44 protein-coding genes are annotated in these 45,660 nt (G+C 67.0%); 19 read left to right on the top strand and 25 right to left on the bottom strand.

What is annotated here, in order from left to right; translation table 11 throughout:
* The 3 genes from E3C22_RS23825 to E3C22_RS23815 form a co-directional block, all read right to left on the bottom strand.
* A partial coding sequence (locus tag E3C22_RS23825; RefSeq protein WP_134764388.1) for a cache domain-containing protein occupies window positions 1–961 on the bottom strand: 961 nt, incomplete at its 3' end.
* Window positions 962–1,182: 221 nt separating this feature from the next.
* Entirely contained in the window at window positions 1,183–2,922 is a 1,740-nt protein-coding gene (locus E3C22_RS23820) for a methyl-accepting chemotaxis protein (protein WP_134764387.1), read from the bottom strand.
* Between the two features lie 15 nt (window positions 2,923–2,937).
* The gene (locus E3C22_RS23815; RefSeq protein WP_134764386.1) at window positions 2,938–3,249 is read right to left on the bottom strand and encodes a hypothetical protein; all 312 of its coding nucleotides are present in this window, start codon (window positions 3,247–3,249) and stop codon (window positions 2,938–2,940) included.
* A 403-nt stretch (window positions 3,250–3,652) separates the two neighbouring features.
* Between E3C22_RS23815 and E3C22_RS23810 the strand changes: the two genes are divergently transcribed.
* Window positions 3,653–4,135: a MarR family winged helix-turn-helix transcriptional regulator gene (locus E3C22_RS23810; protein ID WP_134764392.1), complete on the top strand. Its 483-nt coding sequence runs from the start codon at window positions 3,653–3,655 to the stop codon at window positions 4,133–4,135.
* Between the two features lie 11 nt (window positions 4,136–4,146).
* Window positions 4,147–5,862, top strand: coding sequence for a thiamine pyrophosphate-requiring protein (locus tag E3C22_RS23805; RefSeq protein WP_134764385.1), 1,716 nt, complete (start codon window positions 4,147–4,149; stop codon window positions 5,860–5,862).
* Window positions 5,863–5,968: 106 nt separating this feature from the next.
* Here the strand turns inward: E3C22_RS23805 and E3C22_RS23800 are convergent, their stop codons facing one another.
* Genes E3C22_RS23800 through E3C22_RS23780 form a run of 5 tightly spaced genes read right to left on the bottom strand, consistent with a single transcriptional unit; the run spans window position 5,969 to window position 10,589 of the window.
* Window positions 5,969–6,673: an ABC transporter ATP-binding protein gene (locus E3C22_RS23800; protein WP_134764384.1), complete on the bottom strand. Its 705-nt coding sequence runs from the start codon at window positions 6,671–6,673 to the stop codon at window positions 5,969–5,971.
* Complete coding sequence (locus E3C22_RS23795; RefSeq protein WP_134764383.1) at window positions 6,670–7,386, bottom strand: ABC transporter ATP-binding protein; 717 nt, start codon at window positions 7,384–7,386, stop codon at window positions 6,670–6,672. Before E3C22_RS23795 ends, E3C22_RS23800 begins: the two co-directional genes overlap by 4 nt.
* Window positions 7,383–8,411 (bottom strand): branched-chain amino acid ABC transporter permease, encoded by a 1,029-nt coding sequence (locus E3C22_RS23790; RefSeq protein WP_134764382.1) that lies wholly within the window; start codon window positions 8,409–8,411, stop codon window positions 7,383–7,385. The genes E3C22_RS23795 and E3C22_RS23790 overlap by 4 nt, the downstream gene beginning before the upstream one ends.
* 3 nt (window positions 8,412–8,414) lie before the next feature.
* Window positions 8,415–9,287 carry a branched-chain amino acid ABC transporter permease gene (locus E3C22_RS23785; protein ID WP_134764381.1) on the bottom strand — a complete coding sequence of 291 codons (873 nt, stop codon included), beginning with the start codon at window positions 9,285–9,287 and terminating at the stop codon, window positions 8,415–8,417.
* An 18-nt stretch (window positions 9,288–9,305) separates the two neighbouring features.
* Window positions 9,306–10,589, bottom strand: coding sequence for an ABC transporter substrate-binding protein (locus tag E3C22_RS23780; protein WP_167591888.1), 1,284 nt, complete (start codon window positions 10,587–10,589; stop codon window positions 9,306–9,308).
* Window positions 10,590–10,915: 326 nt separating this feature from the next.
* Between E3C22_RS23780 and E3C22_RS23775 the strand changes: the two genes are divergently transcribed.
* The 4 genes from E3C22_RS23775 to E3C22_RS23760 all read left to right on the top strand — a co-directional run bounded on the left by E3C22_RS23775 (window position 10,916) and on the right by E3C22_RS23760 (window position 14,879).
* Window positions 10,916–11,674 carry an SDR family NAD(P)-dependent oxidoreductase gene (locus E3C22_RS23775; protein WP_134764379.1) on the top strand — a complete coding sequence of 253 codons (759 nt, stop codon included), beginning with the start codon at window positions 10,916–10,918 and terminating at the stop codon, window positions 11,672–11,674.
* A 250-nt stretch (window positions 11,675–11,924) separates the two neighbouring features.
* Window positions 11,925–12,968, top strand: coding sequence for a TRAP transporter substrate-binding protein (locus E3C22_RS23770; RefSeq protein ID WP_134764378.1), 1,044 nt, complete (start codon window positions 11,925–11,927; stop codon window positions 12,966–12,968).
* Window positions 12,965–13,549, top strand: a complete 585-nt coding sequence (locus E3C22_RS23765) for a TRAP transporter small permease (RefSeq protein ID WP_245515170.1) — start codon at window positions 12,965–12,967, stop codon at window positions 13,547–13,549. The genes E3C22_RS23770 and E3C22_RS23765 overlap by 4 nt, the downstream gene beginning before the upstream one ends.
* 7 nt (window positions 13,550–13,556) lie before the next feature.
* Window positions 13,557–14,879 carry a TRAP transporter large permease gene (locus tag E3C22_RS23760; protein ID WP_134764377.1) on the top strand — a complete coding sequence of 441 codons (1,323 nt, stop codon included), beginning with the start codon at window positions 13,557–13,559 and terminating at the stop codon, window positions 14,877–14,879.
* Window positions 14,880–15,009: 130 nt separating this feature from the next.
* Here E3C22_RS23760 and E3C22_RS23755 read toward each other — a convergent pair whose 3' ends face one another.
* On the bottom strand, window positions 15,010–15,444 hold the full coding sequence (locus E3C22_RS23755) for an OsmC family protein (RefSeq protein ID WP_134764376.1): 435 nt from the start codon (window positions 15,442–15,444) through the stop codon (window positions 15,010–15,012).
* Between the two features lie 263 nt (window positions 15,445–15,707).
* Between E3C22_RS23755 and E3C22_RS23750 the strand changes: the two genes are divergently transcribed.
* From E3C22_RS23750 to E3C22_RS23740, 3 genes are all read left to right on the top strand, one after another.
* The gene (locus E3C22_RS23750; protein WP_134764375.1) at window positions 15,708–16,661 is read left to right on the top strand and encodes a tyrosine recombinase XerC; all 954 of its coding nucleotides are present in this window, start codon (window positions 15,708–15,710) and stop codon (window positions 16,659–16,661) included.
* A 169-nt stretch (window positions 16,662–16,830) separates the two neighbouring features.
* Window positions 16,831–17,946 (top strand): TraB/GumN family protein, encoded by a 1,116-nt coding sequence (locus tag E3C22_RS23745; RefSeq protein WP_167591887.1) that lies wholly within the window; start codon window positions 16,831–16,833, stop codon window positions 17,944–17,946.
* Window positions 17,947–17,994: 48 nt separating this feature from the next.
* Window positions 17,995–18,321, top strand: a complete 327-nt coding sequence (locus E3C22_RS23740; RefSeq protein ID WP_134764373.1) for a hypothetical protein — start codon at window positions 17,995–17,997, stop codon at window positions 18,319–18,321.
* 372 nt (window positions 18,322–18,693) lie between these two features.
* On the opposite strand, the gene E3C22_RS23735 is transcribed toward E3C22_RS23740, so the two are convergent.
* The 5 genes from E3C22_RS23735 to E3C22_RS23715 form a co-directional block, all read right to left on the bottom strand.
* On the bottom strand, window positions 18,694–19,620 hold the full coding sequence (locus E3C22_RS23735) for a class II glutamine amidotransferase (RefSeq protein WP_134764372.1): 927 nt from the start codon (window positions 19,618–19,620) through the stop codon (window positions 18,694–18,696).
* 120 nt (window positions 19,621–19,740) lie between these two features.
* Complete coding sequence (gene coaE, locus E3C22_RS23730; protein WP_134764371.1) at window positions 19,741–20,364, bottom strand: dephospho-CoA kinase; 624 nt, start codon at window positions 20,362–20,364, stop codon at window positions 19,741–19,743.
* The gene (locus tag E3C22_RS23725; RefSeq protein ID WP_134764370.1) at window positions 20,361–20,789 is read right to left on the bottom strand and encodes a Cif family virulence factor; all 429 of its coding nucleotides are present in this window, start codon (window positions 20,787–20,789) and stop codon (window positions 20,361–20,363) included. The genes coaE and E3C22_RS23725 overlap by 4 nt, the downstream gene beginning before the upstream one ends.
* A gap of 2 nt (window positions 20,790–20,791) precedes the next feature.
* Complete coding sequence (locus E3C22_RS23720) at window positions 20,792–21,769, bottom strand: shikimate dehydrogenase (RefSeq protein WP_134764369.1); 978 nt, start codon at window positions 21,767–21,769, stop codon at window positions 20,792–20,794.
* Entirely contained in the window at window positions 21,762–22,361 is a 600-nt protein-coding gene (locus tag E3C22_RS23715) for a Maf-like protein (protein ID WP_134764368.1), read from the bottom strand. Before E3C22_RS23715 ends, E3C22_RS23720 begins: the two co-directional genes overlap by 8 nt.
* Before the next feature lie 535 nt (window positions 22,362–22,896).
* Here E3C22_RS23715 and hemE point away from each other — a divergent pair.
* From hemE to E3C22_RS23700, 3 genes are all read left to right on the top strand, one after another.
* A complete protein-coding gene (gene hemE, locus E3C22_RS23710) occupies window positions 22,897–23,919 on the top strand; it encodes a uroporphyrinogen decarboxylase (RefSeq protein WP_134764367.1) in 1,023 nt (340 codons plus the stop codon).
* Window positions 23,920–24,849: 930 nt separating this feature from the next.
* The gene (gene hemJ, locus E3C22_RS23705) at window positions 24,850–25,353 is read left to right on the top strand and encodes a protoporphyrinogen oxidase HemJ (RefSeq protein ID WP_134764366.1); all 504 of its coding nucleotides are present in this window, start codon (window positions 24,850–24,852) and stop codon (window positions 25,351–25,353) included.
* 203 nt (window positions 25,354–25,556) lie between these two features.
* The gene (locus E3C22_RS23700; RefSeq protein WP_245515169.1) at window positions 25,557–26,033 is read left to right on the top strand and encodes a hypothetical protein; all 477 of its coding nucleotides are present in this window, start codon (window positions 25,557–25,559) and stop codon (window positions 26,031–26,033) included.
* 37 nt (window positions 26,034–26,070) lie between these two features.
* On the opposite strand, the gene E3C22_RS23695 is transcribed toward E3C22_RS23700, so the two are convergent.
* The 9 genes from E3C22_RS23695 to E3C22_RS23655 all read right to left on the bottom strand — a co-directional run bounded on the left by E3C22_RS23695 (window position 26,071) and on the right by E3C22_RS23655 (window position 34,024).
* Window positions 26,071–27,069 carry a dihydrodipicolinate synthase family protein gene (locus tag E3C22_RS23695; protein ID WP_134764365.1) on the bottom strand — a complete coding sequence of 333 codons (999 nt, stop codon included), beginning with the start codon at window positions 27,067–27,069 and terminating at the stop codon, window positions 26,071–26,073.
* Between the two features lie 201 nt (window positions 27,070–27,270).
* Window positions 27,271–27,750, bottom strand: a complete 480-nt coding sequence (locus E3C22_RS23690) for a F0F1 ATP synthase subunit B (protein WP_134764364.1) — start codon at window positions 27,748–27,750, stop codon at window positions 27,271–27,273.
* Window positions 27,751–27,864: 114 nt separating this feature from the next.
* Window positions 27,865–28,464, bottom strand: coding sequence for a F0F1 ATP synthase subunit B (locus E3C22_RS23685; RefSeq protein ID WP_134764363.1), 600 nt, complete (start codon window positions 28,462–28,464; stop codon window positions 27,865–27,867).
* A 75-nt stretch (window positions 28,465–28,539) separates the two neighbouring features.
* The gene (locus tag E3C22_RS23680; protein ID WP_134764362.1) at window positions 28,540–28,767 is read right to left on the bottom strand and encodes a F0F1 ATP synthase subunit C; all 228 of its coding nucleotides are present in this window, start codon (window positions 28,765–28,767) and stop codon (window positions 28,540–28,542) included.
* A gap of 101 nt (window positions 28,768–28,868) precedes the next feature.
* Window positions 28,869–29,627, bottom strand: coding sequence for a F0F1 ATP synthase subunit A (locus tag E3C22_RS23675; protein WP_134764361.1), 759 nt, complete (start codon window positions 29,625–29,627; stop codon window positions 28,869–28,871).
* 108 nt (window positions 29,628–29,735) lie between these two features.
* Window positions 29,736–30,140, bottom strand: a complete 405-nt coding sequence (locus E3C22_RS23670; protein ID WP_134764360.1) for an AtpZ/AtpI family protein — start codon at window positions 30,138–30,140, stop codon at window positions 29,736–29,738.
* 155 nt (window positions 30,141–30,295) lie between these two features.
* On the bottom strand, window positions 30,296–31,333 hold the full coding sequence (locus E3C22_RS23665) for a TerC/Alx family metal homeostasis membrane protein (RefSeq protein ID WP_134764359.1): 1,038 nt from the start codon (window positions 31,331–31,333) through the stop codon (window positions 30,296–30,298).
* 254 nt (window positions 31,334–31,587) lie between these two features.
* Entirely contained in the window at window positions 31,588–32,400 is an 813-nt protein-coding gene (eutC, locus tag E3C22_RS23660; protein WP_134764358.1) for an ethanolamine ammonia-lyase subunit EutC, read from the bottom strand.
* A 256-nt stretch (window positions 32,401–32,656) separates the two neighbouring features.
* Window positions 32,657–34,024: an ethanolamine ammonia-lyase subunit EutB gene (locus E3C22_RS23655; RefSeq protein ID WP_134764357.1), complete on the bottom strand. Its 1,368-nt coding sequence runs from the start codon at window positions 34,022–34,024 to the stop codon at window positions 32,657–32,659.
* 401 nt (window positions 34,025–34,425) lie between these two features.
* On the opposite strand from E3C22_RS23655, the gene E3C22_RS23650 reads away from it, so the two are divergent.
* Entirely contained in the window at window positions 34,426–36,972 is a 2,547-nt protein-coding gene (locus E3C22_RS23650; protein WP_245515168.1) for a heavy metal translocating P-type ATPase, read from the top strand.
* A gap of 29 nt (window positions 36,973–37,001) precedes the next feature.
* Entirely contained in the window at window positions 37,002–37,457 is a 456-nt protein-coding gene (locus E3C22_RS23645) for a DUF411 domain-containing protein (RefSeq protein ID WP_134764356.1), read from the top strand.
* Between the two features lie 22 nt (window positions 37,458–37,479).
* Here the strand turns inward: E3C22_RS23645 and mmsB are convergent, their stop codons facing one another.
* Entirely contained in the window at window positions 37,480–38,340 is an 861-nt protein-coding gene (gene mmsB / locus E3C22_RS23640; RefSeq protein ID WP_134764355.1) for a 3-hydroxyisobutyrate dehydrogenase, read from the bottom strand.
* A gap of 65 nt (window positions 38,341–38,405) precedes the next feature.
* A complete protein-coding gene (locus E3C22_RS23635; protein ID WP_167591886.1) occupies window positions 38,406–39,473 on the bottom strand; it encodes an enoyl-CoA hydratase/isomerase family protein in 1,068 nt (355 codons plus the stop codon).
* Between the two features lie 288 nt (window positions 39,474–39,761).
* Between E3C22_RS23635 and E3C22_RS23630 the strand changes: the two genes are divergently transcribed.
* The 5 genes from E3C22_RS23630 (at window position 39,762) to denD (ending at window position 45,291) form a co-directional block, all read left to right on the top strand.
* A complete protein-coding gene (locus tag E3C22_RS23630) occupies window positions 39,762–40,406 on the top strand; it encodes a class I SAM-dependent methyltransferase (protein WP_245515171.1) in 645 nt (214 codons plus the stop codon).
* Between the two features lie 175 nt (window positions 40,407–40,581).
* The gene (locus E3C22_RS23625; RefSeq protein WP_134764352.1) at window positions 40,582–40,977 is read left to right on the top strand and encodes a DUF1761 domain-containing protein; all 396 of its coding nucleotides are present in this window, start codon (window positions 40,582–40,584) and stop codon (window positions 40,975–40,977) included.
* A 279-nt stretch (window positions 40,978–41,256) separates the two neighbouring features.
* Entirely contained in the window at window positions 41,257–43,077 is a 1,821-nt protein-coding gene (locus tag E3C22_RS23620; protein WP_134764351.1) for an IlvD/Edd family dehydratase, read from the top strand.
* Window positions 43,078–43,213: 136 nt separating this feature from the next.
* Complete coding sequence (locus E3C22_RS23615) at window positions 43,214–43,966, top strand: SDR family oxidoreductase (RefSeq protein WP_134764350.1); 753 nt, start codon at window positions 43,214–43,216, stop codon at window positions 43,964–43,966.
* A gap of 350 nt (window positions 43,967–44,316) precedes the next feature.
* On the top strand, window positions 44,317–45,291 hold the full coding sequence (denD, locus tag E3C22_RS23605) for a D-erythronate dehydrogenase (RefSeq protein WP_134764348.1): 975 nt from the start codon (window positions 44,317–44,319) through the stop codon (window positions 45,289–45,291).
* Window positions 45,292–45,660 lie beyond the last annotated feature (369 nt).

Raw genomic sequence — 45,660 nt, 5'->3', positions numbered from 1 at the left:
ATTCCGGCGCGACCTTGCCCGCCATGCGGACCGTCAGGTCGCCCGAGGACAGACGATCGAAGCTTGCGTCGACGACGCCCATGAAGGCTCTGAGATCCTCGGCCTTGGCGTGTTCGAGATCGGCCTGGCGCTGCTTCGCCTCCGCCTCGGAAACCCGGGCGGTCTCGGCATCGGTCTCCAGCCGGTCGCGCTCGATCGCCTGTTCCTTGAACACCTGCACCGCACCGGCCATCTGGCCGATCTCGTCCTTGCGGCCGACGGCCGGGATCGCGGCACTCTTGTCGCCGGCGGCGAGCCTGCGCATCGCCTCGGTCATCTGGTTGATCGGCCGCGAGATCGAGCGGGCGAGCGGCACGGCGCAGGCGACCAGAACGGCGAGCAGCAGGGCAGACCAGATCAGCGTCTTGTAGACCTGGCCCATGAACTGCTCTTCGAGGTCGTCGACATAGAGACCTGCAGCGACGGTCCAGTCCCAGGGCCCGAAGAGCTGAGCATAGGAAAGCTTCTGGGAGAGGCCGTCGCCCTTGAGGCGTGCGCGGTAATAGGGCGTGAAGCCGCCGCCCTTGTGGGCGTTCTCGACCATTTCCCGGTTGTAGAAGCGGCCGGTCGGATCCTTCGAGGTGAAGGCATCGGTGCCCATCAGCTTGGGATCGGGATGCATCACGCGCTTGCCGTCGGCGCTCATCATGAAGAGGTAGTCGTTGTCGCCGAAGCGGATCGGCAGCGCCGCTTCGCGGGCGCGGTCCTGGGCCTGCTGCAGCGTCATCTCGCCGCTGTCGACCTTGGCCTGGAAACCGGCCAGCATCGAAATCGCGCTGTCGACCTGAGATACGATGAGTGCCTTACGATCCTTCCAGATCGTCTCGTGGAGCGAGTAGAGCTGCAGCGACATCGCCACGATGCTGACGACGGCAGCGACGGCAATGAGCGCGGATAGTTTGCGCGAAATCGAGAAATTCATTGGTCCTGGATCCTGTAGGGAGGGCTGCCGAAGCGCCAGCCATTGCAAATCATTGAATTACAAGTTCGAAAGAAAACTTAATTTTCGCGAGACTTGGCTCGTGAATGGAGGCCTTTCCGTCATCGGCAACCACGTAATGGCGAAAAAAAGGGCGGCCGTCCCGCGACGCGCCGCCCTCCTCTTCATGCTTTTCCAGTCACTTGGCCGCTCGGCCGGACGGCTCAGAACTCCTCCCAGCTGTCCTCCGCGGCAGCCGGCTTCCTCGCCGCGCCGCCGGTGCCGGTGGCCTTCATCTGCGCCACCGGCTTCGGGGCGGGTGCCTTGGGCTGCGCGGCTTTCGCGGAAGCCGGACGCTGTGCCGGCGGGGCCGCTCGGCTGGCTCCGGCGCTGGCGCCATCCTTGACCTTGAACCGCGCGATCGTGTGGGCAAGGTTGTCGGTCTCTGCGGAAAGCGTCTGTGCGGCAGCGGTCGATTCTTCCACCATCGCGGCGTTCTGCTGCGTCACTTTGTCCATCTGGTCGGCAGCGCCGGAAACTTCCCGCAGGCCCGTCGCCTGTTCGCGGGCCGCTTCGGCGATGTTCGCAACGATCCCCGCCATGCCGGCGACCTCGGCGACGATCTCGTCGAGCGACTTGCCCGAAGCGGTGACCAGCTCGACGCCGCGCTCCACCTGCTCGGACGATGCATTGATCAGCGACTTGATCTCCTTCGCCGCTTCCGCCGAGCGCTGGGCCAGCGCACGCACTTCCTGGGCGACGACGGCAAAGCCCTTGCCGGCCTCGCCAGCCCGCGCCGCCTCGACGCCTGCGTTGAGGGCGAGGAGGTTGGTCTGGAAAGCGATCTCGTCGATGACGCCGATGATCTGGGTGATCTGCTGCGAGGAGGCCTCGATCTGGCTCATCGCGGTGACCGCCTCGGCGACGATCTCGCCGCCCTTCTTCGCCTTCACCGTCGCCGAATCGGCAGTCTTGCGGGCCTGGCCGGCATTGTCGGCCGTCCGGTTGACGCCGCCGGTCACCTCGCCGAGGGCCGCGACGGTTTCCTCAAGGCTCGCCGCCTGCTGCTCGGTGCGGTGGGCGAGGTCGTTGGACGCCACGGTGATCTCGTTGAGGCCCATGCGGATGGTGCCGACAGTGCCGAAGACCTTGCCGATGGCTTCCTCGAGGACCTCCACCGAGGTGTTGAACTTCTCCTGGATCGGCTGAAATTCCGGCGCGACCTTGCCCGCCATGCGGACCGTCAGGTCGCCCGAGGAGAGCTGGTCGAAGCTCGCATCGACGAGGCCGATGAAGGCGCGCAGATCCTCGGCCTTGGCGTTGTCGAGAGCGATCTGGCGCTTCTGCTCGGCATCCTGGCGTTCGCGCAGCTCGCTGGCGGTGCGGCCTGCCTTTTCGGCCTCCTCCATGCCGCGCTGGGCGGCAGAGTTCGATTCCGACACCGCGGTGAACATCGCGGTCACCTTCACCGCCAGCCAGATCAGCGCGCCGGCCTCGACGACGAGGATGACCGCATGGATGGCGAGACGCTCGATGTCCGTGCCGCCCGGATAGATCGCCGAGGGCATGATGAAGTTGAGGACGATGTGCTGGACGGCGGTCGCCAGCGCCGCCCCGGCGATCGCCCGCCAGTCGAACAGCGCGCCGATGAGGGCAAGGCCAGCGAAATAGGCCATATGCGCGTCGACCTGGTACTTGCTGCCGTCGAGCGCGGCGACGACCAGCGAGATTTCGGCGACGAAGCCGACCGCGACGACCATCCGCGCATTGGCGCCGGCGCCGTCCTGGCGGCTGAGGAAATAGGCAAGCCCGCCGAGGCCGAGCGAGACGACGAGGGCCGGCCATCCGGCTCCGGCCCTTGCCCAGTCGAGGGCTGCGATGATCGGCGCAGCGACGATCAGGACGATAGCGAGGGAGGCGGTCAGCCTGGCGCGGTGCCGTTCGAGATCCGGGAGGGCGTCCATCAACTCAGTTTCCTGTTAGCGCAAAGTAAAACAACCGAATGGGCGGGCATTCATCACCATCAGCGCCCCGGACTCCCGCAGGCGCCGGGGCAGGTCTTCGTCCTTGAAGACGAGGATCGCCACGGACGACCAGCCGCCGGTATCGATCAGGTCGCCGGCGCTCCCGGCCGAGCGCAGGACCTCTTCCTGCGACCACCAGGGCGGATAGAGCGCCGCGACACCGGCATCCTTGCCGAAGGTCGGGCCGGGCATCGAGGCGACCAGTCCGACGAGGCTCGCCGCAAGGGTGCCGAACCAGACGGCGAGGGGTGAGCGTGCTGCCTTCACTTGCGCCTTCAGCCAGCGGATCGTCCGGGTGGTGGAATGTCGAGGACAAGCAATAGGCGGCAGAGATTTCCATCGTGTTAATGCAAGTGTTTGTTGCATACGAAAATACTTCGCAGCTGCAGCATCGGCGGACTGATCTTATCCGGGGGATACTATTCGCCTGCAAGAGTGCTGCCCGGGCCGGCGGCTTACGCGAATATGCCGTCACGGCATGGCGCCTCCCCGCCCCTCGCGGGCAGACACCGACAAATTCTGGGATGACCCGCGCATCCGTCTGCCATCGGATCGCCGTGATGATCGTTTGATCTAAAACTAGTTGCGGGCAAAATGGCAGTGAACTATCATTTGCGCCGGAAAGGCGGGTGACGCCTTTCCGCTTCGGGAGCGATACCAACCGGTGACCATGTCAGCCACGACGAAGAGCCGCGGATCGGAGGTCGCACGCCCGAAGACCCAGCCCGTCACGCTCGGCCAGCTCGACAACTACATCGCCTTTCACCTCCGCCTGGCGCAGAACGCCTCGTTCAACGCCTTCAAGCGCAAGGCCGGCGAGGCGGATCTGAGGCCCGGGCGTTTCGCGGTCATGGCGATCATCGAGGGCAATCCCGGCATCACGCCGCTGGCGCTCAGCCGGGCCAGCGGGCGCGACAAGTCGACGATCACGCCGGTGCTTCGCGGCCTCGAGCGGGACGGGCTGATCGCCCGCAGCAGGATCGAGGCGGACAGGCGCAGCCATGCGCTGTTCCTCACCCCGGCGGGCGAGGCGATGCTGCAGACGCTGACCGAGGCGGCCGCCGAGCACGACCGGGAGCTCGACGCGATCGTCGGCGACAAGAAACACGAGCTGATCGCGCTGCTGCGCCGCATCGTCGCGACGCTCGACTGAAGAGAGATGGCATGTACACCACCAGCACCGCCTTTCTCGAGGCGCTGATCGAAGCCGGCGTCAGCCACATCTTCGCAAATTTCGGCAGCGACCATCCCGGGCTGATCGAGGCGATCGCCAAGGCGCGGGCTGAGGGCCGGCCGATTCCGCGGGTGATCACCTGCCCGAACGAGATGGCCGGAATGAGCGCGGCTCAGGGCTTCGCCCAGGTGTCCGGAAAGGCGCAGGCCGTCGTCGTGCATGTCGAATGCGGCACTCAGGCGCTCGCCGGCGCCGTCCACAACGCTGCGAAGGGCCGGGCGCCGGTGCTGATCTTCGCCGGTGCCTCGCCCTTCACCCAGGAAGGCGAGATGACCGGCAGCCGCAACGAGTTCATCCAGTGGATCCAGGACGTCCACGACCAGCGCGGCATCGTCCGCGGCTACATGAAATACGACAACGAGATCCGCACCGGCCGCAACGTCAAGCAACTGGTGCACCGGGCAATGCAGTTCGCCGCCTCCGAGCCGCGCGGGCCGGTCTATCTGATGGGCGCGCGCGAGGTGATGGAGGAGGAACTCCAAGCCCCGGTGACGATCGACCCCGAGGCCTGGCGGCCGCTCGGATCCCAGGCGCTTCCCGAGGCGGCGATCGGCAGCATTCTCGACGCCATTGCCGCCGCCCGCCGGCCGCTGCTCGTCACCTCCTATGTCGGCCGCAACCCGGCCGCGGTGCCGGAGCTCGTCAAGTTCTGCGAAAGCCTCGGCATCGGCGTCGTCGAGTCGGTGCCGAACGCCATGAACTTTCCCCACGACCACCCGCTCTATCTCGGCAACCAGTGGAACGAGCCGCGCCAGAACGAGGCGCTGGCGGAAGCCGACGTGATCCTCGTCGTCGACAGCGACGTGCCCTGGATCCCGACGGTCAGCCGGCCGGCCGAGGGCGCGACGATCATCCATCTCGACGTCGACCCGCTGAAGCAGGCGATGCCGCTCTGGTATATCGGCGCCAAACACGCCTTCCGCACCGATGCCGCCACGGCCTTCGCCCAGCTCAACGCGGCGCTGGCGAAAAACCCCGCCGAGCCGGGTGCCGTCGCGCAGCGCAAGGCCCATTACGGCGACGCCAGCAAGGCCCGTCGTGAAAGGCTTCAGGCGCTCGAGGTCGGCGATCCGGGGCTGATCACGCCGGAATTCGTCACCGCCATCGTCCGCCGCCACATCGACGACGAGACCATCGTACTCAACGAGGGGATCACCAACTACCCGACGATCTTCAATCACATGGCGATGACCAGGCCGGGCTCGATCTTCACCTCCGGCGGCGGCTCGCTCGGCTGGAACGGCGGCGCGGCGATCGGCGCCAAGCTGGCGGCGCCGGAAAAGACCGTCGTCGCGCTGACCGGCGACGGCTCCTACATGTTCTCGGTCCCCTCCAGCGTCCACTGGATGGCGGCGAAGTATCAGACGCCGTTCCTGCAGGTGGTCTACAACAATCGCGGCTGGAAGGCGCCGCGCTTCTCGGCCCTCGGCGTCCACCCGGACGGCTACGCGGCCCGCGCCAACGACATCGACGTCAGCTTCGATCCGCCGCCGCTCTATGCCGACATCGCGGCGGCCGCCGGCGGCGCCCATGCAAGGCGCGTGGAACGGCCGGAGGAGGTCGAGGCGGCGGTGGCGGAAGCCTTCGACATCGTCCGCAATAAGGGCCGCTCGGCGGTGCTCGACGTCTGGCTGTCGCATCTTTGAGAAGGAGTGCCGGGCGTCAGAGCGCCGGGCGTCCAGTTGGACGCTCATAGGACGCTTTCAACGCGCGTGCGACTTCGCGCCGGCCTGTCGCGCCAGGTTGCGCCGATCAGGCCGACAGGCTGAGATAGGCCTCTTCGAGGAGCCGCGGATTGGCCTTCAGCTCGGCGGGCTCGCCGGAAAAGCGGATGCGGCCGCGATTGATGACATAGGCGTGGTCGGCGATCTCCAGAGCGAGATGGGTGAACTGCTCGATCAGAAGCACGCCCACGCCGCCCCGCGCCGCGGTTTCGACGACGCCCATCAGCCGCCTGACGATCACCGGCGCAAGACCCAGCGACATTTCGTCGGCCAGCAGGAATTTCGGCCGGCAGACCAGCGCCTGGGCCAGCGCCAGCATCTGCTGCTGGCCGCCCGAAAGCGTGTCGGCGGGCCGCTCGGCAAGCGCCGAAAGCTCCGGAAAGATCGCCGTGGCGCGCTCGAAGCCGCCGTCGGCCTTCGGGGCAGCGACGCGGATGTTATCGCGCACACTGAGGCGGGTCAGCACCCGGTGCCCCTCCGGCACGGCGGCGATGCCGGCGCGGCGGATGCGGTCCGGCGGCAGCCCGCCGATGGCGCCGCCGTCGAGGTGGATGGTGCCGCTTGCGATCGGCAGGAGCCCGGCCAAAGCGAGGACGAGGCTGCTCTTGCCGGCACCGTTCGGCCCGAGCAGGGCAACGATCCGGCCGCTTTCGAGCCGCATCGACAGGTCGAAGAGGACGGTCCTGCCGCCGCGGGCGACCGACAGGCCGTCGATCGAAAGGGCACTCGTCATGCTGCCTCCTTGAGACCGAGATAGGCCGCCTTCACCTTCGGATCGCGCAGCACCTCGCCGGTCGGCCCGAAGGCCAGCCTGCGGCCGAAATCGAGCACCAGCGTCGAGCGGCAGATCGCCGCGATGAGATCGACGTCGTGGTCGATCAGCACGACCCGCGCGCCGCAGGTTTCGGGAATCGCGACGAGGATGTCGCGCAGCGCCGCCGCCTCGTTCGGCTGCAGGCCGGCAGCCGGCTCGTCGAGAAGAACGACCTTCGGCGATCCGGCGACGATCTTGGCGATCTCCACCTGCCGCCGGCGGTAGAGGTCCATGCCGGCGCAGAGCAGCCGGCCCTGGTCGGCAAGACCGACGAAGGCGAGCGCCCGCTCCACCGCCGCAGTCTTTTCCCGCGGCTTCATGGTCAGCGCGTCGAGCATCACCCGGACGTTGTCGGCGACGGTGAGATCGTCGACCATCTCCTCGGTCTGGAAGGATCGCCTCAGGCCCCAACGCGCCCGCCGGTGTGGCGCCATGGCGAGAAGGTCGGTGCCGAAGGCGGTGAGGCTGCCGGACGCCACCGGCACGAAGCCGGAAAAGGCGTTGAGCAGCGTCGTCTTGCCAGCGCCGTTCGGGCCGATGACGCCGACGATGGGGTCGTCCAGCCTCGCGCTGAGGCCGTCGAGAGCCCGCACGCCGCCGAACGAGACCGAGAGATCGCGGATCTCGATCATCGCCGTCCCCCCAGGCGGATCAGCCTGCCGAAGAGGCCGAAGAGCTGCCCGGCGATGCCGGTCGGCGCGGTGATCAACGCATGCAGGAGCGCCGCGCCGAAGATCAGGAAGGCGATGTCGCCGTCGACGCCGACATCGTTGAGCAGCGCCGGCACAGCCCGAAACAGGAGACCGGTGATCGCCTGGCCGAGAAAGGCATAGGCGCCGCCGACGAGGGTCAGCGCGAACAGCATGACGGAATCGGCAGCAGGAAAGCTGCGAGCGTCGAGGACGCCGATGGTTGCCGCCAGCAAGCCGCCGGCAACGCCTGCGACGAAGCCGGCCAGAGCGAAGGCGGCGAGCTTGTAGAAGGCGACGCTCACCCCGGCGGCCATCGCCGAGGCCTCGCTCTTGCGGATCAGCGCCCAGGCGCGGCCCGCCCGCGACCTGCGGCAGGCCTCGATGGCCAGGAAGCAGAGCACCGCGACCGCCACGACATAGCGGAACATCGCGGCGTCGGTGGTCGCAAGCAGCGGCCGCGGCATGAAGGCGGGAGCGCTGCGGCTGACGCCGAGCCAGCCCTCGCCGCCATTCGGGAACTGCGTCGCGGTAATGAAGATCTGGAAGGCGGCGGCGGCCATCAGCGTCACCAGCGCGAAATAGAGCCCGCGCATGCGCAGCGCCGGCAGTCCGAGCAGCGCCCCGACGATCGCGGCGGCAAGGCCGCCCGCCAGCATGTCGATCTCGAAGGGCAGCCCGGTCGCATGCCACATCTTCAGCGTCACCCAGCCGCCGACGCCGACGAGCGCCACCTGCATCAGCGAGACGAGGCCGAGCCGGGCGTAGAGCAGCGCGACGCCGGAGGCCGCGAGGCCGTAGATCGCCGCGGAGATCAGCACCTTCAGCCAGAGCGAGCCGAGCACCTCAGGCACGATGCCGAAGACGAGGGCCGCGGTGGCGACGAGGCCGGCAAGGCGGATAAGGCGCAGTGTCCCGGTCCCGTCGGTCCCGGCGGCGGATTGCTGGCGGGCTTCGAGCGCCGACATCGGCTAGTCCCGGCCGGCGAAGGTCAGCCGGCGATGGCGCTGATACCAGAGCATCAGCAGTGCGGCGACGACGAAGGGCGCCGCCGCGCGGAACGGCGCCACCGGCCGGATCAGCGTCGCCATCGATTCCACCACGCCGATCGTCAGGCCGCCGGCAAGCGTCAGCATCAGCGATTCCAGCCGGCCGACAATGGCTGCGGCAACGGCCGGGATCACCAGGAAGGTCAGCACCGTCGGGTTCAGCCGCACGAGATCGGCGAACATCATGCCGGAGAAGCCGGCGATGACGCCACTGATCCCCCAGGCGACGGTCTCGACCGAAACCACGGGAACGCCGAGCACCGCGGCAAGATCGCGGTCGTTGGCGAGGGCCCGCATCCTCAGGCCAGTTTGCGTCGCGGCGAGGAACAGGGCGACCGCCAGTGTCACCAGGACGGCGGCGAGGAGGGCGATCAGCCGGGTACCGGTGACCCGCATGCCGAGGATCGAAAGGCCGATTGCGTCCGTCGCGAGGGTCAGCCGGCGCGGCGCCTCGACCCAGGAGAAATTCATCAGCGACAGGATCATAATCGCAAAGCCGAGGGTCGCCACCGCCCGCACGACCGGCTCGCGGAACGACAGATGCGGGGCGATCAGCCGGCCGTAGGCGAGTGACAGGAGCGTCGCCGTGCCGATCGCCGCCAGCCAGCCGATCGCTTCCGGGCAGCCATACTGCATCAGCTGCCAGGCGATCATCGCCCCGGCCGCACCGATCGCGCCATAGGCGAGGTTGAGGACGCCGGTCGCGCGGCAGAGGATCACCAGACCGACGCCGGACAGAGCGTAGATCGCCCCGACCGCGAGACCGTTGACGAGGAACAGGCCGTAAGCGCCCATCGGCGGATCTCCCCGCGCTCAGTTCGCGCCGGTCATGCCCTGGCTCTTCTCCATCGCCAGAATGTCCTCGAACATGCCGCCCTTCGCCTCGAAGCAGTCGGCCACCACCTCGAAGCCGGTGGACTTGATGACCAGCTCGACGCCGGCATGGTTCGGCTGGTGGGAGGCGGCCTCGCCGAAATACCACGGCGAGCAGAGAAGGTCGGTGCGATAGTTCTTCACCGCCTTGAGGGCCTTGGTGACGTTGTCGCGGTCGATCTCTTCCGGCTTCATCTCCATCAGCGTGTCGACGAGGATGTTGGCCGAGACGAAGCCAGCCTGGCTGAAGGTGTCGCGGGGATCCTCGGGCCGGGCGAAGGCGTCCATCACCTCCCGCCAGCGCTTGGCGTCGGGGCCGTCGCGATCCCACGGCGTCAGCTCGGCATTGATGTAGATCTTGCCGTCCCAGTAGTCGCCGAGCGCCTCGGGCACGCCCTCCTTGTAGAGCGGCGTCGGCGCGATCCAGTTGTACTGGTCGCGCAGGCCCTGCTCCTCCGCTGCCTTGAAGAAGGCGACGCCGAGATTGGCCGGGAGGCTCACCAGCATGGTGTCGGCCCCGGTCGCGACCGCTTCCAGCAGCACGGCGGTCAGGTCCGCCGAGCCGGGATCGAACAGCACGGGCACGCCCTCGAGCCCCTGGTCGGCGAGCCAGCGATCGGTCTGGTCGCAGGACCAGACGCCGTTGGAGGGAATGTTCAGCGCGATACAGGCGACCTTCTTGGTGCCGAGATTGTCGATCGCCCACTGGGCGGTGAGGATGTTGCTCGGCACCGGGCCCTGGTTGGTGGAGGCGATATTGCGCGCCTCGAAACATTCGCGCACCGCGCAGGCGGACGCGACGACCGCGACGTTCTCGTCTTCGTAGAGCTTGGCGTTGACCGTCATCTCGACGAAGCTGCCATTGCCGACGAGGGCGACCACCTTGTCGTCCTTGACCAGCTTCGAGGCGACCTGCGAGGCGGTTTCCGGGCTCCACTGGTCGTCCTCGACGCGAAAGTCGATCGGTCGGCCGTTGATGCCGCCATTGGCGTTGACGCATTTGAAATAGGCTCTCGCGGCGTCGGCCCCGGCGCTGAAATCGTCCGGGCCGGTCTCGCCGACCACCGAGCCGATGAGGATCGGCCTGCCGTCCGCCGCCTGGCCTGTGCCGAGGCCGCATTTCGGTGCGTCGGCCGCATGGGCGGCCCCGCTGGCGAGCGCCGCCAGAAGCGCCCCCGCCGACAAGGAAATCACCGATGAAATCGTGAAAACGCCATTCGCCATCTCGTCCTCCCCGACGCATGGTCCGATTGCGAAATCCCGTCCCCGAACGGAACGGATGCGGCGGGTCCTCAAGAACCGGCCACCAGTCAGCGATGCTTGCGGCGAGACCCGCGCCGGAGCCGGACCCTGCAAAGGGCCGGGACACGGGCGTCGATCCACCACCATAAGGGCCGCCCGACCTTGCGCCGTCCGCGCCTCCCACAACGCCGGACGGCCGAGGATCCCGGCCACGGCCGGACTATACAGAAAGAAGGTTTGGGTGCAAACTAATTCCAGCACAGGTTGACGCCGGGCGGGGGCCGGCGCCGCATGGGGAGGCTCATCCGATGGGATGGCTCGAGGGAAAGGTCTGCCTCGTCACCGGCGGGGCCGGCAGCATCGGCCGCGCCGCCGTCCGGCTGTTTCTGCAGGAAGGCGCCCGGGTTGCCGTCGTCGACCGCATGCCGCTCGAAGCGGAAGCTTTCACGGATGTCGCCGCGCCGGGCCGCATCCTGTCGCTGGTCGCCGACGTCGCCTCTGCGGAAGCGACCGCACGCTACGTCGCGGCGGCGACGGACCGCTTCGGACGGCTCGACGTCCTGTTGTCCAACGCCGGCAATTTCGGCACCGTCGGGCCGATCGCCAGCTATCCGGACGAGGTCTTCGACGCGGTGCAGGCGGTCCACGTCAAGGGTGCCTATCTCGCCTGCAAGCACGCCGTGCCGGTGATGAACGACGGCGGCAGCATCGTCATCACCTCCAGCGTCGCCGGGTTGCGGGGCGATGCCGGCGTCTACGCCTACATCACCGCCAAGCATGCCCAGGTCGGGCTGATGCGATGCCTCGCCAAGGAGCTCGCGCCGCGCCGCATCCGGGTCAACACCATCCATCCCGGACCGATCGACAATTCGTTCCAGAAGGCCGTCGAGGAGGGCTTCACCGCGGCGACCGGCGAGGACGGCACCGCCTTCTTCAACGCCATGATCCCGCTCGCCCGCCACGGCACCGCAGAGGAAATCGCCCGGTCGGTGCTCTATCTCGCTTCCGATCAGAGCAGCTTCACCACCGGCACGACGCTGATGGTCGACGGCGGCATGAGCGCCTGAACCCCGTGGCGACAGCCACTCGGAATGCAGCCCACAGGTCGCGCAGGCAGACCGCGGAGCGGGCGAGAATCTGCATCCGGTCCTCAGCCGGGGATGGAAATCGATCGAGCGGCATGCCAAACTAGTTGGTGACAAAACGATCTTCGCGGAGGTGGCGGGCAATTGCGGCTGGGAGGCCGCCCGCTTCTTCCCGAAAGGCCGGCGTCGCCATAAGGGCTGGTGCCGGGATCGGACCTGAGGAGGACTTTTGATGACATTGAAACGCAGAGAGTTTCTCGTGGCGGGTGCCGGCGTCCTCGCGATGCCGGCGCTGATGCGCAGGAGCTGGGCCGCCGAGCCCGAGGTGACGCTGAAGCTGCACCACTTTCTCGGTCCGAAATCACCGGCCCAGACGAAGATGTTCGAACCCTGGGCGCAATCCATCGCCGACGATTCCGATGGCCGGATCAAGATCGAGATCTATCCCTCGATGACCCTCGGCGGCGCGCCGCCGCAGCTGTTTCGTCAGGTGGCCGACGGCGTCGTCGACATCATCTGGATGGTGAACGGCTATACGCCGGGTCTCTTTCCGCGCTCGGAGGTCTTCGAGCTGCCGACGATCTTCACCAACGACATCGCGGCGACGAACCTCGCCATGCGGGAGATGTTCGACGAATATCTCGCGCCGGAATACGAGGCCGTGCACGTCCTCTTCAACCACGTGCATGCCGGGCAGGCCATCCACATGGCCAAGGATCCCGTCCATACGGTGGCCGATACCAAGGGCAAGAAGCTGCGCGTTCCCGGCCCAACCGGCAACGACGTCGTCACCGCCATGGGCGCGACGCCGGTGACCATGCCGGTGCCCGACCTGCCGCAGGCGCTGTCGACCAACGCCGTCGACGGCGCGCTGATTCCCTGGGAGATCATCCCGGCGCTGAAGCTGCAGGACGTCACCAAATATCAGATCGAGGGGCCGGATCGCACGCGCTTCGGCACCACCACCTTCCAGGTCTCGATGAACCGGGGCCGCTGGGAGGCCCTCCCCGACGACCTGAAGGCGGTCTTCGACAAGAACTGTGACGAAGCCTGGCTGAAGAAGGTCGCCGAGATCTGGCGCGCCGCCGACGATCACGGAATCGAGGTGGCGACGAAAGCCGGCAACGAGCACATCGTCCTCTCCGAAGAGGAGATGAAGACCTTCAACGACGCGCTGGCGCCGGTGGTCGACAAGTGGATCGCCGATCACAGCGACTTCGATTCCGCAGCGCTCGTGAAGGCTGCGAAAGCTGCGATCGAAAAGCAAAAGTCGTGATCGAACCGACAAACGACGGCGGGGCGCCGGAGCCCCGCCGCACTTCCGGCATGGCGAGCGCCGCTCGCGCGCTCGCCGCGCTCATCCGCTGGTGGGCGCTCGGCGGCGGCTTCCTGATGTCGGCCATCGCGGTGATGACGGCGCTCAGCGCCCTGTCCAACATCGCCTTCGGCGCCCCCTTCCCGGCCGACTACGAGCTGGTGAAGCATCTCGTTGCGATCGTCATCTTCATGTTCCTGCCCTATTGCCAGCTGGTCGGCGCCAATGTCTCGGTCGATATCTTCACCGAGCAGATGAGCGAGGCGAAGAAGGCGGCGATGGCGCTGTTCTCGGCGATCTTCGCGATCGCCTTCGCGCTGCTGCTGCTGCGCCAGATGTTCCTCGGCATGGTGAGCTACATGCAGTATGTCGAGGTCACTCCGGTCCTCAAGCTGCCCTTGTGGACGGCCTTCCCACCCATTCTCGTCTCGCTGTTTCTCCTGTTCGTCGCCGCTGTCATCAACGTCTTCGACGGCCTGGCGCGGATGCGCGGCCGCCCGGCGCTGATCGACACGAGGGCGACCTCGACGATGATCGAATAGTCCCACCATGCTCGACCCCCTCGTTCTCGGATTCTGTGGCCTGGCGGTGCTGTTCTTCCTGATCGCCGTCAGGGTGCCGATCGCCTATACTATGATCCTCGTCGGCATTGCCGGTACGATCGCCCAGTCGGGTCCGACGGTCCTTCTCTACCAGCTGAAGGACCTCGCCTATTCGCAGTTCTCGAACTACGACCTGTCGGTCCTGCCGATGTTCATCCTGATGGGCGGGCTCGCCTCGCGCTGCGGGCTGTCGCGGGATCTGTTCCGCTGCGCCAATGCCTGGCTGGGGCGCTTCCGCGGCGGCGTCGCGATGGCTGCGATCGCCGCCTGCGCCGGCTTCGGCGCGCTCTGCGGCTCCTCCACGGCAACCGCCTCGACCATGGGCCAGGTCGCCCTGCCGGAACTCAGGCGCTACAGATACTCGCCGGCGCTCGCCACCGGCACGATCGCCGCCGGCGGCACCCTCGGCATCCTGATCCCGCCCTCGGTGGTGCTGATCGTCTATGCGATCATCGTCGAGACCAACATCGTCACGATGTTCGCCGCCGCGCTCATTCCGGGCATCCTGGCGATGCTCCTGTTCATGATCACCATCGCCGTCTATGTCCGGCTGGTGCCGGGCGCCGGGCCCGAGGGCGAGGCGGTCCAACGCCAGGAGCTCCTCGATGCGAGCCTTGCGGTCATTCCCGTCGCGGTGATCTTCGGCGTCGTCATCGGCGGCATCTATGCCGGCATCTACAATCCCACCGCGGCCGGCGCGATCGGCGTCTTTCTCGTCGGGCTCTACGGATTCGCGATGCGGCGGATGAACTGGCAGGCCTTTCTCGATGCGCTGCTCGAGACGGCGCGCACCAGCGGCATGATCTTCCTGATCCTTCTCGGCGCCGAGCTCCTGAAGATCTTCATGGCGAGGGCGGGGGTGCCCCAGGCAGCGGCCGACTTTCTCCAGAACAGCGGCATGACGCCCTACGAGATCCTCGTCCTGATCATCGTGATCTTCCTGATCTTCGGCTGCCTGATGGACTCCCTGTCGATGGTGATCCTCGCCATCCCGTTCTTCTGGCCGGTGATCGCCGGCATCGATTTCGGCCTCGGGCCTGACGAGACCAAGATCTGGTTCGGCATCATCATCCTGGTGGTCGTCGAGCTCGGCCTGATCACCCCGCCGGTCGGGCTCAACGTCTTCATCATCAATTCGCTGTCGCCGGACGTGCCGATGCGCCGGACATTTGCGGGCGTCATGCCGTTCTTCGCCTCGGAGATCGTCCGTGTGGCGCTGCTGGTCGCCTTCCCGGCGATCTCGCTCCTGCTGCCGCGCCTCCTCGGCTGAGGCCCGGCGCGTCCGCCTCGGACAGGCACGTCGGCTCGACGGCTCCCGAAACGAAAACGCCCGCACGGCTGTCTCGCCATGCGGGCTGCATCATCTGCCTTGCCGAAAGGTCGGCCGGATCTGCCGGCGCTCAGACCAGCCTGGCGTCGAGTGTGACCTCGATGGCGGCGAGCGCCTTCGAGACCGGGCAGCCCTCCTTGGCCTTGGCGGTCAGCTCGCCGAACTTGCCCTCGTCGATGCCCGGCACCTTGGCCTCGAGGGTGATGGCGCTCGACTTGATGGCGAAGCCGCCGCCTTCCTGCTCGACGCTGACCACCGCCTTCGCCTTCAGTTCCTCGGCCGGCGTGCCGTTCTCGGCGAGAAAGTGCGACAGCTGCATGGCGAAGCACCCGGCATGGGCGGCGGCGAGCAGCTCCTCCGGATTGGTGCCCGACTTGCCGCTCTCGTCCTCGAAGCGCGCCTTGAAGGAATAGCCGTGATTGTCGAGGGCGCCGGACTGGGTGGTGATCGCGCCGGTGCCGTCGGCAAGGGCACCCTTCCAGACTGCGGTTGCATGGCGTTTCATGAGACTGTCTCCTGAACGGGTTGAAAACGGATTTCAGCCGCCGGCCTCGCCCGCCTCAGCGGTGCGAAGGTCACGGGCGGCCTCGGATGCGGAAGATAGGGCAGGCGAAAGAACCTTCGAAGACGCTTCCAATCGGCCAATGATACGAGCCGGCCACACGAAAGACTCTCTTGACGATTGGATGGTCTGGTGAGTTCGGGCCGCGCCGGACGATGCGCCAAGGGCGGTTCCGGCGGAGTGAGAGGAAGCGAGGTCATTGGAGGATGAGCGATACGATCCTGGTCTTCGCCACCCGCGAACTCCTCGCCGAGAAGGAGGCCTGGCTTTCGACGCTCGCCAATGAGCGCAACGCCAGCTCCCACACCATCGCCGCCTATGAGCGCGATCTCAGGCAGTTCCTGGTGTTCCTCACCGCATACAACGCCCGGCCGGCCGGACTTTCCGACCTCTCCGACCTGAAGGCCGCCGAGCTCAGGGCCTTTCTCGCCGACAGGCGCCGCGAGGGCGCCGGCTCGCGCTCCCTCGGCCGCAATCTCTCGGGGCTGCGCGCCTTCCTCAAACATCTCGAGCGCAAGGGTCTCGCCTCCGCCGCCGGCGCAAGGGCGATGCGCGCGCCCAAGGCTCAGAAGTCGCTGCCGCGCCCGCTGGCCGTCGACGACGCGCTGGAGGTCGCCGAGGAGGCCGGCAGCTTCGCGGTCGAGCCCTGGATCGCCGCCCGCGACGTCGCCGTGCTGACGCTGCTCTATGGCTGCGGCCTGCGCATCTCCGAGGCGCTGACCCTTCCCGGCGACGCGCTCCTCGAGCCGGACGCACGGTCGATGGCGATCACCGGCAAGGGCGGCAAGACCCGCATCGTGCCGCTGCTGCCGGCCATTCATACGGCCATCGGGGATTATCGCAGGCTCTGCCCCTTCGCGCTTTCCGCCGAGGAGCCGCTGTTTCGCGGCGCGCGGGGTGGCCCGCTCCGGCCGCAGATCGTCCAGCGCAACATGGCCCGGCTGCGCGGCGCCCTCGGACTGCCGCCTTCGGCGACGCCCCATGCGCTGCGCCACTCCTTCGCGACGCATCTTCTGGCGGCCGGCGGCGATCTGCGGACGATCCAGGATCTCCTCGGCCATGCCAGCCTTTCGACCACCCAGAACTATACGGCGGTCGACTCCGGCCGGCTGATGTCCATCTATCGCGATGCCCATCCGCGGGCCCGGCGCCGCGGCTGACGGCGCCGGATCCGGCAAGCAGCGGCCGGGTGCGTTAAAGGTGTGTCGGCGGTTTTGGCCATGCGGTCGCTGCAGACGATGCGTAAGGACGAGACCCTTGATCCTGAGTTTTCCGGCACCGGCACGGCGCCTCCTCCGCTCCGCTCCGGCCTTACTGGCCTTAGTGGCCATGACTGCCGCAACGCTGCTGGCGCCTTCGCCGAGCCTTGCGGCAGCCGCCGGATGCAGGGGCGAGAGCTTCCTTCCCGAGCTCCGCGCCGCCGGCAAGATGGAAGCCGTCACGGCGGCGGCAGCGAAGGTCGTCAACGGCGAGGGCCGGTTCTATCGCATCGACAAGGAGGGCCTCGAACCCTCCTATCTTCTCGGCACCATGCATCTCGGCGACCCGCGGATCCTTCGCTTGCCGGCGCCGGTCGAAACGGCTTTCGAAGAAAGCGACCGGCTGGTCATCGAGACGACCGATATCCTCGACCAGATGAAGCTCGCCGGCGCGATCTTCGCCGACCCGTCGCTGACGACGCTGCCCGACGGCCAGACACTCGACGACTATCTCGACCCGGCCGAGAAGGCCGCGCTCGAACGCATGCTCTCGGCCAAGGGCGTACCGCTCCAGGCGGTCGAGCGGCTGCAGCCCTGGTTCCTGTCGAGCGGCTTCATGCTGCCGGCCTGCCTGACGCAGGCCGAAGGCGGCGTGCCCGTCGTTCTCGACACCCGCCTCGCGGTCTTGGCCAGGGAGGATGAGAAGCCCGTCGAGGGGCTGGAAACCGCCATCGAACAGCTGAAGACCATGGCGGCGATCCCGATCAAGGAACAGATGGACGGTTTCGTCGCGATGCTCTCGGCCGAGGACAAGCTCGAGGACGTCTTCGAAACGATGATCGAGCTCTATCTCGGCGAGCACGTCTCCAGCATCATTCCGGCGATCGAGGCCGCCGTCCCGGAGGGCGGCATGATGGTCGGCGCTGGCGAAGGCTACAACAGCTTCGAGGAGAAGGTCATCACCGACCGCAATCTGCGCATGGCCGAGCGGCTTGGGCCTTATCTCAGCCAAGGCAGCACCTTCGTCGCCGTCGGCGCGCTGCATCTGCCGGGCGAGAAAGGCCTCGTCGCGCTGCTGCGCGAGCGCGGCTACAGGCTGACCCGGGTCCCCGCCCCGCCGGTCGCCGTCAAATCCGCAGCCCCGGCGACACCGGCAGATAAGGGCTCACAGCCGGCGGATGGCGAGAGCGACGCAACAGCCGCCGGCGACCACCCGGAAACGCAGGCTGGTGACACCAAGAAGTGATTCCCGCGCCGGCCTGCAGCGCTTGCGCGCAGGCCCGCCTTGGCTAGCATGGCCCACGGCATCGGCCCGAAGATCGGAATCGATTTCCTCAAAGGCACGATGTGGCGATTCAACAGGTTAGAGCGTCCTTCGGGCGTCCAATCGGGCGCCCAGCGCAGCAACGTCGAAACCACAGCCGGAGAATGCGACATGAAAGTCTTTCTCGCCGTGACGACCGCCGCCGGCCTCGCGCTTGCCAGCGCTTCCGGTGCTGCCGCCTGCAACTTTAAGAAGGACACGACGGCCGAGGCGCCGATGACGCCGATCGTCACTGCCGACCAGACCGACGACGCTCCGGCGCCCAAGCTGCCGGCCGGCGACCAGAAGAAGGGCTGACGCCTGCCGCCGGGTCGGGCGCTGGATCGCTCCGACATGATAGGGCTGGTGCCAGTCACGGTTTCGTGAAGGGTTTCACCCCCCTCTGCCTGCCGGCATCTCCCCCTCAAGGGGGGAGATCAGTCGTGCGATTTGCGTCTGCGCAAAAGTCTCATGTCGCAGGTCTGACGATCGAACGCCGAAGGAAGAGGCGAGGCGCTCCCGGAAGGCCGATCTCCCCCCTTGAGGGGGAGACGCCCGGGAGGGCAGAGGGGGGTCGTAACAAAGACCGGCATTCCACATGGGCGTCGCGCATCGCGCCAAATCTCGGCGAACGCCGGCCGCCCCCTCATGAAGCCTTGCCGCGGGCAGGATGCGCTCCCGCGCATTCCCTCAGGCGACCTGGCGCGTGTTTCCTTCAGCGATTTTTCCCCGGCCGGCACTGCCGATCAGCGGTTCGAAGGGCGCGAGGGTCATTCGCCCGTCCGGCCAGGCCGTCAGCATTGAGGACGGCGGCATCGAGTTCCAGCCCTCCTCCCCGTCTTCGCAGGGCTCCGAGGCGATGACCGTACCGGTCGCCGCCGGATCCCCGATCCGCCGCCAGTAGAGCGATGGCGGCCGGCCGTCGTCGGCCCAGCGATAGGCGGTCAGCCGCTCCCCGTCCGCATGGACGGCGGCGAAGCGGATGGCGCCGGCAGCACTCCCAGCGCTCGGCGCCCCGACGCTTGGCGCCCCAATACTCGGTGCCCCGGCGCTTGCCGCCATGTCCCGGCCGGCTCCCAGGCCGGGAGTCGCATCGCGGATCGCCGCGATCGCGGTGAGCGTCTTCGCCAGAGCGTCGCCCGGATCGCCGGCAAGGCCGGCGCCGCAGGCCGCCAGATAGATCGCCTCGGAATCCGTCGATCCCTGGCGCAGATGATAGGCCTCGTCGGGGATCAACGCCTCGATTCTGCGCCGCAACCGGGCATATTCGCCGATCTGGCCGTTATGGGTGAACAGCGACCGTCCGTCGGTAAAGGGGTGGCAGTTCGCCATCGAGACCTCGCCGCCGGTCGCCGCCCTGACATGCGCCATGAACAGCGGCGAGCGGATCTGCCGGCAGAGCGAGACGAGATTGGCGTCGGACCAGGCCGGCACGATCGAGCGGTAGAGTCCCGGCTCGTCGCGCTCGCCATACCAGCCGATGCCGCTGCCGTCGCCATTGACCGGCGTCTTCGCCTGGCGGGCCGCCATCGACTGGGCGATCAGCGAGGAGCGCGGCTCGGTGAGGAGGCTGCCGAGGAAGATCGGCGGGCCGGCATAGGCGAGAAGTCGGCACATGGCAGAAGGACCGGACGGTCGGAGCGAGGACAAAGGAAACGCGGCAGGATCCGGCGATTGTCTGACGCCTTGATGGCGCGGGCCTGACGCGGCGAAGCCGGCGCTCCTTGCTGCTTTCCCTCAGCGCTTCTCGCCGTCGCCCACGGGTGCGGTGCCGCCCCGGGTGCCGATCAGCCGTTCCAGAATCGCCGAAACCTGGCGCCGGGCATCCTCGATGCCGCGGGACGTGTCGACGACGAAATCCGCCCGGCGCCGCTTTTCGGCGTCCGGCAGCTGCTTTTCAAGGATCGCCTGAAACCGCTCCTCGCTCATGCCCGGCCGGGCGAGCACCCGGGCGCACTGTGTCTCGAAGGGCGCCGAGACGACGACGACGTGGTCGCAGCGGGTCTCGCCGCCGGTCTCGTAGAGCAGCGGTATGTCGAGGACGGCGGCCGGCGCGCCGTCGGCGCGGGCCCTGGTCAGGAAATCCGCCTCCGCCTCGCGCACCAGCGGATGGACGATCGCCTCGAGCCGCCGCAGCGCCTCGCCATCGCCGAGAACCCGGTCGGAGAGTTCGGCGCGGTCGACGACACCGTCCTTGACGCTGCCCGGAAACGCTGCCTCGATCGCCGGAGCGGCCTTGCCGGCATAGAGCGCATGAACCGCCGCGTCTGCGGAATGGACCGGCAGCCCGGCCTCGGCGAAGAGTTCCGCCGTGGTCGACTTGCCCATGCCGATCGAGCCGGTCAGGCCGAGGACGATCACCAGAGCGGCGCCTCTTCCTCGTTGATCGCCAGCGCGATCAGCCATTCGCCGGAAAGGTCGTTGCGCCTGAGCGCATAGCGGCAGTCGAACTCCATCGCGACCTCGCCATCCTTGCGCTCCTGCTTCCAGGATAGCGCGACGAAGGCAGCATTGCCGCAGGAGCTCGCCTCGATGACGCGGAATTCCGAATGGGCGATTTCCTCGTTCTCGAAGACGTCGAACAGCGCCTCGACATTTTCGGCGAGCTCGCCGGCATCGGCAAAGACCGTGCCCTTGCCGAGCTGCCAGATCGTTACCGGATAGGCGAAGCAGTCGAGCACCCGGTCGACGTCGAAATCGTCGAAGCCTTCGACATAGCTCTGGAACAGCCGCTCGATCGCCAGCCGGAAGCCGCTCGGCCGGCCCTGTTGGAAAGCCTCGTTCATCGTCACAATCCGCTTTCGATGTCGGCGACGAGCCGCGCCCTCAGCGTCTCGTCGACCGTCGGCCGGCGCTTGAACCAGCGCTCGAAGCCGGGCACGGCCTGATGCAGCAGCATGCCGAGGCCGTCGGCATAAGCAAGGCCGCGCTCTTTCGCGGCAAGAAGCGTCGGTGTCATCAGCGGCGTATAGACGATATCGGTGACGAGAGCGTGGTCGGGCAGCGCCGAAAGGTCGGGCAGCGGCTCGGGAAACCAGTCGGGCGTCTCGTCGTCGGGGTCTTTCTCGGGGACCGGCGTCGTGTTGACCAGAAGGTCCGCCCGTTCGAGAAGCTTTGCCCGCTCCTCCTCGCCATGGGCGGCGATGCGGCCGGGAAACAGCCTGTCGAAACGCGCCGCCAGCGCCTCGGCCCGTCCCATCGTCCGGTTGACGATCTCGACCCGCTCAACCCCGCGCGACAAAAGCGCGTGGACCACCGCCCGCGCCGCGCCGCCGGCGCCGAGCACCACCGTCGTTCCGGCATCGGCCCAGCCGGCCAGCCGCTCGTCGAGATTGGCGGCAAATCCATAGGCATCCGTGTTGCCGCCGACGAGCGCGCCGTCCTCGAACCACAGCGTGTTCACCGCGCCGATCGCCTCGGCGTCGCCGTCACGCCGCTCGACCGCCTCGAAGGCGGCGACCTTGTGGGGGACGGTGACGTTGCCGCCGACGAAGCCCGATTCGCCGAGCGTCTCGAAGAATTCGCCGATTTCCTCCGGCGGGACACCCATGCGGACATAGGAGCCGGGGATCGCGAATTGCTTCAGCCACGCGCCGTGGATTGCCGGCGAGCGGGAATGCCAGACCGGCCAGCCGGTGATGAAGGCCTTCGGGCCCTCCTCATCCTTTGTCCGGTGGTTCGGATCGAAGATCGAGCCCTCACCGCGGGGCCGCTCGGCACCGCTGACATAGGGCTTCGGCGTCCATTCCCCGTTTTCGTCAGCCATCGATCTCTCCCCTCTGCCTCAATTCCTTCAACAGCGGCAGGATCGGCAGGCCGATGATGGTGAAATAGTCGCCGTCGATCGCCTCCATCAGCTGCACGCCCTCCCGCTCGATCTGATAGGCGCCGACGCTGGTCAGCGCCCGCGAGCCGACCGATGCTAAATAGCGGCCGATGAACGCCGGATCGAGCTCGCGCATGGTGATCCGCGCCACGGCCACATGGCGCCAGGTGACGACGCCCTTCTCCACCAGGACGACGGCGCTGTTCAAGGTGTGCGTCTCGCCGGACAGAGAGAGCAGCGTGCGCCGCGCCTCCTCCATATTGGCCGGCTTGTGGAATACCCTGTCGCCGAGCGCCAGGGTCTGGTCGGCGCCGATGACGATCTCGTCCGGATGGCTCTTGGACACGTCGACCGCCTTGGCCTCCGCCAGGACCGAGGCGACGTCCTCCGCCGTGGCGCCGCTGCCAAGGAGCGGCGCCTCGATCGCCCGTTCGTCGAGGTCGCAGGGGCGTACGGTGAAGTCCACGCCGGCATTCTTCAGGAGTTCCCGGCGATGGACGCTGCCGGAAGCGAGCACGATGCCTTTGGGCATGGTTGAGGGCCTTTTTAATCAAATCTTCACGGGTTGGGTGCTTGATGGAGCCGTCCCCTCAGCAAGGCAAGAGGTGACGGATTCGATTCGCTGCCGCGAAGCAAGTGGCTCGGGCGGATACGCCCGGGATTCTCGCCGGCCTGTGGGCCGCTTGGGTGAACGCGCCGACAGCCGGGCCACGCTGCACGCGCCCTGTTCATCGAACCGTCACATATCCACAATCGGCTGCCTCCATCCGCTTGTGGCCGGGCGACAGCGAATCTGTGGCAAAGCCCCGTCAAGCGCCTTTGCAAAACCAACGCCTCGTCCGCAGCCGCCGAAATCGCGACGCGCCCGCCAAGCCTTTCGGATGTCTCGCGGATTTGAGAGCCTCCCCAGACTTCACATCGACGGTCGCGACACCGGATTCGACCGCCGCCTCCAAGTCCCGCGCAGATTGCCCAAATTGGCGCCGGATGTGAATCCCGGCTATTCACCGACTCTAAGAATCAGCAATTTCTCTTAAAAGAGATTCTTGGAAGATTGGGAGAACGCCATGACGGAACAGCGCAAGCTTCTGCGGGTGCTGAATGGCGAGACGGTCTCGCCGCCGCCCGTCTGGCTGATGCGCCAGGCAGGCCGCTACCTGCCGGAATATCGCGAATTGCGGGCCAAGGCCGGAGGCTTTCTCGACCTCTGCTACGATCCGGACTTTGCCACCGAGGTGACCCTCCAGCCGATCCGCCGCTTCGGCTTCGACGCGGCGATCCTGTTTTCCGACATTCTGGTGATCCCCGACGCCCTCGATCGGGACCTCCATTTCGTCGCAGGCGAGGGGCCGAAGCTGACGCCGATCCGAGAGGACGAGATCGCTTCGCTCGATCCGAGCCGGGCCGAGACCCATCTCGCTCCCGTCATCGCGACGGTCGCAAGGCTGCGCGAGGAACTCCCCGCGGAAACGACGCTGATCGGCTTCTGCGGCGCCCCCTGGACGGTCGCGACCTACATGATCGCCGGTCACGGCACGCCGGACCAGGCGCCGGCGCGGCTGTTCGGCTATCGCCATCCGGAGGAGATGGAAACGCTGCTCTACCTGCTCGCCGAGATGAGCGCCGACTATCTGATCCGCCAGCTGACCGCCGGGGCGGACTGCGTGCAGATCTTCGATTCCTGGTCCGGCGTCCTCGACGAGGCGAGCTTCGAGGCCTATGCGATCGGCCCCGTGCGGCGGATGGTCGAGAAGGTCCGCGCTGCGAAACCCGATGCCAGGATCATCGGCTTTGCCAAGGGAGCGGGAGCGTTCCTTTCGACCTACCGCCAGAAGACCGGCGTCGATGCCGTCGGACTCGATTGGCAGCTGCCGATGGATTTTGCCCGTGGACTCCAGGCCGAAGGGCCGGTGCAGGGTAATCTCGATCCGCTGCGGCTGATCGCCGGCGGGCGGGCGCTGGAGGAAGGGATCGACCGAATCCTCGAAAATCTCGGCTCCGGGCCGCTGATCTTCAATCTCGGCCACGGCATCACCCCCGACGCACCGATCGCCCATGTCGAGGCGCTGCTGAAGCGGATCAGGGGGTAAGGCGCCTCTGGCGGATGAGCCCGTCCATGCGGCGAATCCCGTCCAGGCGACGATCCGGCCGGATGATGATGGACGGCCGTCGCAGAATTGCCGGAAGCACCACCGCTTCGTCATCCTCGGGCTTGTCCCGAGGATCTCCTGCGGTGCGATCATCGGACAATTCGTGGGCGGAAGGGCGTTCTTTCGACGGTTCTGGAGCTGCGGAAGCAGTGAATCCTCGGGACAAGCCCGAGGATGACGCGCTCCGATGGTTCCGGCGAGCTTGGGACCACATGCGCAACGTTACCGGGACTATGTGCCGAGATGGTCCCCGACAAGGCGCGGTCATGCAAGACCGATCGCAAGATCGGACCGCAGCATCCGACGACCGGCCTGGCAGTGGCGCCGACCGGTCCCGAGGTGGCGTGGGGTTCCTGCAAAAAGCGTTCCCCCATCGGCGGCGTCATCCTCGGGCTTGTCCCGAGGATCTCCTGCGGTGCGATCATCGGACAATTCGTGGGCGGAAGGGCATTCTCTCGACGGTTCTGAGGGTGCGGCAGCCCCATCGCTTCGTCATCCCGGGCTTGACCCGGGATCCATTCCAAATCGGTGGCGGGGCCATCGTTCGTCAGCTTGTTGTTATTCCTGACTCGAACGGCCACTTCGACTGAGACGACTGGATTCCGGCTCGGGGGCCGGGATGACGAGGCTTTAGGCTCTGCGACCGATTTTCCCTGCCGCTGCTGCATGGGCGGCGAAGCATGGGGCGCCCTAGCCAACAGCTTTCCCACAGGCCGATCTGTATAAGCGGGGTTTCGGCCTCACCGCGCTGGCGGCGAATTGACTCGGCGGCAGGCGGCGAGTCAGGAACGGCCGTCGGCATTGGCCTGAAGCGACTCGGCCTTCCGGCCCCGACACGAAGCCTGCGACCCGAGGACGATCCGAACGACGATGAGAAACGCGCTGATCGCCCTTGCCATCACCGTGCTCGTTGCCGCGCTGATGTTCCTGCTTTTGCCGGATTCGGCCTATCTCTGGGTGAAGGCGGTGCATGTCTTCGCAGTGATCGCCTGGATGGCCGGCATGCTCTATCTGCCGCGGCTCTTCGTCTATCACGCTGACGCCGAGCCCGGCTCGGTGCAGTCGGAGACCTTCAAGGTGATGGAACGCCGGCTTTTGAAGGGGATCATCAACCCCTCGATGATCGCCACCTGGGTCGCCGGCGTCTGGCTCGCCGTTTCGGGCGGATGGCTGACCGGCGGCGACCACTGGCTGCATGTGAAGATCTTCCTGGTGCTGATCCTTTCCGGCATCCACGGGATGCTGACAGCCGCCACGAGGCGCTTTGCCGAGGATCGCAACGAGCGTCCGGCCCGCAGCTGGCGGATCATCAACGAGGTCCCGGCGGTGCTCCTCATCGGCATCGTCATCCTGGTGGTCGTAAAGCCGTTCTGATGCGTTGCCGGCTCTGCCACCCGCTGCAATCGATCCTGATCCGTAAACCCTATTTAAAGTCGTAGCGGGAAATCATCCCTCATACGCAGTAGGAGGGAGCGGATGGCAGGTGCCCTTGCGCAGACCGGGAATGGTAGCGCTGTTCATGGCCGGATCGCGACCGACCGGCGGGCCGATCATGTCTCGGGCGCGTGGACCTCGCGATGAGCAAGCTCGGCATCGCCCTGGTGCAGGAGAGCGCGGAACGGGTATATCCCGGCGAGACGGCCTCGGCCGCCGAGATCTTCGCTCTCGCCGAAAGCTATCGCGATGCCGCCGTTGCGCTGCGGCAGTGTGGACGGCCGGGCGAGCCGCTGACGCTGGAGCCGTTCAGGCTGGCGGCGATCCATGCGGTCGAGCTCTATCTCAACGCCCTGCTGGTGCTGGAGGGACAGCCGGCCACGGTGGTGCGCGGATTGCAGCACGATCTTGCCGAGCGGGCAGCTCGGGTCGCCACCCTTGGCCTTTGCCTGCGCAAGCGAACCGCGCGCCATCTGCGGGCGATGTCGGCGGGCCGGGAATATCTGCGCACCCGATACGATCCCGCCGCCACCCGCGACCTGTCGCAGGTCAACCGACTCGAGGCGACGCTGGAAGAGGTGCGCAGAAAGGTCGCCCAGAAATTCGTGGCAGGATCGTGAGGGCTGCCGGTGGCCGGAGCAGTGCCGCTGATGCCGCTCAGCCGAGATAGCCCGCGCTGCCCGGCAGAAACGCCTCCGCGGCCTTGGCGGCGACCTCCACCAGCTGCTTCGACAGGCGGTTGCCGTCGATCTTCAGCGGCAGCTCCGCCTCCCGCCACCGGGAGCCGTGGGCGGCGACATGATCCATCGCCCGGTTGGCATTGGAAAAGGCGTTGGCGCCGCCTTCGGCCGCGGCCGCACCGAAGATCTCCGAGACGATGCCCGAAAGCTGCTCCGACAGCTTCGCCGCCTCGGCGCGCCGGCCCTCCGCCTTCAGCGCCAGCAAGCGCCGCAGTGGCTCGGCGAGGACGTTGCCGGTGGAAAGCAGCCAGCCGTCATAGGGCCCTGCCGGCTTCAGCGCTTCCAGATAGCCGCCCTCGGCGCCGCGAACGAGCGCCACGGAGCCGAAGTCGAGGCGGCTCTCGGCCACCTGATCCTCGCCGGAGGAATCCTTGAAGAGGGTGACCCGCGGCGATTGCGCGAGACGCACCAGCGTCTCTGGCGCGATCCGGCATGAGGTGACCTGGGGCAGCTGATAGACGGCAATGGGCAGGCGGCTCGCTGCCAGGACGGCGTCGTAATGGCGGAGGATCGCCTCCTGGCTGGCATCGGCATCGACCGGCGGGCAGACGACGGCAGCGCTCACCCTCGCTTCCAGCGCCGGGTCCTTCGAGAGCCGCTCTTCGAGATGGCCGAGCCTTGCGATCACCGCCTCGGTCGTCGGCCGCAGCGCGCCGAAGATCAGCGAGACATCGAGCCCCGCGACGTCCTGCGAGGCGGCGAGATCGATCAGCGCATCGAAGCCGGCATCGGAGATCTCCCAGCCGTCGCCGGTCGATCCGGCGAGCATCACCTGGCGGACATGCGGGCGGATGTGCCGGATATGGGCAAGGGTGCGGCCGGGATCGACCGTTCCGGGAGCACCTTGCTTATAGTGGGTGAGGACCGGCACGAAGAGTGCGTCGGCAAGACGGCTTCTGGGGGGCTCGGGGTTCATCGTCGTTCCTCTCCTTGCGACGTTGGTTCTCGCTTATCCTATGCCCTGGGCTGCTTGGAGCGCCACCGCCTATGGACAGCCGCGGCCGGTGATCGGCGTTTCTGCGCGGCGAGCCCGGCCGTTCCGGTCTTGTCTCATGACACAAAAAAAGCCGGACCAAGGGGCCCGGCTTTTGAAAGTGATCCGCGACTGACCTTGCGATCAGTTGAGGCGCTTGCGCACCTCGGCGATCGAGGTGTCGATGAACTGGCCGCTGGAGCCGCCGGAATTGCGGTCGGCGATGATCTTCGCCGAGGCCTCGACGGCGATGTTGATGGCCGAGGCGCGGACCTCGGCGATCGCGTCGCTCTCGGCCTGGGCGATCTTCGCCTCGGCCATGGCGGTGCGCCGCTCGACATAGTCCTCGTTGCGCTGGCGCGCTTCCTTCAGCATCGCCTCGGCCTCGCGCTTGGCGGCGGCGATGATGTCCTTGGCTTCCTGCTCGGCCTCGCGGCGGCGGCGCTGATATTCGGCCAGCTGCTGCTTGGCCTCTTCCTTCAGCTCGCGCGCTTCCTCGATCTCCTTGCGGATGCGATCCGCCCGGTCGTCGAGATTCTTGCCGACCTTGGTCGGCGCCTTCACGTAGAAGACCACGACGAAGAACAGGACGAGGCCGACGAGCGCCCAGAATGTATTGTCCATGATCGTCCTCCTTACCGCATCGGCCCGGATATCGGAATCGATTTTCCGAAAGCACGATGCGTCGAATCAAAGAGATAGCGCGTCCCTTGTGCGTCCTCTCGGACGCACGGCGCGCTAGCGGCTGGCCTGCTCGACCGCGCCGGCGATCTCGTCCTGGTTCGCCTCGATGCCGGCGACCTGGCGCAGGATCGAATCGGTGACGTCGCGGGCGATCTGGTCGACCTCGCCGAGCGCTGCGCGCTTGACCTCGGCGATGCGGCCCTGGGCCTCCTCGAGCTTCGCGTCGAGCTCGGCGTCGAGCCGCTTGCGCTCCTTCTCGGCATCGGCCCTGGCCGATTCGCGCGCCTCGTGGGCGATAGAATGGGCACGGTTGCGGGCCTCGGCGAGCTCCTGCTCGTAGGCGGCCTTGGCCTCGTCTGCGTCGGAGCGCATCCGGTCGGCCGCCTCGAGGTCGAGGGCGATCCGGTCGCGGCGGTTCTCCAGGATGCCGCCGATGCGCGGCATGATCACCGTCTTCAGCAGCCAGTAGAAGACGCCGAAGGTGATTGCCAGCCACAGCAGCTGCGAGGGAAAGAATTCGGGATTGAACGGGGGAAAGCCTTCCCCGTGTTCACTTGCGGCGATGGTGCCCTCGTGGTGCTCCTCGGGCATTGCGCTCGCGCCGTGAGACCCGGTCGGCTCCCCGTCCTGGGCATAGGCTTGTGTGACGAACATCGCGGGTCTCCGGCAGTAAGCGGCCGGCAGCCATCATGGCCGCCGGTCCTGTCGTTCGGCGCGTGCTGGCTTGCCTCAGACGGCGAAGAGCAGAAGCAGCGCGATGAGCAGCGAGAAGATCCCGAGCGCTTCCGTCACGGCGAAGCCGAAGATCAGGCGGCCGAACTGGCCGTCGGCAGCCGAGGGGTTGCGCAGGGCGCCGGCCAGATACTGGCCGAAGATGGTGCCGAGGCCGATTCCGGCGCCGCCCATGCCGAGGCAGGCAATACCGGCACCGATGAACTTTGCTGCATCCGCTTCCATGTGACTACTCCTTTGAACGGGTTTGATGAGCGGGTGGTTGTCGGGGCGACGCTGCGCCCCCGCGGAGGGGCCGGGCCGTTTCGACCCTTCAAGACGAAGGATCAGTGGCCCGGATGGATGGCGTCGTTGAGATACATGCAGGTCAGCACCGCGAAGACATAGGCCTGCAGCGCGGCGACCAGGAATTCCAGCGCCGTCAGCGCGATCACCATCAGCAGCGGCAGGATCGAGCCGAGAATGCCGAGGGCGCCGAGAGCGCTCAGCGAGACGACGAAGCCCGCAAAGACCTTCAGCGTGATGTGGCCCGCCAGCATGTTGGCGAAGAGACGAACCGAAAGCGAAACCGGCCGGGAGACGAAGGAGACGATCTCGATCAGCACCACCAGCGGCAGCAGCAGCGCCGGCACGTCCGGCGGCACGAATAGCTTGAACCAGTGCAGGCCGTGCTTCATCAGGCCGTAGACGACAACGACCGTGATCACCAGCATGGCGAGTGCGAAGGTGACGATCAGATGGCTGGTCACCGTGAAGAAATACGGGAACATGCCGAGAAGGTTGGCCACCAGTACGAACATGAAGATCGAGAAGACGAAGGGGAAAAACTTCATCCCCGCCGTGCCGGCGGCGTCGCGCAGCATGTTGGCGGTGAACTCGTAGGTCAGCTCGGTGATCGACTGGCCGCGCGACGGCACGAGGCCGCGGCCGCGCGTCGTATAGTAGAGAAACGCGGCGGTGATCGCGACGGTCAGCACCATGAAGAGGGCGGAATTGGTGAAGGAGAAATCCCAGTCGCCGATCTTGATCGGCACGATACGGTTGATCTGGAACTGGTGAATGGGATCTGTCGGGTCGTGTTCCAAACGGCCTGGTCCTTCGTCGAATGCCTGCGCCCAAAATGAGACGATCAGCCAATAGCGTTACCGAAGGCGCGAAGCAACACCCATTCGGCGGGTTTCGGGCCGGGTTTTTCAGCTTTCGCCGTTGCGGGAGGAACGTCCGGGCGGTTCGTCCGAAGTCTTCGGCGCCGGCGAGGAAGACGGGCCGACCGAATGGAGGACGTTGCGCACGCCTGCCGCGAAACCGATCATCAGGAAGACGATGAGGCCGAAGGGCATCGTTCCGGCGAGGCGGTCGATGCCGTAGCCGATCGCCGCGCCGACGATGATGCCGGCGACGAATTCCGAGGCGAGCTTCAGCCCCTCGGCGATGCCCTGCGACGTGCCGGACTTGCGCTCCCTGGCGCTTTCGGCGGCATTGCGGGCGCGGTGCTCGGCGAGCTTGGCGTCGAGCGCGGCGCGCCTTGCGTCCCACGCCGCAGTGTCCGCGGCGCCGGCTGCCGGCCCTGCCCTCTCGGCGTCGTCGTCCTTCGCCACGTCGGCCTCATTCTTCGTTGCGGCGACATCGTCGTCCTGCGAGATCGTCTTCCTGAATGCCGGCCGCACCACTCGCAGGCCGCGGCCGGCGATGCAAGCTGCCGGCTAGCTGCAAAAGTGCTGCCGCTCGTCGGCTCCCGGGTCGGTTGCCCGCGCTACTTGCCCTTGAAGGGCGAGGTCATGCCGCGGCTCTTCAATAGGCTGGCGATGGTGGTGATCGCTAGAATGCCGATGATGACGCCGAGGGAGAACAGCGTCGAGATGTGCGGCAGGCCCTCCACCGGCTGGCCGCCATTGATGAAGGGCAGCGAGTTTTCCTCCAGCGCGTGGAAGATCAGCTTGACGCCGATGAAGCCGAGCACCAGCGACAGGCCGAGACCGAGATAGACCAGCCTGTCGAGAAGGCCGCCGAGCAGGAAATAGAGCTGCAGAAGGCCGAGCAGCGCGAAGGCATTGGCCGTGAAGACGATGAAGGGCGCGTCGGTGAGGCCGTAGATCGCCGGGATCGAATCCAGCGCGAACAGGATGTCGGTCATCCCCAGCGCGATGATGACGATCATCATCGGGGTGAAGTGCCGCTTGCCGTTCTCACGGACCGTCAGCGCGTTGCCATGGAACTCGGAGGTGACCGGCAGATGGTTCTGGAACCACTTCACCAGGGCGTTGGGCTGATATTCCTCGTCGGACTTCTTGTGGCCGGAAAGGCTCTCGGAAGCGAGCTTCCAGGCGGTCCAGAGCAGGAAGACGCCGAACAGGTAGAACACCCAGGCGTATCGCTCGATCGCCGCCGCGCCGATGGCGATGAAGATGCCGCGCATGATCAGCGCCAGCACGATGCCGATCAGCAGCGCCTTCTGCTGGTCCTCGCCGGGAACGCGGAAGGCCTTCATGATGATGACGAAGACGAAGAGATTGTCGACCGACAGGCTCTTCTCGGTGATGAAGCCGGCGAAATACTCGACCCCGTGGGTGTGGTCCCAGAACAGGAACACCCCGCCGCCGAAGATGCAGGCGATGGCGATGTAGAAGGCCGACCAGAAGGCGGCTTCCTTGAAGCCCGGTTCGTGGGCCTTTCTGACATGGGTGAGGAAGTCGAAGAGGAAGAGCGCGGCGATGCCGCCGATGGTCGCGAGCCAGACGAAGAGCGGAACGGCACCGTTGCCCGACGAACTGGTGAAAAAGTCTTCCAACATCAAACTCCCGTCGGCAAACCGGCAGGATACCGATCCATTCCGCGTGGCTTTGTCGTCCGCCGTCGCCTGGCGGCACACCGGTCCGCGGCCGAAAACCGTCGGGCAGGCGCGGCGACGGCCGGCGAGCCTCTCGGCGGCGCCGGCCGTCGCCTTTAGATGTGTTGCCGCGCGGCAGCTTCAAACCACTGCGATGGAAGAATTTGCCGGCATCGGGTAGGGGTCGCTGGGGTCGCCTGAGGATTAGCGCCGGAGGATCAGGGGCCGAGCCTCGGCGTCTCGCCGTCGCTGCCGAGCCGGTCGTCGGCGTCGTCCTTCAGCCTGGTGCCGGAAAGGCCGAGTTCGGCGGCGCGGACGACAAGGCCGGCGAGCTTTTCGCCGGCAATCTCCGGCTTCAGGCCGCCCGGGCGGATGTTGGAGACGCAGTTGCGATCGGCATCGGATCGTCCGGGCTTCGGCGCGAAGGTGAGATAGGCGCCGAGACTGTTTGCCGCAGAGAGGCCCGGCCGCTCGCCGATCAGCATCAGCGCAATCTTCGCGCCGAGCGCCTCGCCGATCGGGTCGGACAGCGCCACCCTTGCGCCCGAGGCGACAACCACCGGGGCGATCCGCCAGTCCTTCGGCAGCGCGCCGAGAAGCCCGGCCGCGACCTTGGCGCCATGGGCGTTTACCGCCGTCGCCGAAAGCCCGTCGGCGACGATGACGACGAGGTCGAAGGGCCCGCCCTCGACGGCCTTGAGTGACTTGCGGGAGGTCTCGGCGAGCCGCCGGCCGAGATCCGGGCGGCGCAGATAGGTCGCCCGGTCGCCGGCCTGGCTCTCGGCGGGGATGTTTGCACGTCCGGCCTCGCGCAGCGCCGCCCCGATGGCGTCGGCCTGAAACTCCGAATGCACCGCGTCGCGGGCCTTGGCATGGGCCTCGGCGAAATCGAGATGGGCCGCCGTCGGCAGGCCGGCGCCGCGCCGGCCAAGGCCGATCCGCGCTTCGGTGAAGTCGCGCAGGCGCTTCAACGGGTGTTCGTCGCGCCCCGTGACGAAGACGGGGAGTTTGGATGTTTCATCCGATGACATGACGGTGGCTCCCATGGCTATCGGCAGATCGATTGCCCGTCGTTTCAGCCGGCAGGCGCAGACAGTAACGCTTCGTCATTCTCGGGCCCCGTCCCGAGAATCCAGAGATCGTCGGGCAGGACCGGCTGCAGCTGCAAAAGCCAGAAGCGGCCGAAGCTGCGGCGGTTGCCCTGGATTCTCGGGACGGGGCCCGAGAATGACGATGCTCCCGCTTTCGCGATCCCCTGTCCAAGCAGACGCCTTTTGCGACCTGCCCCTACTCCGCCGCCTCCAGAAGTTTCGACCGGGCGATCAGGCCGGCGTCGCCGCGCTGCTTTTCCGGCATCAGGAAGCCCGCCTCGTCGAACACCCCGACCTCCCGCGCCCAGGCCTCGAATTCCGGCGCCGGCTTCAGCCCCAGCGCCCGGCGCACATAGGCGGCGTCGTGATAGGAGGTCGACTGGTAGTTCAGCATGACGTCGTCGGAGCCCGGCACGCCCATGACGAAGTTAACGCCGGCAACGGCAAGCAGCGTCAGGAGGTTGTCCATGTCGTCCTGGTCGGCCTCGGCGTGGTTGGTGTAGCAGACGTCCACCCCCATCGGCACGCCGAGCAGCTTGCCGCAGAAATGGTCCTCGAGGCCGGCCCTTGTTATCTCCTTGCCGTCATAGAGATATTCCGGGCCGATGAAGCCGACGACGGTGTTGACCAACAGAGGGTCGAAGGCCCGCGCGACGGCATAGGCCCGCGCCTCCATGGTCTGCTGGTCGATGCCGAAATTGGCGTCGGCTGACAGCGCGGCGCCCTGCCCGGTCTCGAAATACATCACGTCCTCACCCACCGTGCCGCGCTTCAAGGATTTTGCCGCGTCCTGCCCCTCCTTCAGCATGGCGAGGTTGATGCCGAAGGATTCGTTGGCCTTCTGCGACCCCGCGATCGACTGGAAGACCAGATCGACCGGTGCGCCGCGGCCCATCGCGTCGATCGCCGTCGTCACATGGGCGAGCACGCAGGACTGCACCGGGCAGTCGAGGCGAAGGCGCAGCTCCTCGATCAGTTCGAGCAGGCGCCGCATCGCCGACGGGCTGTCGGTTGCCGGATTGATGCCGATCACCGCGTCGCCGCAACCGAAGGCGAGGCCGTCGAGGATCGAGGCGGCCACCCCCTTGGCATCGTCCGTCGGATGGTTCGGCTGGATGCGCACCGAGAGCCGCCCGGGCTCGCCGACGGTGGTGCGGAATTTCGTCACCACCGGCCGTTTCCTGGCGATGGCGATGAGATCCTGGTTGCGGCAGATCTTCGAGACCGCCGCGACCATTTCCGGCGTCAGTGCCCATTTCAGCGCCGAGATCGCGTCGGTCGTCGCCTCGTCCGAGAGGAGCCAGTCGCGGAATTCGCCGACCGAGAGGCCGGAGATCGGCCGAAACGCTTCGTCGTCATGCTGGTCGAGGATCAGCCGCTGCACCTCATCCCTATCCGGGTCGATCAGCGGCGTCGCGAGGATATCCGAAAGGCCCGTTTCGGCGAGGCGCCGCTGCGCCTTCACCCGTGCCTCCTGGCTTTCCGCTGCGAGGCCGGCGAGGAAATCGCCGGAGCGGGCCGGCGTCGCCTCGGCGAGAAGGGTCTTCAGGGAATTGGGTGGCATCTCAATATCCTCGCGGGGTGACCGGTGGCGGCGTAACGCGTCGCACGGCCCGACGATTGCCCCATCTGATGGCAAATTCCGTGTCTGGTCAATTTTGCTGCACCATGGCGGAAACGGCTTCAGGTGGGAAGAGAGCATCGCCGCGTTGATCTCCCCCCTCGCGGGGGAAATGGGCGGCAGCCCAGAGGGGGGCGTGCCGGGCGCTCCCTTTTGAATGTTCTGCGCCGGCCGTGCGAGGCGCCCCCCTCTGCCTTGCCAGGCTGCAGGGCACGCGTTTCATCCCGTCCTATGGACCCCCCACCAGGGGGCCGATCGGCAGCTTCGGTGACCGCCTTCCTTGACCTTCCAGTAACGGGAAGCCCCATCTCCATCGCGACGAAGACCGAGAAGGCAGAAAGCCCATGACGGAGACGATGCAGCGCGACGGCCATCGCGGCCACCACCAGGATGGCCATGATCATGCGAACCACGACGCTGAGGGTCACGGCCGGCAGGGAAACGGTGTGGCTCATGTCACCCGCGATCCGGTCTGCGGCATGACCGTCGACCCGCAAGCCGGCAAGCCGACGGCCGAGCATGACGGCCGCATGGTGCATTTCTGCTCCGACGGCTGCCGCAAGAAATTCCTCGCCGATCCCGCCGCCTATCTCACCGCCGAAGACCCGGTCTGCGGCATGGAGGTCGAGCGGATCGACGCCCCGCACATGATCAAGCACAAGGATGCGTCCGGCTCCAGCCAGCGTTTCTATTTCTGCTCGGCCGGCTGCGAGGCAAGGTTTCAGGCCGATCCCGAGACATATCTCGGCGACCGGCCGGCACAGGAGCCGATGCCCGCCGGCACGCAATATACCTGCCCGATGCATCCGGAGATCGTCGAGGACCATCCCGGCGACTGCCCGAAATGCGGCATGGCGCTGGAGCCGATGGGCGTTCCGACCGGCGACGAGGGATCGAACCCCGAGCTCGTCGACTTCACCCGGCGGCTGTGGGTCTCGGCTCTCTGCGCCGTACCGCTGCTCGTCCTCACCATGGGCCCGATGGTCGGGCTTCCGGTGAGGGAATGGGTCGGCGAACAGATGGCGGTCTATCTGGAATTTCTGCTGGCGACACCCGTCGTCCTCTGGGCGGCGCTGCCCTTCTTCAAGCGGGGCTGGGCCTCGATCGTCAACCGCTCGCCCAACATGTGGACGCTGATCGCGATCGGGGTCGGCGCCGCCTATGGTTATAGCCTCGTCGCCACCTTCCTTCCCGGCCTCTTCCCGGCGTCGTTCAAAGAGGACGGCGTCGTGCCGGTCTATTTCGAGGCCTCGGCGGTGATCGTCGCACTCATCTTCGTCGGCCAGGTGCTGGAGCTGAAGGCGCGCGAGCGCACCGGCTCGGCGATCCGCGCACTGATGGATCTGGCGCCGAAGACCGCGCGTCGGATTGGTGAAGATGGCAATGACGAGGACGTCGAACTCGCGGAAGTGAGGTCCGGCGACAGGCTGCGGGTCAGGCCGGGCGAGAGCATCCCGGTCGACGGCCGCCTGGTCGACGGCCGCTCTTCCGTCGACGAATCGATGATCACCGGCGAACCGGTGCCAGTGGAAAAGAATGCCGGCGACAAGCTCACCGGCGGCACGCTCAACAAGTCCGGCTCTTTCGTCATGGAAGCACAGGCGGTCGGCGCCGACACCACCCTGTCGCGCATCGTCGAGATGGTGGCGACCGCGCAGCGCTCGCGCGCGCCGATCCAGGGTCTGGCCGACCGGGTCGCCGGTTACTTCGTGCCGGCCGTCGTCGCCGTCGCGGTCCTCGCCTTCCTCGCCTGGGCCGTTTTCGGGCCGCAGCCGGCACTCGCCCATGCGCTGGTCGCCGCCGTGTCGGTGCTGATCATCGCCTGCCCCTGCGCCCTCGGCCTCGCAACGCCGATGTCGATCATGACGGCGACCGGCCGCGGCGCCTCGGCCGGGGTTCTCATCAAGGATGCCGAGGCGCTGGAGCGGTTTTCCAAGGTCGACATCCTCGTCGTCGACAAGACCGGCACCCTCACCGAGGGTCGCCCGAGCCTCACCGACCTCGTCGCGCCGGATGGCGACGAAGACGCCGTCCTGTCGGCGGCGGCGAGCCTCGAACGGGGCTCCGAGCACCCGCTCGCAGAAGCGATCCTGTCCGGCGCCAGGGAGCGCGGCCTCACCCTTGCCGATGCAGACGACTTCGATTCGGTCACCGGGAGGGGCGTGAAGGGAACCGTCGGCGGCAAGTCCGTCCTCCTCGGCAACCGCGAGATGCTGGAAGCTGCGGGCGTCGATCCCTCCCCCCTCGACGGCGACGCCGAACGGCTGCAGGGTGAGGGCAAGACGGCGATGTATGTCGCGATCGACGGTGAGGCCGCCGGCCTCATCGCTGTCGCCGACAGGATCAAGGAGACGACGAAGGGGGCCATCGAGGCGCTGCACGAGAGCGGCATGCGCATCGTCATGGCGACCGGAGACAACGAGCGCACCGCGCATGCCGTGGCGAAGGAGCTCGGCATCGACGAGGTCCGTGCCGGCCTGTCGCCAGAGGACAAGCAGGCCCTCGTCGAGGAGCTGCGGCAGGGCGGCGGAACGGTTGCCGTCGCCGGCGACGGCATCAACGATGCTCCGGCGCTCGCCGCCGCCGATGTCGGCATTGCCATGGGCACCGGCGCCGACGTTGCGGTCGAGAGCGCCGGCATGACGCTGGTGAAGGGCGATCTTCAGGCGATCGTGCGGGCGCGGCACCTCGCCGAGGCGACGATCGCCAACATCAAGCAGAATCTCTTCTTCGCCTTCGCCTACAACACCGTCGGCGTACCGATCGCCGCGGGCATTCTCTACCCGGTCTTCGGCCTCCTCCTGTCGCCGATGATTGCCGCTGCGGCGATGAGCCTCTCCTCGGTCTCGGTCATCGGCAATGCGCTCAGGCTGCGGACGGTGAAGCTGTGACCTTCCTTCTTTCCATGGAGACGACTGCGATGAAGACGGTGCTTGCGAGCGTCCTTTTGGCAGCGACGACCTTCGGCCAGCCCGCGCCGGCCCGTGCCGACCACGACGAGCGCCACATGACGGTGGTCAAATCGCCAACCTGCGGCTGCTGCGAGGCCTGGGTGGCGATCGCCCGCAAGTATGGCTTCGAGGTGGAGACCCGGGATACCGACGATCTCGACACCGCCAAGCGACTTGCCGGCGTACCGGAGCCGCTGCGCTCCTGCCACACGGCCGAGATCGGCGGCTATGTCGTCGAGGGCCACGTGCCCATGGAGGCGATCGAGAAGCTTCTTTCCGAGCGTCCGAAGATCCGCGGCATTTCGGTGCCAGGCATGCCGATGGGCTCGCCCGGCATGGGCGACGATCCGAACGCACGCTTCGACGTCCACGCCTTCGGCACCGCCGATGGCAGCCAGCCGGTGTTCTACGAGGCCGGCCGCTGAAGCTGCGCCACGCCGGGAGAATTCAGGACTGGCCGAGCCTCTCGAGGATCGCCGAAAAGTCCTTGCCCCGTCCGCCCGCGTCGACGAAGGCCTTGTAGATGTCGCGGGCGTGGCGGCCCATCTCCGTCGCCGCGCCGTTCTTCTCGGCTGCCGTCTGCGAGAGGTCGAGATCCTTCAGCATCAGCTCCGCCGCAAATCCCGCCTTGTAGTCGCGGTCGGCAGGGCTCTCCGGGCCGACGCCAGGGGCCGGGCAATAGGTGTTGAGCGACCAGCAGGAACCGGACGAGGTCGAGGCGACGTCGAACATCGCCTGGCGGTCGAGGCCGAGCCTGTCGGCAAGATGGAAGGCTTCGCAGACGCCGATCATGGATATTCCAAGGATCATGTTGTTGCAGATCTTCGCCGCCTGACCGGCGCCGGCTTCGCCGCAATGGACGGCCTTCGCCCCCATGATCTCGAAGAGCGGCCGGCCCTTGGCGAAGGCCGCCTGCGACCCACCGACCATGAAGGTCAGCGTGCCGGCGGCAGCTCCCCCGGTGCCGCCGGAGACCGGCGCGTCGAGGGACATCAGGCCCTTCTTGCCGGCAAGCTCGTGCACCGCCCGGGCGCTCTCGACGTCGATGGTCGAGCAGTCGATGATCAGCGACTCTGGATCCGCCGCGGCAACCACAGCCTCATGCACGGTTCGCACGATGCCGCCATTCGGCAGCATGGTGACGATCACCTCCATGCCGGCGACGGCGTCCTGCATCCGGCCCGCGCCCGCAACGCCCTCGACCGCGACTTCCGCCGTGTCGTAGCCGGTCACCTCGTGGCCTGCCGCGCCGAGGTTCTTCGCCATCGGCGCGCCCATATTTCCGAGACCGATGAATCCGATCCGCATCCCATATCCTCCCATGTCGTCCTGCCCGGTGTCCCGCCACCTGCAGCTATCGCTATCTCAGTGCCTCAGAAGCTCAACTCGTCGTCCCCGAGCGTCGCCAGCATCGCCTCGACCCTTTCGCGCGAAAGGTCCTCGATGCGCTTTTCCGGCCATTGCGGGGAGCGGTCCTTGTCGATGACGACTGCGCGGGTGCCTTCAAGAAAGTCGCCCTTCTCCTGGGCACGGAAGGTGTAGCGATATTCCCGCGCGAGCGCCGTCTCGATGGTCGGATCGGCGCGTGCGGCGCGCACCAGTTCCAGCGTGACGGCGGCCGAAAGCGGCGAGCCGCGGCGGATGCTGCGGGCTGTCTCGGCGGCGAAATCACTCCCGTCGGCCTCGAGCGCGGCGAGGATCGCCGCAGCGTCCGGGGCGGCGAAGAACCGGTCGATCATCTCCCTGCGGCTGGCGAGGATGCCTTCCTCGGGCGTTTCGAACAACGCCTCGATGGCCCTCGGATCGCCGGTCTCCTCGAGCCGGGCGATCGCCCGGGGGATTTCTGACGAGGGCAGGCAGTGGTCGGCAAAGCCGGCGAGGATCGCGTCGGCCGCCTTCATGCGAAAGCCGGTGAGGCCGAGATATTCGCCGAGCCGGCCCGGCGCTTCGCCGAGCACCAGCGTGCCGCCAACATCCGGGATCAGGCCGATGCCGCATTCGGGCATCGCCACCATCGATCGTTCGGTGACAATGCGGTGATCGCCATGGGCCGATAGCCCGACGCCGCCACCCATGACGATGCCGTCCATCAGGGCGACATAGGGCTTTTCATACCGGGCGATCGTCCGGTTCAGCCGGTATTCGTCGGCGAAGAAGCGCCGCCCCGGCAGGAAGTCGCCCTCCTTGCCCGCGCGATAGAGCGCGGCGATGTCGCCGCCGGCGCAGAAGGCCTTTTCCCCCAGCGCGTCGATGACGACGATTTCGACGCCCTCGTCCTTAGCCCAGGCGTCAAGCGCCGCCTCGATGGCGAGCGCCATCTGGTGATCGAGGGCGTTCAGCGCCTTCGGCTTGGCAAGGGTGATGCGCCCGGCCCGGCCGGCCTTGCGGATGATGACGCCGGCCGCCGGGTCGCCGGGCTTTTCGCTGTCGGAATAGGGCAAGGAAGGGCCTTTGCTGGTTTCGGCTTTCGGCCAACATGTCGCCGCCACCGGGGTTGTCCATCTCTTCACGGCGGGAGAGAAGGACGAATCGCGGCTGCCGGGAGGTGGGCGCAGCGCCGGCGCGACAACAGCACGGCGCGGAAGCGGGCGGAGGCTCTGAATGTGACGGAGAGACAGGCGAAGAACGAGCCGGCGACGGCCGGGCGCGGCGCGGCTTATGAGAGGGGAGCCGGCGGCGGGCCCGCTGGCGGAGCGCGCCGCCTCGATCCCGGTCGCGCCGAGGCCTTCATCCTCGCCAACACCTCGGTCCTGCGGCCGCCGCATGTGCCGGAAATCGCGCTGCGCCTTGCCTCGGAAGCCCACGAGATCTGGCTGAAGACCGAGGAGGAACTCGCCGAACTCGGCCTGCCCCCGCCCTTCTGGGCCTTTGCCTGGGCGGGTGGCCAGGGCCTTGCCCGCTATCTCCTCGATCACCCCTTCGAGGTCGCCGGGCGCCGGGTGGTGGATTTTGCCAGCGGCTCCGGCCTCGTCGCCATCGCCGCCGCGATGGCCGAAGCGCGAGGCGTGCTTGCCGCCGACATCGATCCTTTCGCCGCGACGGCGCTGTCGCTCAATCTCGCGCTGAATGGCAGGGAGCCCGGATCGCCTCTCGGCGGGATCGGCTTCTCGCCGGAAGACCTCGTCGGCCGGCCGCTCGACGCCGACATTCTCCTTGCCGGGGACGTCTTCTATGACCGTCAGATGGCCGATGCCGTGATCCCCTGGTTCGAGGCGGAGGTCGCCCGCGGCGTCAGGGTGATCGTCGGCGATCCCGGCCGGGCCTATCTGCCGAAGCACCGCCTCGACCCCCTCGCAGAATACCGCGTTCCGGTGAGCCGCGCCCTCGAGGATCAGGACGTCAAGCGGGTGACGGTCTGGGAGTGGCGAGGCTAGTCGAGGAAATCCAAGGCGACGATCGAAGGGCAATGAGGTGTGGCGCTCGCCCATCAGCCCCGTCCTGTTCCGTTGCGGAGAAGCGGTTCCGGCGAGGCGAAACGCCAAAGTAAGTTGACGGAACAAATCTGCTCTCGCAAGCTCGTTTCGGGGATTCGAGGGGGACGGACGATCGATGTCGCTGGCGGCGACCGATTATTTCGCCATCGTCCTGGCGACGGTGGTGTCGATGATCGTCGGGACGATCTGGTACACGGCGCTCGCCCGCCACTGGCAGCGGGCGGCGCGTTTCGACGTCCTCGGCATGTCGGAGCGGTCCGGCAACATCCTCGTCGCCATCCTGTCGGAATTCGTCATGGCGGCGGTGTTCGCCGTGCTGCTGAGCCATTTCGAGACGGTCAGCCTTCTGGATGCGCTGCTGTCCGCCGTCTTCCTCTGGATCGGCTTCGTCGCGACGACGGTCATCGTCAATCGCCGCTTCCAGGGATTCGGCTGGGACCTTGCGGCGATCGATGCCGGCCACTGGCTGATGGTCCTGCTCGGCCAGGGCCTCGTCTTCGGCACCTTCTGAACGCTGTTCTGCCGATCTTCGGCCCGTTTTGCAGCCCTGCAACGGGTGCCTGCGTATTCGCTGAAGACCGCACGGAAGCGCCCGTCCGACACTCCGGCGCCAGAGGTGCGACCTCTCCGGAACCTGGACGACGCACTCGGGAACACCTCGTTTTTATTGCCGAAGTACCTCCGACGAGGCACGGCGGCCGAAGAAGCCTTTGCGCTCATCCCGGGTTATTGTATACGTCGTTTTCGAAACGAAACGATGGCCGCGCCAAGGCGCGCGCCCGGAGCCGCAATGACCGATCGCACTTCCCTCAAGACCCCGCTCAGGTCCCGCGCGTGGTTCGACAATCCGTCCAACCCGGACATGACGGCGCTCTATCTCGAGCGCTACCTGAATTTCGGCCTCAGCCAGGACGAGCTCCAGTCCGGCAAGCCGATCATCGGCATTGCCCAGACCGGCTCCGACCTCTCGCCCTGCAACCGGCACCATCTGGAATTGGCCAAGCGCGTGCGCGAAGGTATCCGCGAGGCCGGCGGCATCGCCATCGAGTTTCCGGTGCATCCGATCCAGGAGACCGGCAAGCGGCCGACCGCCTCCCTCGACCGCAACCTTGCCTATCTCGGTCTCGTCGAACTGCTCTACGGCTATCCGCTCGACGGCGTGGTGCTGACCATCGGCTGCGACAAGACCACGCCCGCCTGCCTGATGGCGGCCGCGACGGTGAACATCCCGGCGATCGCCCTGTCGGTCGGTCCGATGCTCAACGGCTGGTTCCGCGGCGAGCGTACCGGCTCCGGCACCATCGTCTGGAAGGCCCGCGAGATGATGGCCGCCGGCGAGATCGACTATCCGGGCTTCGTCAAGCTCGTCGCCTCCTCGGCGCCCTCCACCGGCTACTGCAACACCATGGGCACGGCCTCGACGATGAACTCGCTCGCCGAGGCTCTCGGCATGCAGCTGCCCGGCTCGGCGGCGATCCCGGCGCCCTACCGCGACCGCCAGGAGATCTCGTATCTCACCGGCAAGCGCATCGTCGACATGGTCCATGAGGACCTGAAGCCGACCGACATCCTGACCAAGGACGCCTTCGTCAACGCCATCCGCGTCAATTCGGCGATCGGCGGCTCGACCAACGCGCCGATCCATCTCAATGCGCTCGCCCGCCATGTTGGCGTCGAGCTTTCGATCGACGACTGGCAGACCTATGGCGAGGAGATCCCGCTTCTGGTCAATCTCCAGCCGGCCGGCGAATATCTCGGCGAGGACTACTATCATGCCGGCGGCGTGCCGGCGGTGGTCAATCAGCTGATGGAACAGGGCCTGATCGCCGAAAACGCCCTGACGGTGAACGGCCGGACCATCGGGGAGAACTGCCGCGGCGCCGTCATCGAGGACGAGAACGTCATCCGCACCTTCGACAACCCGCTGAAGCCCCATGCCGGCTTCCGGGTCCTGAAGGGCAACCTCTTCTCCTCGGCGATCATGAAGCTCTCGGTGATCTCGCCGAAGTTCCGCAAGACCTATCTGGAGAACCCGGCGGACCCGATGGCCTTCGAGGGCAAGGCGATCGTCTTCGACGGCCCGGAAGACTATCACCACCGGATCGACGACCCGGCGCTCCAGATCGACGAGCGATCCGTCCTGTTCATGCGCGGCGCCGGTCCGATCGGCTATCCGGGCGGCGCCGAGGTGGTGAACATGCGGGCGCCCGACTATCTCATCAAGCGCGGCATCACCGAGCTTCCCTGCATCGGCGACGGCCGCCAGTCCGGCACATCGGGTTCGCCTTCCATCCTCAACGCCTCGCCGGAAGCCGCTGCCGGCGGCGGCCTAGCACTGCTTCGGACCGGCGACCGGGTGCGCATCGATCTCGGCCGGGGCACCGCCGACATTCTGATTTCCGCGGAGGAACTAGCCGAACGCCGCAAGGCGCTGGAGGCCGAGGGCGGCTATCACTTCCCGGCCCACCAGACGCCCTGGCAGGAGATCCAGCGCGGCATCGTCTCGCAGTTCGAGACCGGCATGGTGCTGCAGCCGGCCGTCACCTATCAGCGCCTCGCGCAAGGCGGCGCGAGCGGCGACATGGCGAAGGTGCCCCGCGACAACCACTGACCGGACGCCGCCCGGGCATGGAAGGCTCGGGCATTCGCCGAACCAAGAAGCGCGGCCTCGCCGCCAATGACATCCCAGCGAGCCGGCGTTCTTCACTGCTTTGGCCGAGGATGTGTGACATGAAGGAATGCCTGACATGACTGGACGCCTCGAAGGCAAGATCGCCGTCTGCACCGCCGCCGGCCAGGGGATCGGGAGGGCGGTCGCCGAAGCCTTTCTCGCCGAGGGCGCGACGGTCTATGCGTCCGACCTCGACGCACAGAAGCTGACCGGTCTCGATCACGGCGGTAAGGCGCATCTCGCCGCCCTCGACGTCACCGATTCTGCGGCCGTGAAGGCCTATCTCGACGGCGTCGAGACGCCGGACATCCTGTTCAACTGCGCCGGCTACGTCCATCACGGCACCGTTCTCGACTGCGACGAGAAGGCTTGGGATTTCTCCTTCGAGCTGAACGTCAAGGCGATGCACCGGACGATCTCGGCGCTGGTCCCGCGCATGCTGGAAAAGGGCGGCGGCTCGATCATCAACATGTCTTCCGCCGCCTCCTCGATCAAGGCGGCGCCCAACCGCTACGTCTATATGGCGACCAAGGCGGCGGTGATCGGCCTCACCCGCTCGGTGGCGGTCGACTTCATCAAACAGGGCATCCGCTGCAACGCCATCTGCCCCGGCACCATCGAATCGCCTTCCCTCGACGGGCGCATCGAGGACCTCGGCAAGACGGTTGGCGGCACCGACAAGGCCCGGGCGATGTTCGTCGAGCGCCAGCCCATGGGCCGCATCGGCACGGCGGCCGAGATCGCCCATCTCGCGGTCTATCTCGCCTCCGACGAGAGCGCCTTCACGACGGGCACGACGCAGCTGATCGACGGCGGCTGGTCGCTTTAGGGCGTTGCTGCAGGAACACGAAGGACCGAAAGGGCTTGTGCAAAGACATCGAGGTGGGGCGCCTTTCGAACCCCCCTCAGCCTGCCGGCATCTCCCCCTCAAGGGGGGAGATCACGCGGCTTTGACGGGGGCGCGCTCGTTGATGGAGGTGACGAGAGCTCTTCGACGATGATGCGCCGCGGTCGAACGAGATCCGATCTCCCTCCTCGAGGGGGAGATGTCCGGCAGGACAGAGGGGGGCGCGACGGGCACAAGCATTCGCGACCATCCGGCGGCAAGACGAAGACAGCAGGCGCGAAAGCCGAGGACCCGAGGCCGGCGCGTCAAAAAGGCATCAAGGGAGGAACGACATGCGGATACTGGTGCTGGGAGCGGCAGGGATGGTCGGGCGGCGGCTGATCGACCGGCTCGTCGCGGAAAAGACCATTGCCGGCGAGACGATCACGGCGATCGACGCCTTCGATGTGGTGAAGCCTGAGATCGCCGCGCCGGCCGGCGTGGAAATCGCTGCGAGCGCCGGCGACATCGCCGACGAGGCGACGGTCAGGGCACTCGTCGAAAGGCGCCCCGACTTCATCTTCCACCTTGCCGCCATCGTCTCGGGCGAGGCCGAGGCCGATTTCGACAAGGGCTACCGGATCAACCAGGACGGCATGCGCCATCTCCTGGAGGCGATCCGCGCGCAGGGCGAGAACTACCGCCCGCGCCTCGTCTTCACCTCGTCGATCGCCGTCTTCGGCGCGCCCTTCGAGGAGCCGATCGGCGACAGTTTCCTCTCCGCGCCGCTGACCAGCTACGGCACCCAGAAGGCGATCTGCGAGCTTCTCCTCAACGACTACAGCCGCAAGGGTTTCGTCGACGGCGTCGGCATCCGGCTTCCCACGATCGTCGTGCGGCCCGGAAAGCCGAACAAGGCGGCCTCGAGCTTCTTCTCCGGCATCATCCGCGAGCCGCTGGCCGGCCAGGAGGCGATCCTGCCCGTCGCCGACGACGTCCGCCACTGGGTGGCGAGCCCGGCCTCGGCGGTCGGCTTCCTGATGCATGCGGCGACGATGGACACCGACGTTCTCGGCGCCCGTCGCTGCCTGACCATGCCGGGTCTTTCCGTCACCATTGCCGAGATGATCGAGGCGCTGCGCGAGGTCGCCGGCGACGAGGTGGCGGGGCGCATCCGCCGCGAGCCGGACGCGGTGATCGAGAAGATCGTCGCCGGCTGGCCGCGGACCTTCGATGCCGGCCGTGCTGCGAGCGTCGGCTTTGCCGCCGATGCGAGCTTTGCCGATATCGTCCGCGCCCACATGGCCGACGAGGCGGCGCGGGGATGAGGGAGTCGCGAGCGATCGAACAAACACAGGCTGGATATCGCGTTGCCGCATTTCGTGGAGGGTTGGCGCCCGCGAACCCCCCTCTGTCCTGCCGGACTGCAGGGACGAGCCACGCGTCTCGTCCCGTCCTTCGGACCCCGCCTCAAGGGGGGAGATCGGCAGCGTCACCGGCAGCACTCGATGGTTCGACGTTTCCTGCCGAACTCCATCTTTGTCGGAAAGGCGACGAGCCAGGAGCGAGATCGATCTCCCCCCTTGAGGGCAGGTCTATCGCATATGGCGAATGAGATCGAAGAAGAAGCTTTCGTCCCATCCGGCCTTGAGGAGTTTTCGTCGCATGGGGGTCTTGTCGGGATGCAGTCTGGCGAC

This window comes from Jiella endophytica (genome assembly GCF_004519335.1).
GTDB classification, from domain to species: Bacteria; Pseudomonadota; Alphaproteobacteria; order Rhizobiales; family Rhizobiaceae; genus Jiella; species Jiella endophytica.
The sequence above is the reverse complement of the archived record's forward strand: the minus strand, read 5'-3'. Positions and strand labels throughout refer to the sequence as shown.

What these genes read in the sequence shown, in the direction of transcription:
- E3C22_RS23820 (WP_134764387.1), bottom strand. Translation starts at nt 2,922, where the DNA reads ATGGACGCCCTCCCGGATCTCGAACGGCACCGCGCCAGGCTGACCGCC.
- E3C22_RS23810 (WP_134764392.1), top strand. Translation starts at nt 3,653, where the DNA reads ATGTCAGCCACGACGAAGAGCCGCGGATCGGAGGTCGCACGCCCGAAG.
- E3C22_RS23805 (WP_134764385.1), top strand. Translation starts at nt 4,147, where the DNA reads ATGTACACCACCAGCACCGCCTTTCTCGAGGCGCTGATCGAAGCCGGC.
- E3C22_RS23800 (WP_134764384.1), bottom strand. Translation starts at nt 6,673, where the DNA reads ATGACGAGTGCCCTTTCGATCGACGGCCTGTCGGTCGCCCGCGGCGGC.
- E3C22_RS23795 (WP_134764383.1), bottom strand. Translation starts at nt 7,386, where the DNA reads ATGATCGAGATCCGCGATCTCTCGGTCTCGTTCGGCGGCGTGCGGGCT.
- E3C22_RS23790 (WP_134764382.1), bottom strand. Translation starts at nt 8,411, where the DNA reads ATGTCGGCGCTCGAAGCCCGCCAGCAATCCGCCGCCGGGACCGACGGG.
- E3C22_RS23785 (WP_134764381.1), bottom strand. Translation starts at nt 9,287, where the DNA reads ATGGGCGCTTACGGCCTGTTCCTCGTCAACGGTCTCGCGGTCGGGGCG.
- E3C22_RS23780 (WP_167591888.1), bottom strand. Translation starts at nt 10,589, where the DNA reads ATGGCGAATGGCGTTTTCACGATTTCATCGGTGATTTCCTTGTCGGCG.
- E3C22_RS23775 (WP_134764379.1), top strand. Translation starts at nt 10,916, where the DNA reads ATGGGATGGCTCGAGGGAAAGGTCTGCCTCGTCACCGGCGGGGCCGGC.
- E3C22_RS23770 (WP_134764378.1), top strand. Translation starts at nt 11,925, where the DNA reads ATGACATTGAAACGCAGAGAGTTTCTCGTGGCGGGTGCCGGCGTCCTC.
- E3C22_RS23760 (WP_134764377.1), top strand. Translation starts at nt 13,557, where the DNA reads ATGCTCGACCCCCTCGTTCTCGGATTCTGTGGCCTGGCGGTGCTGTTC.
- E3C22_RS23755 (WP_134764376.1), bottom strand. Translation starts at nt 15,444, where the DNA reads ATGAAACGCCATGCAACCGCAGTCTGGAAGGGTGCCCTTGCCGACGGC.
- E3C22_RS23750 (WP_134764375.1), top strand. Translation starts at nt 15,708, where the DNA reads ATGAGCGATACGATCCTGGTCTTCGCCACCCGCGAACTCCTCGCCGAG.
- E3C22_RS23745 (WP_167591887.1), top strand. Translation starts at nt 16,831, where the DNA reads ATGACTGCCGCAACGCTGCTGGCGCCTTCGCCGAGCCTTGCGGCAGCC.
- E3C22_RS23740 (WP_134764373.1), top strand. Translation starts at nt 17,995, where the DNA reads ATGGCCCACGGCATCGGCCCGAAGATCGGAATCGATTTCCTCAAAGGC.
- E3C22_RS23735 (WP_134764372.1), bottom strand. Translation starts at nt 19,620, where the DNA reads ATGTGCCGACTTCTCGCCTATGCCGGCCCGCCGATCTTCCTCGGCAGC.
- E3C22_RS23725 (WP_134764370.1), bottom strand. Translation starts at nt 20,789, where the DNA reads ATGAACGAGGCTTTCCAACAGGGCCGGCCGAGCGGCTTCCGGCTGGCG.
- E3C22_RS23720 (WP_134764369.1), bottom strand. Translation starts at nt 21,769, where the DNA reads ATGGCTGACGAAAACGGGGAATGGACGCCGAAGCCCTATGTCAGCGGT.
- E3C22_RS23715 (WP_134764368.1), bottom strand. Translation starts at nt 22,361, where the DNA reads ATGCCCAAAGGCATCGTGCTCGCTTCCGGCAGCGTCCATCGCCGGGAA.
- hemE (WP_134764367.1), top strand. Translation starts at nt 22,897, where the DNA reads ATGACGGAACAGCGCAAGCTTCTGCGGGTGCTGAATGGCGAGACGGTC.
- hemJ (WP_134764366.1), top strand. Translation starts at nt 24,850, where the DNA reads ATGAGAAACGCGCTGATCGCCCTTGCCATCACCGTGCTCGTTGCCGCG.
- E3C22_RS23700 (WP_245515169.1), top strand. Translation starts at nt 25,557, where the DNA reads ATGAGCAAGCTCGGCATCGCCCTGGTGCAGGAGAGCGCGGAACGGGTA.
- E3C22_RS23695 (WP_134764365.1), bottom strand. Translation starts at nt 27,069, where the DNA reads ATGAACCCCGAGCCCCCCAGAAGCCGTCTTGCCGACGCACTCTTCGTG.
- E3C22_RS23690 (WP_134764364.1), bottom strand. Translation starts at nt 27,750, where the DNA reads ATGGACAATACATTCTGGGCGCTCGTCGGCCTCGTCCTGTTCTTCGTC.
- E3C22_RS23685 (WP_134764363.1), bottom strand. Translation starts at nt 28,464, where the DNA reads ATGTTCGTCACACAAGCCTATGCCCAGGACGGGGAGCCGACCGGGTCT.
- E3C22_RS23680 (WP_134764362.1), bottom strand. Translation starts at nt 28,767, where the DNA reads ATGGAAGCGGATGCAGCAAAGTTCATCGGTGCCGGTATTGCCTGCCTC.
- E3C22_RS23665 (WP_134764359.1), bottom strand. Translation starts at nt 31,333, where the DNA reads ATGTTGGAAGACTTTTTCACCAGTTCGTCGGGCAACGGTGCCGTTCCG.
- eutC (WP_134764358.1), bottom strand. Translation starts at nt 32,400, where the DNA reads ATGTCATCGGATGAAACATCCAAACTCCCCGTCTTCGTCACGGGGCGC.
- E3C22_RS23655 (WP_134764357.1), bottom strand. Translation starts at nt 34,024, where the DNA reads ATGCCACCCAATTCCCTGAAGACCCTTCTCGCCGAGGCGACGCCGGCC.
- E3C22_RS23650 (WP_245515168.1), top strand. Translation starts at nt 34,426, where the DNA reads ATGACGGAGACGATGCAGCGCGACGGCCATCGCGGCCACCACCAGGAT.
- E3C22_RS23645 (WP_134764356.1), top strand. Translation starts at nt 37,002, where the DNA reads ATGAAGACGGTGCTTGCGAGCGTCCTTTTGGCAGCGACGACCTTCGGC.
- mmsB (WP_134764355.1), bottom strand. Translation starts at nt 38,340, where the DNA reads ATGCGGATCGGATTCATCGGTCTCGGAAATATGGGCGCGCCGATGGCG.
- E3C22_RS23625 (WP_134764352.1), top strand. Translation starts at nt 40,582, where the DNA reads ATGTCGCTGGCGGCGACCGATTATTTCGCCATCGTCCTGGCGACGGTG.
- E3C22_RS23620 (WP_134764351.1), top strand. Translation starts at nt 41,257, where the DNA reads ATGACCGATCGCACTTCCCTCAAGACCCCGCTCAGGTCCCGCGCGTGG.
- E3C22_RS23615 (WP_134764350.1), top strand. Translation starts at nt 43,214, where the DNA reads ATGACTGGACGCCTCGAAGGCAAGATCGCCGTCTGCACCGCCGCCGGC.
- denD (WP_134764348.1), top strand. Translation starts at nt 44,317, where the DNA reads ATGCGGATACTGGTGCTGGGAGCGGCAGGGATGGTCGGGCGGCGGCTG.